The 56,113-nt window shown below is 62.6% G+C and carries 58 protein-coding genes (2 of these 58 running past the window's edge); 24 read left to right on the top strand and 34 right to left on the bottom strand.

The window, feature by feature from the left end:
- From SPBM01_RS14825 to SPBM01_RS14860, 8 genes are all read left to right on the top strand, one after another.
- Positions 1–550: the 3' portion of a TonB-dependent receptor gene (locus tag SPBM01_RS14825; RefSeq protein ID WP_188062399.1), read on the top strand. 1,871 nt of this gene lie to the left of the window's left edge; only the last 550 of its 2,421 coding nucleotides appear in the window; its start codon lies beyond the left edge, outside the window; the stop codon is at positions 548–550.
- Positions 551–557: 7 nt separating this feature from the next.
- The gene (locus tag SPBM01_RS14830; protein WP_188062400.1) at positions 558–1,577 is read left to right on the top strand and encodes an LLM class flavin-dependent oxidoreductase; all 1,020 of its coding nucleotides are present in this window, start codon (positions 558–560) and stop codon (positions 1,575–1,577) included.
- Positions 1,570–2,628: a hypothetical protein gene (locus SPBM01_RS14835; RefSeq protein WP_188062401.1), complete on the top strand. Its 1,059-nt coding sequence runs from the start codon at positions 1,570–1,572 to the stop codon at positions 2,626–2,628. The genes SPBM01_RS14830 and SPBM01_RS14835 overlap by 8 nt, the downstream gene beginning before the upstream one ends.
- Positions 2,629–2,696: 68 nt before the next feature.
- Positions 2,697–4,343, top strand: a complete 1,647-nt coding sequence (locus tag SPBM01_RS14840; protein WP_188062402.1) for an FAD-dependent oxidoreductase — start codon at positions 2,697–2,699, stop codon at positions 4,341–4,343.
- The gene (locus tag SPBM01_RS14845; protein ID WP_188062403.1) at positions 4,340–5,119 is read left to right on the top strand and encodes an SDR family NAD(P)-dependent oxidoreductase; all 780 of its coding nucleotides are present in this window, start codon (positions 4,340–4,342) and stop codon (positions 5,117–5,119) included. Before SPBM01_RS14840 ends, SPBM01_RS14845 begins: the two co-directional genes overlap by 4 nt.
- A 118-nt stretch (positions 5,120–5,237) precedes the next feature.
- Positions 5,238–5,618: a nuclear transport factor 2 family protein gene (locus tag SPBM01_RS14850; protein WP_262504187.1), complete on the top strand. Its 381-nt coding sequence runs from the start codon at positions 5,238–5,240 to the stop codon at positions 5,616–5,618.
- Complete coding sequence (locus tag SPBM01_RS14855) at positions 5,615–6,982, top strand: phosphotransferase (protein ID WP_188062404.1); 1,368 nt, start codon at positions 5,615–5,617, stop codon at positions 6,980–6,982. Before SPBM01_RS14850 ends, SPBM01_RS14855 begins: the two co-directional genes overlap by 4 nt.
- A gap of 21 nt (positions 6,983–7,003) precedes the next feature.
- Positions 7,004–7,834 carry an SDR family NAD(P)-dependent oxidoreductase gene (locus tag SPBM01_RS14860; protein WP_188062405.1) on the top strand — a complete coding sequence of 277 codons (831 nt, stop codon included), beginning with the start codon at positions 7,004–7,006 and terminating at the stop codon, positions 7,832–7,834.
- Positions 7,835–7,836: 2 nt separating this feature from the next.
- Here the strand turns inward: SPBM01_RS14860 and SPBM01_RS14865 are convergent, their stop codons facing one another.
- From SPBM01_RS14865 to SPBM01_RS14880, 4 genes are read right to left on the bottom strand one after another with little or no spacing between them, the layout of a single operon-like run.
- Positions 7,837–8,973 (bottom strand): epoxide hydrolase family protein, encoded by a 1,137-nt coding sequence (locus SPBM01_RS14865; protein ID WP_188062406.1) that lies wholly within the window; start codon positions 8,971–8,973, stop codon positions 7,837–7,839.
- Between the two features lie 17 nt (positions 8,974–8,990).
- The gene (locus tag SPBM01_RS14870) at positions 8,991–10,085 is read right to left on the bottom strand and encodes a phosphotransferase (RefSeq protein ID WP_188062407.1); all 1,095 of its coding nucleotides are present in this window, start codon (positions 10,083–10,085) and stop codon (positions 8,991–8,993) included.
- A gap of 12 nt (positions 10,086–10,097) precedes the next feature.
- Positions 10,098–11,675, bottom strand: a complete 1,578-nt coding sequence (locus SPBM01_RS14875) for a phytoene desaturase family protein (RefSeq protein ID WP_188062408.1) — start codon at positions 11,673–11,675, stop codon at positions 10,098–10,100.
- Between the two features lie 16 nt (positions 11,676–11,691).
- Entirely contained in the window at positions 11,692–12,528 is an 837-nt protein-coding gene (locus SPBM01_RS14880) for an SDR family NAD(P)-dependent oxidoreductase (protein ID WP_188062409.1), read from the bottom strand.
- Between the two features lie 203 nt (positions 12,529–12,731).
- Here SPBM01_RS14880 and SPBM01_RS14885 point away from each other — a divergent pair, with 203 nt between their 5' ends.
- From SPBM01_RS14885 to SPBM01_RS14895, 3 genes are read left to right on the top strand one after another with little or no spacing between them, the layout of a single operon-like run.
- Entirely contained in the window at positions 12,732–13,967 is a 1,236-nt protein-coding gene (locus SPBM01_RS14885) for an acyl-CoA dehydrogenase family protein (RefSeq protein ID WP_188062410.1), read from the top strand.
- 19 nt (positions 13,968–13,986) lie between these two features.
- Entirely contained in the window at positions 13,987–14,352 is a 366-nt protein-coding gene (locus SPBM01_RS14890) for a hypothetical protein (protein WP_188062411.1), read from the top strand.
- Between the two features lie 6 nt (positions 14,353–14,358).
- Complete coding sequence (locus SPBM01_RS14895; protein ID WP_262504188.1) at positions 14,359–15,072, top strand: TetR/AcrR family transcriptional regulator; 714 nt, start codon at positions 14,359–14,361, stop codon at positions 15,070–15,072.
- A 24-nt stretch (positions 15,073–15,096) separates the two neighbouring features.
- On the opposite strand, the gene SPBM01_RS14900 is transcribed toward SPBM01_RS14895, so the two are convergent.
- The gene (locus tag SPBM01_RS14900) at positions 15,097–15,549 is read right to left on the bottom strand and encodes a hypothetical protein (protein WP_262504189.1); all 453 of its coding nucleotides are present in this window, start codon (positions 15,547–15,549) and stop codon (positions 15,097–15,099) included.
- A 91-nt stretch (positions 15,550–15,640) separates the two neighbouring features.
- On the opposite strand from SPBM01_RS14900, the gene SPBM01_RS14905 reads away from it, so the two are divergent.
- The 3 genes from SPBM01_RS14905 (at position 15,641) to SPBM01_RS14915 (ending at position 18,853) form a co-directional block, all read left to right on the top strand.
- Positions 15,641–16,369 carry a GntR family transcriptional regulator gene (locus tag SPBM01_RS14905; protein WP_262504190.1) on the top strand — a complete coding sequence of 243 codons (729 nt, stop codon included), beginning with the start codon at positions 15,641–15,643 and terminating at the stop codon, positions 16,367–16,369.
- 18 nt (positions 16,370–16,387) lie between these two features.
- Complete coding sequence (locus SPBM01_RS14910; RefSeq protein ID WP_188062413.1) at positions 16,388–17,551, top strand: acyl-CoA dehydrogenase family protein; 1,164 nt, start codon at positions 16,388–16,390, stop codon at positions 17,549–17,551.
- Positions 17,552–17,629: 78 nt separating this feature from the next.
- Positions 17,630–18,853, top strand: a complete 1,224-nt coding sequence (locus tag SPBM01_RS14915) for a cytochrome P450 (protein WP_188062414.1) — start codon at positions 17,630–17,632, stop codon at positions 18,851–18,853.
- A 35-nt stretch (positions 18,854–18,888) separates the two neighbouring features.
- Here the strand turns inward: SPBM01_RS14915 and SPBM01_RS14920 are convergent, their stop codons facing one another.
- Genes SPBM01_RS14920 through SPBM01_RS14955 form a run of 8 tightly spaced genes read right to left on the bottom strand, consistent with a single transcriptional unit; the run spans position 18,889 to position 25,922 of the window.
- Positions 18,889–19,455, bottom strand: coding sequence for a malonic semialdehyde reductase (locus SPBM01_RS14920; protein ID WP_188065738.1), 567 nt, complete (start codon positions 19,453–19,455; stop codon positions 18,889–18,891).
- Between the two features lie 5 nt (positions 19,456–19,460).
- Positions 19,461–20,057 carry a gamma carbonic anhydrase family protein gene (locus SPBM01_RS14925; protein ID WP_262504191.1) on the bottom strand — a complete coding sequence of 199 codons (597 nt, stop codon included), beginning with the start codon at positions 20,055–20,057 and terminating at the stop codon, positions 19,461–19,463.
- Positions 20,058–20,079: 22 nt separating this feature from the next.
- Entirely contained in the window at positions 20,080–21,306 is a 1,227-nt protein-coding gene (locus SPBM01_RS14930; RefSeq protein ID WP_262504192.1) for an acyl-CoA dehydrogenase family protein, read from the bottom strand.
- Positions 21,307–21,310: 4 nt separating this feature from the next.
- Positions 21,311–21,943 carry a TetR/AcrR family transcriptional regulator gene (locus SPBM01_RS14935; RefSeq protein ID WP_188062415.1) on the bottom strand — a complete coding sequence of 211 codons (633 nt, stop codon included), beginning with the start codon at positions 21,941–21,943 and terminating at the stop codon, positions 21,311–21,313.
- The gene (locus SPBM01_RS14940; protein WP_188062416.1) at positions 21,940–22,752 is read right to left on the bottom strand and encodes an SDR family NAD(P)-dependent oxidoreductase; all 813 of its coding nucleotides are present in this window, start codon (positions 22,750–22,752) and stop codon (positions 21,940–21,942) included. Before SPBM01_RS14940 ends, SPBM01_RS14935 begins: the two co-directional genes overlap by 4 nt.
- Positions 22,749–23,918: an FAD-dependent oxidoreductase gene (locus SPBM01_RS14945; protein ID WP_188062417.1), complete on the bottom strand. Its 1,170-nt coding sequence runs from the start codon at positions 23,916–23,918 to the stop codon at positions 22,749–22,751. Before SPBM01_RS14945 ends, SPBM01_RS14940 begins: the two co-directional genes overlap by 4 nt.
- Before the next feature lie 13 nt (positions 23,919–23,931).
- Positions 23,932–24,510, bottom strand: coding sequence for a 3-phenylpropionate/cinnamic acid dioxygenase subunit beta (locus SPBM01_RS14950; RefSeq protein ID WP_188062418.1), 579 nt, complete (start codon positions 24,508–24,510; stop codon positions 23,932–23,934).
- Positions 24,511–24,536: 26 nt separating this feature from the next.
- On the bottom strand, positions 24,537–25,922 hold the full coding sequence (locus SPBM01_RS14955; protein WP_188062419.1) for an aromatic ring-hydroxylating dioxygenase subunit alpha: 1,386 nt from the start codon (positions 25,920–25,922) through the stop codon (positions 24,537–24,539).
- An 89-nt stretch (positions 25,923–26,011) separates the two neighbouring features.
- On the opposite strand from SPBM01_RS14955, the gene SPBM01_RS14960 reads away from it, so the two are divergent.
- Positions 26,012–26,221 carry a ferredoxin gene (locus tag SPBM01_RS14960; protein ID WP_244884464.1) on the top strand — a complete coding sequence of 70 codons (210 nt, stop codon included), beginning with the start codon at positions 26,012–26,014 and terminating at the stop codon, positions 26,219–26,221.
- A 136-nt stretch (positions 26,222–26,357) separates the two neighbouring features.
- Entirely contained in the window at positions 26,358–27,509 is a 1,152-nt protein-coding gene (locus SPBM01_RS14965; RefSeq protein WP_188062420.1) for a 12-oxophytodienoate reductase, read from the top strand.
- Here the strand turns inward: SPBM01_RS14965 and SPBM01_RS14970 are convergent.
- The 5 genes from SPBM01_RS14970 to SPBM01_RS14990 form a co-directional block, all read right to left on the bottom strand.
- The gene (locus tag SPBM01_RS14970) at positions 27,506–28,231 is read right to left on the bottom strand and encodes an SDR family oxidoreductase (protein WP_188062421.1); all 726 of its coding nucleotides are present in this window, start codon (positions 28,229–28,231) and stop codon (positions 27,506–27,508) included. The genes SPBM01_RS14965 and SPBM01_RS14970 overlap by 4 nt on opposite strands.
- Before the next feature lie 21 nt (positions 28,232–28,252).
- On the bottom strand, positions 28,253–29,254 hold the full coding sequence (locus SPBM01_RS14975; RefSeq protein ID WP_188062422.1) for an NADP-dependent oxidoreductase: 1,002 nt from the start codon (positions 29,252–29,254) through the stop codon (positions 28,253–28,255).
- Positions 29,247–29,687, bottom strand: coding sequence for a nuclear transport factor 2 family protein (locus SPBM01_RS14980; protein ID WP_188062423.1), 441 nt, complete (start codon positions 29,685–29,687; stop codon positions 29,247–29,249). Before SPBM01_RS14980 ends, SPBM01_RS14975 begins: the two co-directional genes overlap by 8 nt.
- 85 nt (positions 29,688–29,772) lie before the next feature.
- Positions 29,773–32,109, bottom strand: a complete 2,337-nt coding sequence (locus tag SPBM01_RS14985) for a membrane-bound PQQ-dependent dehydrogenase, glucose/quinate/shikimate family (RefSeq protein ID WP_188065741.1) — start codon at positions 32,107–32,109, stop codon at positions 29,773–29,775.
- 41 nt (positions 32,110–32,150) lie between these two features.
- Positions 32,151–32,606 (bottom strand): nuclear transport factor 2 family protein, encoded by a 456-nt coding sequence (locus tag SPBM01_RS14990; RefSeq protein WP_188062424.1) that lies wholly within the window; start codon positions 32,604–32,606, stop codon positions 32,151–32,153.
- 161 nt (positions 32,607–32,767) lie between these two features.
- On the opposite strand from SPBM01_RS14990, the gene SPBM01_RS14995 reads away from it, so the two are divergent.
- A complete protein-coding gene (locus tag SPBM01_RS14995) occupies positions 32,768–33,292 on the top strand; it encodes an ester cyclase (RefSeq protein ID WP_188062425.1) in 525 nt (174 codons plus the stop codon).
- Between the two features lie 47 nt (positions 33,293–33,339).
- On the opposite strand, the gene SPBM01_RS15000 is transcribed toward SPBM01_RS14995, so the two are convergent.
- The 11 genes from SPBM01_RS15000 to SPBM01_RS15050 all read right to left on the bottom strand — a co-directional run bounded on the left by SPBM01_RS15000 (position 33,340) and on the right by SPBM01_RS15050 (position 41,939).
- The gene (locus SPBM01_RS15000; RefSeq protein WP_188062426.1) at positions 33,340–34,257 is read right to left on the bottom strand and encodes an alpha/beta hydrolase; all 918 of its coding nucleotides are present in this window, start codon (positions 34,255–34,257) and stop codon (positions 33,340–33,342) included.
- Between the two features lie 16 nt (positions 34,258–34,273).
- Positions 34,274–35,029 carry an SDR family NAD(P)-dependent oxidoreductase gene (locus tag SPBM01_RS15005; RefSeq protein WP_188062427.1) on the bottom strand — a complete coding sequence of 252 codons (756 nt, stop codon included), beginning with the start codon at positions 35,027–35,029 and terminating at the stop codon, positions 34,274–34,276.
- Entirely contained in the window at positions 35,026–35,865 is an 840-nt protein-coding gene (locus SPBM01_RS15010) for an alpha/beta fold hydrolase (protein ID WP_188062428.1), read from the bottom strand. Before SPBM01_RS15010 ends, SPBM01_RS15005 begins: the two co-directional genes overlap by 4 nt.
- A gap of 16 nt (positions 35,866–35,881) precedes the next feature.
- Positions 35,882–36,436, bottom strand: a complete 555-nt coding sequence (locus SPBM01_RS15015; RefSeq protein ID WP_262504194.1) for a VOC family protein — start codon at positions 36,434–36,436, stop codon at positions 35,882–35,884.
- A gap of 21 nt (positions 36,437–36,457) precedes the next feature.
- Positions 36,458–36,847, bottom strand: a complete 390-nt coding sequence (locus tag SPBM01_RS15020) for a MaoC family dehydratase (RefSeq protein ID WP_188062429.1) — start codon at positions 36,845–36,847, stop codon at positions 36,458–36,460.
- Positions 36,844–37,302 (bottom strand): hypothetical protein, encoded by a 459-nt coding sequence (locus SPBM01_RS15025; protein ID WP_188062430.1) that lies wholly within the window; start codon positions 37,300–37,302, stop codon positions 36,844–36,846. The genes SPBM01_RS15020 and SPBM01_RS15025 overlap by 4 nt, the downstream gene beginning before the upstream one ends.
- Before the next feature lie 9 nt (positions 37,303–37,311).
- Entirely contained in the window at positions 37,312–38,475 is a 1,164-nt protein-coding gene (locus SPBM01_RS15030) for an acyl-CoA dehydrogenase family protein (RefSeq protein ID WP_188062431.1), read from the bottom strand.
- A gap of 82 nt (positions 38,476–38,557) precedes the next feature.
- Positions 38,558–39,334, bottom strand: a complete 777-nt coding sequence (locus SPBM01_RS15035; protein WP_188062432.1) for an SDR family oxidoreductase — start codon at positions 39,332–39,334, stop codon at positions 38,558–38,560.
- Positions 39,331–40,071, bottom strand: a complete 741-nt coding sequence (locus tag SPBM01_RS15040; RefSeq protein WP_188062433.1) for an alpha/beta fold hydrolase — start codon at positions 40,069–40,071, stop codon at positions 39,331–39,333. The genes SPBM01_RS15035 and SPBM01_RS15040 overlap by 4 nt, the downstream gene beginning before the upstream one ends.
- 6 nt (positions 40,072–40,077) lie before the next feature.
- A complete protein-coding gene (locus SPBM01_RS15045) occupies positions 40,078–41,034 on the bottom strand; it encodes a VOC family protein (RefSeq protein WP_188062434.1) in 957 nt (318 codons plus the stop codon).
- A 53-nt stretch (positions 41,035–41,087) separates the two neighbouring features.
- The gene (locus tag SPBM01_RS15050) at positions 41,088–41,939 is read right to left on the bottom strand and encodes a fumarylacetoacetate hydrolase family protein (RefSeq protein ID WP_188062435.1); all 852 of its coding nucleotides are present in this window, start codon (positions 41,937–41,939) and stop codon (positions 41,088–41,090) included.
- Between the two features lie 129 nt (positions 41,940–42,068).
- On the opposite strand from SPBM01_RS15050, the gene SPBM01_RS15055 reads away from it, so the two are divergent.
- On the top strand, positions 42,069–42,761 hold the full coding sequence (locus SPBM01_RS15055) for a GntR family transcriptional regulator (protein WP_188062436.1): 693 nt from the start codon (positions 42,069–42,071) through the stop codon (positions 42,759–42,761).
- Between the two features lie 7 nt (positions 42,762–42,768).
- On the opposite strand, the gene SPBM01_RS15060 is transcribed toward SPBM01_RS15055, so the two are convergent.
- A complete protein-coding gene (locus tag SPBM01_RS15060) occupies positions 42,769–43,551 on the bottom strand; it encodes an SDR family NAD(P)-dependent oxidoreductase (protein WP_188062437.1) in 783 nt (260 codons plus the stop codon).
- Between the two features lie 18 nt (positions 43,552–43,569).
- A complete protein-coding gene (locus tag SPBM01_RS15065; RefSeq protein WP_188062438.1) occupies positions 43,570–45,240 on the bottom strand; it encodes a class I adenylate-forming enzyme family protein in 1,671 nt (556 codons plus the stop codon).
- Positions 45,241–45,394: 154 nt separating this feature from the next.
- On the opposite strand from SPBM01_RS15065, the gene SPBM01_RS15070 reads away from it, so the two are divergent.
- From SPBM01_RS15070 to SPBM01_RS15090, 5 genes are read left to right on the top strand one after another with little or no spacing between them, the layout of a single operon-like run.
- Positions 45,395–46,597, top strand: coding sequence for an acetyl-CoA C-acetyltransferase (locus SPBM01_RS15070; RefSeq protein WP_188062439.1), 1,203 nt, complete (start codon positions 45,395–45,397; stop codon positions 46,595–46,597).
- Between the two features lie 33 nt (positions 46,598–46,630).
- Positions 46,631–48,799: a 3-hydroxyacyl-CoA dehydrogenase NAD-binding domain-containing protein gene (locus SPBM01_RS15075; RefSeq protein ID WP_188062440.1), complete on the top strand. Its 2,169-nt coding sequence runs from the start codon at positions 46,631–46,633 to the stop codon at positions 48,797–48,799.
- The gene (locus SPBM01_RS15080) at positions 48,796–49,953 is read left to right on the top strand and encodes an acyl-CoA dehydrogenase family protein (RefSeq protein WP_188062441.1); all 1,158 of its coding nucleotides are present in this window, start codon (positions 48,796–48,798) and stop codon (positions 49,951–49,953) included. The genes SPBM01_RS15075 and SPBM01_RS15080 overlap by 4 nt, the downstream gene beginning before the upstream one ends.
- Before the next feature lie 20 nt (positions 49,954–49,973).
- Positions 49,974–50,828 (top strand): MaoC/PaaZ C-terminal domain-containing protein, encoded by an 855-nt coding sequence (locus SPBM01_RS15085; RefSeq protein WP_188062442.1) that lies wholly within the window; start codon positions 49,974–49,976, stop codon positions 50,826–50,828.
- Positions 50,829–50,846: 18 nt separating this feature from the next.
- Positions 50,847–51,674, top strand: a complete 828-nt coding sequence (locus tag SPBM01_RS15090; protein WP_188062443.1) for an SDR family NAD(P)-dependent oxidoreductase — start codon at positions 50,847–50,849, stop codon at positions 51,672–51,674.
- Between the two features lie 31 nt (positions 51,675–51,705).
- Here the strand turns inward: SPBM01_RS15090 and SPBM01_RS15095 are convergent, their stop codons facing one another.
- From SPBM01_RS15095 to SPBM01_RS15105, 3 genes are read right to left on the bottom strand one after another with little or no spacing between them, the layout of a single operon-like run.
- Entirely contained in the window at positions 51,706–52,212 is a 507-nt protein-coding gene (locus tag SPBM01_RS15095) for a nuclear transport factor 2 family protein (protein WP_188062444.1), read from the bottom strand.
- Positions 52,213–52,216: 4 nt separating this feature from the next.
- The gene (locus SPBM01_RS15100) at positions 52,217–52,993 is read right to left on the bottom strand and encodes an SDR family oxidoreductase (RefSeq protein ID WP_188062445.1); all 777 of its coding nucleotides are present in this window, start codon (positions 52,991–52,993) and stop codon (positions 52,217–52,219) included.
- Positions 52,990–53,991 carry a zinc-binding alcohol dehydrogenase family protein gene (locus SPBM01_RS15105; RefSeq protein ID WP_188062446.1) on the bottom strand — a complete coding sequence of 334 codons (1,002 nt, stop codon included), beginning with the start codon at positions 53,989–53,991 and terminating at the stop codon, positions 52,990–52,992. The genes SPBM01_RS15100 and SPBM01_RS15105 overlap by 4 nt, the downstream gene beginning before the upstream one ends.
- 225 nt (positions 53,992–54,216) lie before the next feature.
- Between SPBM01_RS15105 and SPBM01_RS15110 the strand changes: the two genes are divergently transcribed.
- Positions 54,217–56,113: the 5' portion of a LuxR C-terminal-related transcriptional regulator gene (locus SPBM01_RS15110; protein WP_188062447.1), read on the top strand. It continues 785 nt past the right edge of the window; the window shows 1,897 of its 2,682 coding nt (coding positions 1–1,897); it begins with the start codon at positions 54,217–54,219; the stop codon falls past the right edge of the window.

The raw sequence follows: 56,113 nt of genomic DNA on the forward strand, positions 1-56,113 counted from the left end.
TGGCGATTGCAGCGCGGACAATGATCCGCAGTCCGGCACGATGCTGGCCAATGCCGGTAAGTCGAGGGTCGCGGGTCTGGACTTCGACGGACGCATTTTGTTTTCCGACCGGCTGACCTTCACCTTCGGCGGCAACCTGCTCGACACCAAGACGCGCGAACTCACCGCACCGGCACCCATTGCCGCCTATCTCACGACGAAGGAAATTCCATTCGATCTGGTGGCCAAGACGACTTTCACACTGGGCGCGCAATATCGCATCCCGCTGGGTGCGATGGGCGACCTCAACGCATCGGCCGACTATTATCATTCCAGCAAATTGTCGTTCGTCGATACGGCCCTGCCAGCATATGACATTGCCAATATCAGGTTCGACTGGCGCAATGTCGCTGGTCATCCGGTCGATCTCGGCATTTACATGACCAACGTCTTTAACAAGACCTATCAGGCGATCGGCGCAGTATCGGGTGCGGGATTGGGCTTTAACAGCGCCATTTTCGGGCCACCCCGGCAATATGGCCTGACGCTGCGCTATCGTCTGGGGGAATGACGTGACGATGCCGCGCAAAGCCGTATGGGCGCAGATCATGCCCATGCCGGGCGACGATCTGGTCAGCCTGGCACAAGGTTATGAGGCCGCCGGGGTGGAGGGGCTTTGGGCGCCGCAGATGTTCGGCGCGCCCTTCACGACTTTGGCTGCAGTCGCCCCCGCGACGCGGCGGGTCCAGTTGGGGACAGGTATCGCTCTTGCCTTCGTGCGCAGTCCGCTCGAAACCGCGTGCAGCGCAATCGACCTTGACCTGATCAGCAACGGGCGCGTGGTTCTGGGTCTGGGCTCCAGCGCGCAGAGCCAGATCGAAGGGTCTTTTGGCAGTCCATATGGCAAGCCTCTGGCGCATATGCGGGAAATCGTCGGCATGATCCGCGCCATCGTGGCGAAAGGGGATACGGGCGAACTGACCGAGCTGGCTGGCGACTATCACCGGCTGGACCTGTCCCATTTTCGCCTGCTGCATCCGCCCAAACGATCCCACATTCCCATCGTTTTGCCAGCGGTGTTCCAGAAAGCCTGCATACAGGCGGCGGAGATTGCCGACGGGTTGCTGGGGCATCCTTTATGGAATGATGCCTGGATAGAACGGGAAGTCATCCCCAGCATCAGCGCGGGGCTGGATATGTCCGGCCGTTTGCGGCGCGACTTTACGCTCAACATATCGATCTTCACGGCCATTGCGGATGACCGCCGCGAAGCTATCGAGGATTGCCGGGCGACGATCGCCTATTACAGCCAGTCGCCGCAATATCTGCGCTATTTCGAGGAGATTGGCTTTGGACGGGAAGCCGCCGCGATTCAGGCGGCGTTCGCGCAGGGCGATCATGGCGCGATGACGGCAGCCTGCACCGACGAGATGGTGGAAAGCATCGCCATCGTCGGCACGCTCGATGACGTGCGCACCCGCGTCGCGCGGCGTGCGGCACAGGCCGACGCCATCACGCCGGTCATTCCCCATTATGGCCTGTCGCCAGAAAAAAGCGCGGCCTACACCAGACGGATTGCCGAGGCCTTTTATGGCTGATCCTGCGCACGAACCTGTCGCGGCCATGGCGGGCGGTGGACTTTACAATCGCCATTCCGGTTTGCAGCACGCCAATCTGCAATCCGCGCTACCCTTGCTTGCAGCGGCGGCACGGATCATTGGCGAGCAATCCCATGGCCCGGTTGCCATCGTCGATTATGGCGCATCGCAGGGGCGCAATTCGATGGTGCCGATGGCAACGGCCATCGATCTGGTGCGATTGCGCGACGCGGAACGGGCGGTCCAGGTCGTCCATACCGATCTGCCGTCCAACGATTTTGCGTCGCTTTTCGCCCTGCTGGACCGCGATCCTGCCAGTTATGTGGCCGGTCGCGATAATATCTATCCTTCTGCGATCGGGCGGTCCTATTTCGATCAGCTTTTGCCATCGGGCAGCGTGGACCTGGGTTGGTCATCCAATGCGCTGCACTGGATGAGCCACAGCCCGGTTGATGTTGCCGATCATGGCTGGGCCGTGTTCAGCCAGTCCGCCGATGCGCGCGCGGCGGTCGATGCCGTTCTGGCCGACGACTGGCTGCGCTTTCTCACATCCCGACGCGCCGAAATGCGACCGGGCGGACAATTGATCTGCCAGTTCATGGGGCGTGGACCCGACAGTCATGGCTTTGAATGGATGGCTGGGCATTATTGGCAATCGATCGTGACGTTACGCGATGAAGGATGGCTGACCGATGCGGAAACGCAGCGGATGACAGCGCCATCGGCAGGGCGTTCACTTGTTCAGGTCGCGGCGCCTTTCGCGTCGAATATCGTGCCAGAATTGATGCTCGACCATCTTTCGCTGGTGGAATCCCCGGACCCCTATTGGGACGAATATAGGCAATCGGGCGATGCGGCGCGGTTAGGATGGCAATGGGCGCATATGATGCGCGCGGCCAACGGCCCAAACCTTGTTGCCGCGCTGGATCCCTCGCGCGACCCGGACATGCTGCTCGACCTGCTGGTGGATCGCCTGGCGGCGCGCATCGCCGCTGATCCGCAACGCAGCCTTGCCTTCAACGTGCTGCTGGCAATCCGTCGGGTCGCATGACGGCGCAAAAAGGGGCTGGCGGCGCGGCATTATCAGGCTGAATCGCACCTTCGGCCATGGGAGAGAATATGGATTGGGACGCACAATTCGATATCGTCTGTGTCGGCTCCGGCCTGGGCGGCCTATCGGCGGCACTGACCGGCGCTCAGCGGGGCGCAAGCGTTATCGTGCTGGAAAAATTCGTCCAACTCGGCGGCGTGTCCGCGCTGTCGTCAGGCCAATTGTGGCTTGGCCCAAACCATTTGGCAGAGGAAGCGGGCATTGCCGACAGCATGGCGGACGCCAACGCCTATCTGGGTCATTTGAACCAGGGCTTTGCCGTTCCTGCGCTACGCGACGTCTATTTCGAACATAGTCGGCAGGCATTGCGCTACTTCACCGATGTCATCGGACTGGAAATGCAGGTCGTGCGCGGTTTGCCCGATTATTATTATCCGCTGGTCGACGGCGCAGCGGCGCAGGGGCGCTATGTCGAGGTGAAACCCTTTGCAGCAGAAAGACTTGGCGCGCTGGCCGATGTCGTCCTGACCTCTCCCTATGGCGATGGCTATAGCTATACGATGTCCAGCGAATGGATCGATATGCAGGCAGGTGGCACCTTCATCGGTGATCGGCTGGCACAGCATCTGGCGGCTGGAGAACGATGCGCGGGGGCGGGGCTGGCCGCTGCACAGATCGTCGCGGCTGTGGCGCGCGGGGTTGACCTGCGTGCGTCGAGCGAAGTCGTGCGACTGATCGTCGAGAATGGCGCAGTGCAGGGCGTTATCATGCGCGACGCGACGGGCGATCATGCCATTCGGGCGCGGCGGGGCGTGATGCTGGCGACGGGGGGCTATGACTGGCGGCCCGATTTGGTGCGCGCGTTCGACGCATTGCCGCACGCGGGCAGCATGGCGCCGCCCAGCGTCACCGGGGATCATTTTGCGCTGGCCGCTGCGGCCGGGGTCATGCCCTTGCCCGCCCGCGCGCCGTCGCAAACGCCGATCTTCCTTGGCTATGCCGTGCCGGGGGAAAGCATCTATGGCCAGCCATCGACGCGGATGTGGTTGCCCGGCGCGCCGCACAGCATTGTCGTCAACCGCAAGGGGCAACGCTTTGCCGACGACAGTTTCTACCCCGATCTGGCGACGCGGGTTGCGCGCTTCGATGGGCAGGAGGGTGGCCTTGCCAACTGGCCTGCCTGGATCATCTTCGATCAGGATATGCTCGACAACTATGGCCTGTTGCCTGCCTGGCCGGGTCAGCCTTTGCCCGAAGGGATGGCGATGTCAGCGCCGACGCTGGAGGCGTTGGCGGAAGCGGCGGGGATCGACGTGGCGGGGCTGTACGCCACGGTGGAGAGATTCAACGGATTTTGCGTGGGCGGGAGCGATGATGATTTTGGCCGGGGCAAGATGCCCTGGCCCCGGATCATGACCGGCGACCCGCGCCTGCCCCATCCCAACATGGCCCCGGTCGGACGAGCGCCCTTTTACGCCGTGCCGTTGATACGGGTGACGATGGGCGTGCCGACGGCCGGATTGCCGATCGACGCCGAAGGACAAGTCATCGACGCCCATGGCGATCCGGTGGCGGGACTGTATGCGGCGGGCAACGCGGCGGCGTGGATGGACTGGGGCGGGGGTTATAATAGTGGCATCGCGAACATGCGCGGGATGCTCTACGGCCATCGCGCCGCGCTTCGTATGACGACGGAACAGGAAGGGCGATCATGATCCGCTACGATTATTCGGGTAAGGTCGTGCTGGTGACGGCGGCGGCGGGCGGTATCGGGCAGGCGACGGCGCAGGCCTTTGCACGAGCGGGTGCCAGCGTGCTGATGGCGGACATCAATGCCGATGGCGGCGAAGCGACTGCCGCTGCCTTGCGCGGGGAGGGGCATGATGTGCTGTTCCGCCGCGCCGACGCGACGGTGGAGGCCGATGTCGCTGGTCTGGTCCGCCATGCGGTCGATCATTTCGGCGGTATGCATGTTGCCGCCAATATTGCGGGTGGATCGACGATCAGCGCTACGGGTGCCGACCTGCATCTTCAGCCGCTCGATGGATGGGAATTTACCCAGCGCCTGTCGTTGGGCAGCGTATTTCTGGGTATGAAGCACCAGATTGCGCATATGATCGACCATGGCGGCGGTGCCATCGTCAATATCACGTCGCTCGCAGCGATGCTGCACGTCGGTGCGGCGGGCGCAGCCTATGGCGCGGCGAAGGCGGGCGTCATTCGCCTGAGCAAATTCGCGGCGGTTGCCTATGCCGATCGCGGGGTAAGGGTGAATTGCATTGCGCCGGGTGTGGTGCCGACGGAAGCCTATAAGATAGCGGGCGAAGACATAGCACAGGCGATCATCGCCGATCTGGTCGCAAACCAGCCGATCCGTCGGGCGATCAGCCCCGACGAGCAGGCTGCGACGATCCTGTGGCTCTGTTCGGACGCTGCCGCGATGGTCACGGGACAAGTGCTGCCGGTCGATGGCGGGTGGAGTGCCAAATAGCCGCAGAACAGCATCAGCCGCCTGTCGTCCGACAGGATCAACGGCGCCGATGCTGCCTGCACGGAACAAGGGAAAGCGACCGCGTACTGTTGGACGCGGCGATGTATCGCGGGAGAAGATGATGCACGACATCGAAGCGAACAAGGCAGTCGCTCGCCGCTATATGCAGGCGGTCGAGGATGGCGATATTGCAACCATAGAGGCATTGCAGCATCCCGACTGCACATGGTGGATAGCCGGTTTTGGCGACATGAGCCGCGCCGATTTCATCGCCAGCGTCGCGGGCGGATTGCTGTCGGCGCAACAGCGGACGGCGCAGGTCACCGGCATTACCGCTGAAGGTGACCGGGTCGCGGTGGAAGTGCGGGGCGAAATGGTTTTCCCCGACCGGGTCTATCGCAACGATTACCATAACCTGTTGGTTATACGGGATGGCCAGATCCTATCGGGGCGCGAATATATGGACACGCGCGCAGCGGCGGAGGCATTTGCGCCGTGACCACGCCAGCCCCCCTTAACGATTATGACGAAGCTGCCGTCGGGCGCATCACCCATTTCGTCGAGCAATTGACAGGCGGCACAGTGGTCGGCCTGGAACGGCTGGTCCGCTGGCGTCCGTCCTGGTTTGCCGATGTCGCGGTGGATGGTGTCGTGCGTCGCCTGCACCTGCGCGGTGACCGGGGTGGCGACGTGTCGATCTTTCCCGACCTCAAGCGTGAGGCGGACATGATCGAGCTGTTGCACAGGCATGGCCTGCCGGTGCCGCAGATCCATGGCTATCTGGCCGATCCGCCCTGCATCGTCATGGAAGCGATCGAAGGGACGCGCGATTTTTCCGCGCTGGACGATGCGACCAAAAGCGCAATCGGGCGCGACTATATGCACGCTGTCGCGGCGATGCACCGGCTGCCAATCGACTCCTTCATCGCCGCAGGGCTACACCAGCCCAAGGGTGCCGAGGCGATCGCGCTGGCGGGGCTGGACGCCTATATGCCCCATTATCAACGCACCAAAAGCTGCCCCGAACCGCTGCTGGCGTTCGTGATCGGCTGGCTGCGCCGCAACGTGCCGCATCATCGGGATCGGGCCAGCTTCATCCAGTTCGATTCGGGTCAATATCTGGTCGATAATGGCGCGATGACGAAACTATATGATTTTGAATTTTCGATGATCGGCGATCCGATGGTCGATATTGCCACGATGGGGATGCGCGACAGTTTCGAACCCCTCGGCGCGCCTTTGCCCGACTTGATCCGCTATTATGAGGAAGCGACGGGCGAGCCAGTCGATCATGATGTGGTGCTGTTCCATGTGCTGCAATTTTCGCTGCTGGGAACGATGCAATTTGCCGGGACGGTTGGCGCGCCCAAAGCGGGCGATCCCCATTCGGTCTATCTGATGTTCGACCTGGCGCTGCGCCGGTCGATCCTGCTGGCATTGTCCGCTTTGTCTGGCGTGGCGTTGCCCGAACTGTCGCCATTGGCCGAAAGACAGGGCGATAATGCGCCGTTGATGGCCAAGATTGCCGATACGCTGGCCGGGTTAGCGGTCGCGGATGAAGGCGCGCAGATGCAGAAGGCGCAGGTCGCTGAACTAGTCGAATGGGCGCAACGTGCCGACGCCCATGGCGCGGACATGGTCGCGCGCAATATCGCCGATGTGGCGGCGCTGCTGGGCCGACCGTTCGACGGTTGGGACGCGGCGGCCGCAGCGCTGGAGGGATATGTGAGCGCTGCGGGGGCAGAGGCGGACGCGGCCCTGATTATTTTGCTAGCCACGATCGAGGGGCGACGACTCCAGATTTTCGGTCCGACCGCGCTGGGCATCGCGGCGAGCCATGTCGTGTTGCCGGTTATGCGCTGAACAGGATCGGGATAGATATATATGAGCGACAAGATAGTGCTGGTGACGGGTGCGACGCGCGGACTGGGGCGTGGCATTGCGCGCGGTTTGGCATCGCGTGGCCATATGGTTGCGGTCACTGGACGCGATGGCGCGCAACTGTCTGATGTAGTGATGGAAATCGACCATGCCGGGGGCAGGGGCTTCGCATTGGAATGCGACCATGGCGATGACGATGCGGTGGCGGCGGCCTTCGCCATGCTGGCGGACAGGACGGGGGGCAGGCTGGACCTGCTGGTCAACAATGTTGCCGCCGTCCATGCGATGGAGCTGATCGCGCCGGGTGGTTTCTGGGAAAAATCGCTCAAGCTGGCCGATATGATAACTGTCGGCCTGCGGTCCGCCTATGTCGCGTCCTATCATGCCGCGCCGATGATGGTCGCGGCGGGACGCGGGCTGATCGCCAGCATATCCTTCTATGGCGCAGTCTCCTTTTTCCATGGTCCAGCCTATGGCGCGGCAAAGGCGGGGACGGACAAGATGACCGCCGACATGGCGGCAGACCTTGCGCCCCACGGCGTATCGGCGGTATCCTTATGGCCCGGTTTCATCCTGACCGATGCAGTGCGCGCCATGCCGCCCGAAATGCTGCCCGAAGAATTGCGCGCGATGCTGCCATCGTGGGAAACGCCGGAATTTTCGGGCCTCGTCCTCGATCGGTTGATGGAGGACGCCGATCTTGTCTCCATGTCCGGCAAAGCGCTGATCGGCGCTGAGTTGGGCGAGCGCTATGGCGTGCGGGACACGGACGGCAAGCAGCCTCTATCCTATCGTGCGACGATGGGCGCGCCGATCACATTTATGCCGGGCTGATATCAAGCGCGGGCCTGCATTGCGCCAAAGCAGGCCTGCAATTCCTCCGCAAACAGCGCAGGCTGTTCGAACGGGGCGAAATGGCCGCCGACGGGCAGTTCGTTCCAGTGGACCAGATCGGGATAGCTGCGTTCGGCCCAGCGGCGTGAGGGGCGGAAGATTTCCTGCGCGAAGATGCTGACGCCGACCGGGAGGTCGAGGCGCTGCGCTTTGAAAGCGTTGGCGCTTTCCCAGTAGAGCCGCCCCGATGATGCGGCGCTGTTGGTCAGCCAATAAAGGCTGATCATGTCCAGCATCGCGTCGCGGGACAGGGCGTCCTCGGCCATGCCGTCATTGTCGGTCCAGGCCTGGAATTTCTCGTAGATCCAGGCTGCCTGCCCGACCGGGGAATCGGCCAGCGCATAGCCGACCGTCTGCGGCCTTGTGCCTTGCAGCTTGGCATAGCCTGCATCATGGTCCTGATAATATTGCATCCGCTCGACCGTTTTGGCTTCTGCGGGGGTCAGGTCGGCAAAGTCGCCTTCTTCGGGAAAAACCAGCGGCATGTTGAGGTGGATGCCCGCCAGTTCCGGCGGCGCGGCCATGGCGATGGCGGTCGTGACCGCCGCGCCCCAGTCCCCGCCCTGCGCGAAGAAACGATCATAGCCCAGCCGCCTCATCAGCATGATCCACGCATCGGCGATCTTTTCGACGCCCCATCCGGTCGCGGTTGGCTTGTCGGAAAAACCATAGCCGGGCAGCGAGGGGATGACGAGGTGGAAGGCAGGCGCGTCCGGGGCAGGATCACTGAGCGGCCCGATGACCTTCATGAATTCCAGCACCGATCCGGGCCAGCCATGAGTCAGGATCAGCGGCACGGCATCGGGCCGTGGGCTGCGCACATGCAGGAAGTGGATGGATAGGCCGTCGATCTGCGTCGTGAACTGGGGCATGGCGTTGAGCGCCGCTTCGCACCGCCGCCAGTCATAGCCATCGGCCCAATAGGCGCAAAGATCGCGCATCGCGGCGATCGGCACGCCCTGACTCCAGTCCGCCACCGTTTCCGCCGCTGGCCAGCGGGTATTGCTGATCCGTTGGTGCAGATCGTCAAGCGCTGATTGCGGCACGGCCACGGTGAAGGGCTTGATGCTATCGGTCATAACGGCTTGCCCTTGTTTCAGAAACTGACGCCCAGGGCTTCGACCGTGCGCAGATCTTCACCAGCCACGAAGATACGCTCGACGATGTGCATCCCCTTCTGTCCCCACTCGTCCATATTCGCGATCCATGCCTGCATCGCATAGGGCGGCCAGCGGCGATAATATTCCCACAATGTCTCATCGTCCGGTACGCCCTGCGCTCCGGTTTCGACCAGGCAGCGACGATAATGGCGCAACAGGTCGCGTTCATTGGCGCGTCGCTCCTCGATCGTCAGTGCGCCCAGGATGAAATAGGTGAAGTCGCGGATCGGCCGCCCCTTGCGCACCAGTTGCCAGTCGAGCCAGACGCGCTCGCCATCGGGGCGCAGATAGCTGTTGCCCTGATGGCTGTCGCCATGGACCAGACACCATGGTCCCTGTTCCTTATGCTGCGCAAAGTCGATAAGCGCGTCGAATACGGTGTGCAGGCGCGACAGGTCGCCCTTGATCCAGCCGGGCAGAAATGCCTGATATTCCGGCTTTACGTGGTTTTTTTCGGCAAAGCTGTACATCATGTGCAGTTGCTGCGCGTCCACCGGCGTCACCATCGACACTGGCAGCCAGTCGGCCGCGTGCAGCACCGGGCTGTCCCAAAACGCGCCATGGATTTTCGCCAGGCTGGCGACGGCGCGCGCGGCTTCCTCCACGCCCATATGGTCGGTGCTGACGCCGAAATGGCCGCCCTCGATCGACAGATCTTCCATCACGACCAGTCCCTGCCCGCTATCCTCGCGCGGGTCCCACGCCTCGAAGAAGGAGCGGGGCGCGGGGAAGGCGACGAGACGGCGAAAATCTTCGTAGAAGCGGGCTTCCAGGCGGCAGATGCCCTGGCTTTCGAACTGCGCCCAATTGGCTTTCAGGCAGACATTTTCAGGGATGCCCGCCGCCTTGCCGACATCGTTGAGCGTCAGCTTGACCTGATATTTGGTCGTGTGGCTGTTGCGCAGGAAGACCTTCTCCATCCCCTCGACCACGATGCCGGGATAGCGCGACTGCATGATCTGCGTCAGCCAGTCGGCGGTCACATCCTCCAGCCGGGCGGGGATACCGACCGGATTTGCGAGACTTGTCATGGCATCCATCCCTTATTTCATTTTCTTGAGTTCGCGCAGCGCGCGGTTGGCCGCGATGCGGCCGGCAATGCCCGATACGCCGCCACCCGGATGCGCGCCTGCGCCGCCGATCAGGAATCCGGGGAAGGGCGGCTTGGGACCGCCAAAGCCCGTGGCGGGGCGATGCACGCCCGAACGCAGCGCGCCGAAATCGATATGAGTGACGCAGCCATTGGTGACGTTCAGCCGCTTTTCCCGTTCGCGCGCGGTTTCCACGAAGCGCCCGACTTCGGTGTCCAGCCCGTCATAATATTCGCCCAGATGGCTGATGACCGAGGACATGGTCTTGTCCTTGAGCGCGGGCGACCATCCGTCGCGCGCGTCCACCGCCATGGCGGGCAGATAGACATAGGCCAGCGATCCGCCCGGCGGTGCCTGCGTCGGGTCGCTGTTCGACAGTGGGCTGAGCGACATGGCGTGGCGATCGGGAATGTCGCCGCGCCGCGCGGTGGCGAAGGATTCGCGCACTTCTTCGGGCGTGCCGATCAGGCCGACCGCCTTGTTGAGGTCCGCATCGTCGTGGCGCAAATCCTGATGCTTTTTCAGGCGCAATGGTCCCGACATAGCGATATTGGCCAGGAACGGCGCAGCGTTGGATCGGTTGGACGGCGCATGTTCGATCCGCTGCATCAGCGCGCGATCGACCCCGCCCGGCGTCGTCAGGCGCATGGCGGTGCGCGGGTCGCAGGTGGCAATGACCATCTTCGCCCGGATCACCCGGCCATCCTCCAGCCGCACGCCCTTTGCCGCGCCATCGTCGACGATGATTTCCGCAACAGGGGCGTTAAGCTGGATCGTCGCGCCGGACGCTTCGATGCTGCGCGCCAGCGCGTCGGAAAAGGACTGGAGCGACCCGATCGGCTTGCCGGTGCCATATTTATGGGTGACGGCAAAAATCATATAGGCCGCCGCATTGCCATCATCGTCCACCGGCCCCGCACCCGCCGCGATGCCCAGCAGCAGGGCGATGGTCGCGGGATGTTCGAACCGTTCGCACGCGACCTGATCGGCGGTCGCTTTTGACATGGCGATCAGTTCGTCCTTCAACCGCACGTTGCGCACCGCGCTGCCGATCATTTTCGACAGATTCTTCATGTCCGGGCGGCCCGGTTCGGCCATCATCATCGGAAAGCCGATCTCCATCATGACGTTCAGCGTTTCCATGAACTTCAGATAGGCCTTGCCATCGTTGCGGTTGATCCGCGCTATGTCCTCAGCTGTGCGCTTGTAATCGTAGAATAAGGCGATCGAGCTGCCATCGGGGTGGAGATAGGCATAGGTCGGGTCGGGATCGACTGTCTTCAGCCCATATTTGGCCAGCTCGAAATCCTCGATAATGCCGGATTTGCGCGCGAACAGCAGCTCGACGGCGCAGGGCGTCACCAGATGGTCGGGCGCTTCGGGTATCATATAGCCCGAACTGGTCATCCCCCCGACCTTGGCCATGCGCTCGACGACAAGAACCTTCTTGCCCTCACGCGCCAGATAACCCGCGGCGGCCATGCCATTATGGCCAGCCCCAATGACGACGACGTCCACCTGATCGGTCATGCGACTATTCCTTTGTTCAGGCGGTGGCGGCGGCGGTGTAGGCCTTGCCCCATTCGGCGAGCGCGACCAGACGGGTCTTGCGATCGGCCTGGATCTGCGGAATCTTGTCTTCGTCGGGACCATCCGGTACGATCACCAACGGCTGCTTGCCCAGGCTGGCGAGCGCGAGCGCGCAGACTTGCGCGGGATCATAGGCGATGCTGTAATCCATCCCCAGCCCTTCGGTCGCGCGGCGCAGGGTGGGCGTGTCCATGATCGGCGCGGCGACGCCGACAATGTCGATATTCTGCCCGTCTAGTTCGGCCCAAAGCGATTCCACGAAGTTCAACTCGAACGCCTTGGTTGCCGAATACATGGTCAGCCATGGTTGCCCGCCCAGACCCGCGCCCGACGACATGATGACAAAGCCACCCTTGCCGCGTGCCAGGAACCGGTTGCCAAAGCCATGGACGGCCTCCAGCACATTGGCCGCGTTCATGGTCAACAGGCGCAGCGACCGTTCGACCGGCACGCCAAAGAAGCTGTTGCCCGCGCCATCTGCGCCCGCGTTGGAAATATAAAGGCCGATATCGAGATCGGCGGTCGCTTCGACCAGGCGCGATCCTGCGCCCGTTTCGGTCAGGTCGGCGGTCAGTGCGCGGAACGCGATGCCATGGTCTTTGGCGAGCTGCTGACCCAGCGCTTCGAGTGCGGGCAGGCGACGCGACACCAGGACCAGATTGATGCCCATGGCGGCAAGTTGCTGCGCGTAGCAGGCGCCCGTTCCTTCCGATGCACCGGCAATGATGGCCCATGGGCCATAGGCTGCGGCAAAGGCGGGAGCATCGAAAGCGGGCAGGTCGATTGTACGCATCGGATGAAAGTCCTCTCTTGGTGCCAGCCGTTCGCCGGCATTCTGATGGCTATGCGCGAACCGTATAAGGCAATTGTCTTCATGCTGCCTATCGAGAGGAAGGGGAGCGGCCATCCCTGCTGCACAACGCATCGACAATTGGTAATTGCATATAACGACATTATTGTCATTATATAGTCAGCAATGTCGTAAGGGTGCGAGTCATGGCAATGGAAATGCTGAAATCACGAACGCGGGTAGATCATGTCGCGGACCCGGTGGCCGTCGCAGCGTCGCTACGGCCGCTGCTGGAAAGCCATGCCGACGATTGCGAGCAGGAACGACGGATCGTCGCGCCGGTGATGGCGGCCCTGCACGAGTCCGGCCTGTTTCACATAACCGCGCCGTGTCGTGCAGGTGGGCCGGGCCATCGGCTGATCACGCATATCGAAACGGTGGCGGAACTGGCCAAGGGCTGCGTCGGCACTGCCTGGGCCTATGGCCTTTTGTCGGGAATTACCGGCACGGCATTGGCGCTGCCACCGTCGGTCGCTGACCTGCTTTTCCGTAGCGGGGAGGAACTGTTTTGCAGCGCATCCGCGTTGACGGGCAAGGCAGTGGTCGTGCCGGGTGGCTATCGGGTGTCGGGCCGCTGGGGCTACGGATCGGGATGCCTGCACGCCGACTGGGCGTTGAACGGCGTCATGGTCGACACGGCGCAGGGCAGCGAACCAGCGATGGCTTTTCTCGACCTGCGCGATGCGGCGTGCCGGATCGAGGATAACTGGCACATGGCAGGCATGGCGGGATCGGGCAGCAACATGATCGTGGCGGACGATCTGTTCGTGCCTGACGCGCTGATCCTGTGGACGGGCCGTGCGCCCTCAGCCGATATATTGCTGACGATGGTGGGGCTGGAACCGCGCGACCGCTGGCCGATGGAGCCGCTTTTCCCGCTGGGCGTATTGGCGCCGATGCTGGGCGCGGCGACCGCGCTGCTGGAGGGAGTGAGCAAAGCCATGGCCAAAAGGCCGGTGGTGGGATGGACCTATGCCAGCCAAGGCGAATCGGATGCGCTGGTCGGCCTGCTGGGGCGCGCCGCGATGGAGATTGATTCGGCCTGGCTGCATATCCGCCGTGCCGCTGCGATGCTGGACGACGTGGCGCAGCAACGGGCGCTGACCGGCTATGACAAGGCGCAGATTCAGGCCGATTGCGGCTATGCGATGGAATTGCTGCGCGCTGCGGGCAACCGTCTGATGGATGTGGCCGGACCCGGTGCCTTCGCACTGGCCAGTCCGCTGCAACGCATCTGGCGCGACCTGAATGTCGGCACGCGCCACAATGCGCTGAGCGCGCCCCTTTCGATCGAACTTTACGGCCGGGCGATTGCGGGCCTGCCGTCCAACATCCGCCTGTTGCCGGACATTGCGCCAGCGCCTCGCTGGGCAACATCATAACAAATGAGAGGAACGACAAATGCCGACACCCACGACGCAGGAGATAGCGACATTCCTGACGAATCAGGCGGTCATGTTCAGCGAAGGCCGGATCGACGATTTCATGGCTGCCTTCCGCGCCATCGCGCCCGGCGGGTTCAAGGTGCAGGATCCTGCGACTGCCCCGGTGGAGGAGGGGTGGGATAAGCTGGAGGCGTTGTGCCACCAATATCTCGGCTGGAAGCTGGTGGTCGAGGATGTGAAGGTCAGCGGCAACGAAGCGGTCATCTATGTCCGCAACGAAGGCGTGCATGAAGGGCATCCGGTCAAAGTCTATAGCATCGAACATTATGTGTTCGGGGAGGATGGCAGCCTGCTTGCGCGCTATTTCCATCCGATGCAGTAGCAGGACATGTCCGACACCGTTTCCGCCCCGCCCATGATCGACCCGCGCAGCCGGGCGGCGGCGCTGCGGCGGGAACGGATGCGCGACCGCCTGCTCGACACTGTGCTGGACCTTTACCAGCCGGGGCAGGCGAACGGGCATCTGGTCATCGACGATGTGATCCGCGCCGCTGATGTGTCGCGGGGCAGTTTCTACAAATATTTCGATTCGCTGGAAGCGGCCGTCGATGCGCTGGGCGAGCGGCTGACGGCGGGCATGATCGGCGATTATCGTCGGCTGTTCGATGACGATGACGCCCCGTTGCTGCGCGCGGTGGGCGGCGCGGCCATGACGATGTTGCGCGCCTGGCATGATCCGCGCTGGGGCGGCTTTACCTGTCGCGTCGATTATGTCGATTATTTCGAGCGCGCGAGCAGCTTCGACCTGATGGTCCGCGATGCGCTGGACGATGCCCGGCGTAAGGGGCAGATGGATTTTGTTTCCAGCGACATGGCCGTCGACCTGATCGTCGGCGTCACGATCGAAGCGCGGCGGCGGTTGATGCGCGGGGGCATAGCCCCGCGTTCCTATATGGACGAAATGCTCCTGCGGATTTTCAAGGCGCTGGATGCTCCCGCTGTCACGCTGGCTGCGGTGCTCGACACGGTGTGGCTACGTCTGGCGCGTGACGGGCCGGGCCTTGCCTGGTGGTCCGTGGAGCAGGGGGTTCCGGTCGGTTAAGAGGCTGTCCGTTGCGCTAAACGATCAGGAATCAAGCGGCGTCCAGCAAGGGGTGCCTGCTTTTTCCAGCGGCCCGCATTGTGCCACGCGGGTCGCGCCATTGTCCGCGATCAGGATCATCCAGTCGCCGGTGTCGCCGCATCCAATGGCCCAGACCGCGTTGGTGCCGATGTCGCCCCGAAACAGCGAACGCTTCGTACTTGTACAGACCTCACCCGCATCATGCATCAGCTTGGCGAAGGATTGCGTGCGTCCGGCCGCGTCCCTTTCCTCGATCGCATTGCTGTAGCGGTTTCGGCTGCTGCCAGTGCGATGCGCTTCGGCGATGGCGATGGATGCGCCCAACGTAGCGGCAATCACGCCGGTCGGGACCAGCGTCCATAACAATGCCCGGCGCAGGTCGCCGCCGCTATGGCCGCACGCGATGCAGCCAGTTCCAAAGCCGTCGATGGGCGCGCGACATTTCGGGCAGTTCATGACTGCGCACTAGCGCGCATCTCTCTCACCCTACCCTATCGCTCGACAGGAGCGGGTGCGGCGGGGCGCGATCATTCTATAGACTATGGAATTGCCCAGCCTCCCCCCGGCCATAGCGCCGACTTTCCCGCCATCGGGCGGGATGATGGGGGAACCGTTGCGTTCGCCCTCCACCCTACGCCAGGCGGTGGTCGATCGGCTGCGCGACGCGATCGTGTCCGGCACGATCGCGCCCGGCACCCTGCTGCGCGAAACCGCACTCGCCGCCAGCCTGAACGTCAGCGCCACGCCGATCCGTGAGGCGCTTGGCACGTTGGCGTCCGAAGGATTGGTGGAGATCGAGGCGCATAGGTTGAAGCGCGTCACCCCGATTGATTTTCCCGCGACCCGCGACCTGTTGCGCGTGCAATGGGAATTGTGGCGGCTGGGCTATGCTTGGGGGATGGGCCATATCGGCGCAGGGGAAACTGCGCTGCTCGATCAGGCGATCGCCCGCTATCGCATGGCGCTGGACGGGGAAGATTATGCCGGTGCGATCGCGGCGGGTCTGGATTTCCACACTATCTTCATCACCGCGTCGGCGAACCGCGAACTGCTGCGCTCGACTCTCGACCGGCGGGGTCTGATCGCGCGCTTCATTTTGCTGCATGGCCTTGCGACGCTGACGACGATCGGCCTGGAACAGCATCAGGCGATCCTGACCGCGTTCAAGGCCGGCGACCATCCCGGCGTGCTGGCCTGCCTCGATCGCATGGCCACGCGCCTGATCGCCATCGCGGACGCAGGCTGCCCGGCCGCATCCGACCATCCTTCCCAATAAGCAAAAGAGACACAGGACATGGATTTCGAACTGCCAGAGGAATATCGTTCCTTTCAGGACATGGTGCGGCGCTGGGTCGACAAGGAAGTGCCCAAGGAATGGGCGCGCGCGCTGGAAAAGGACGAACATAACTACCCCTTCGCCCTGTGGGATAAATTCACCGAGGCAGGCTTCCACGGCATCGGCATATCGGAGGAATATGACGGGCAGGGCGGCGATGTCGTCATGCAGATGCTGCTGGCGCGCGAACTCGCTCGGTCGCTGGGCGGCCTTGCCTGGATATGGGGCATCACCAGCTTTGCCGGGTCGAAATCGATCGGCCTTTATGGCTCGCCCGAACAAAAGGCGAAATATCTGCCGCTGATCGCCACCGGCCAGTTGAAGGCGGCGATCGCCTTTACCGAACCGGGCGGCGGCACCGACCTTTTGGGCGCAATGACCACAACCGCCGAACGGGTCGAGGGCGGCTGGAAACTGAATGGCGAGAAGATCTGGTCCTCCTCCGCCCATGTCGCCGACTATCTGCTGGTGATCGCGCGCAGCGACAAGGTTGCGGAGAAGAAGCATCAGGGGCTGACCCTGTTCTGGGTGCCGACCAAAACGGCGGGCGTGAAGATCACGCCGCTCGCCAAACTCGGTATGCGCTCGATGGGCAGTTGCTCGGTCCATTTCGAGGATGCCTTCGTCGCCGGCGAACAGGTGCTGGGGGAGCCGCACAAGGCCTGGTATATGTTGCTGCCCACGCTGAACAATGAGCGGATCATGGTCGGCGCTTTCTGCCTGGGTGTGATCGACGGGGTGCTGGAGGACGCGGTCGACTATATGAAGCAGCGCAAGGCGTTCGGCGGCATCATCGGCCGCTTCCAGAGCCTGCAACATTATGTCGCCGACATCGCGACCATGCAGAAAACCACCGAACTGATGCTGCATTTCTGCGCCGACAAGCAGGCGCGCGGCGAAAATGTCGGGGTGGAGGCCAATATGCTCAAACTCATGGCATCGGAAAATGCCAATGCGGCCGCCGACATGGGCATCCAGATATTGGGCGGCATGGGCTATTCGGCCGAAACCGACATGCAGCGTTACTGGCGCGACAGCCGCCTGTGGCGGATCGGCCCGATCACCAATGAAATGGTGCGCAACGGTATCGCCGAAAGCCTGGGGCTGCCGCGCTCATTCTGAAACCCGGCCCTTCTCAAAGACAGGTGAAATGGCGGGGCCGGCGTGCTGCCTCCCCGTCGATCAAGGAGACAGACGATCATGATGTTCCCGCCGCAACCCATTCCCGATCATGTACCGGCCGATCTGGTCAAGCCCGACTTCCCCTTCATCTTTGGCATGACGACGGATCGCGATCCGTTCGACGACATGGCGATGGCCGTACATGAAGGGCCGGATATCATTTATGCGCCCCACGCCTATCCGGGCGGAACAGCCGCCTGGGTGCCACGGAGGATGGCGCATATGCGCGCCATCTACCTGGATACGGAACATTTCTCCTCGACCGACTTTTCGCCCTTCTCCAAACTGGTCGGTGGCAGCTGGATCAATTCGCCTGCCGAGCTGGATCCGCCTGCGCATGGCCCGTTCCGCCAGATGGTCAACCCCGCCTTCACGCCCAAGGCGATGGCTGCGTTGGAGGGGAAGATCCGCCAATATGCGGTCGAATATATCGACGCCTTCGCCGCGCGCGGTTCGTGCGATTTCATGAGCGAGTTCGCGTTCGAATTTCCGATCAAGGTGTTTATGGACCTGATGGGCCTGCCGCATGATCGGGTGGCGGAATTTATGGAGTGGGAAATGAACCTGCTCCACAATCACGACCTGTCCAAAATCGCTGAAGCGACCCGCAACGTGCTGGATTATCTGGGTGGAGAGATTGACGATCGGCGCGCCAATCCGCGCGACGACCTCATCAGCTTTGGCGTTCATGGCAAAATCGGCGGTCGGCCACTGACGCAGGATGAATTGCTGGGCTTCATGTTCAACCTGTTCATTGGCGGGCTGGATACCGTCTCGACCAATATGGGGCTGCATTTCCGCCATCTGGGCAGCGCGATGGAAGATCAGGCGCATCTGCGCGCCAATCCGTCCGAAATCCCGCACGCAATCGACGAGTTGATGCGAGCCTATGGTGCGGTGACGACCTTCCGCACCTGCATCAAGGAAACCGAGGTGGGCGGCGTGCGCTTCATGCCGGGCGAAAAGGTCGCGATGTCGACCACGCTCGCCGGGCGCGATCCCGCCGAGTTCGACGAACCCACACAGGTGCGGCTGGACCGCAAGCCGCGCCATGTCGGCTTTGGCTTTGGCATCCATACCTGCGTCGGGATGCATCTGGCGCGGCGGGAATTGCGGATCGCGATGGAGGAATTTCTCGCCCGTATCCCGCAATTCCGCATTGCGCCGGGTCACACGGTCGAATGTCATTTGGGCATGATTCAGCCGGTGGCGCTGCCGCTGGTATGGACGCCCGCCGCTTGACCTTAGAGGGGGCGTTCGTCTCGCGACGGACGCCGCTACAGGTCCAGGCAGGCCGTATCAAAATCCAGGCGCGGGTTGCGCGGATGCAGCGCTTCGGGTCGGCCATAGCCGATATTGCACAGGAAATTGACCTTCCACCGGCCATCAGGGAAAAATTCGCTATCCATGCCGACGGCGTCGAAGCCCGACATCGGCCCGCAATCCAGCCCCAGCGCTCGCGCCGCCATGATGAGATAGGCACCCTGCAAAGTCGATGACCGCGCCACCGTTTCGGCGACCAGCGCATCCTTTCCCTCGAATACGCTCCGCATGTCCCGCGACGGGAACAGCGTGTCATATTCCTCGTAGAATCGCGTGTCCCCGGCGATGATGACGGTGCAGGGCGCCTGCGTCACCTTATCGACATTGCCCGCATTGATATGCGGCATCAGCCGCGCCTTCGCCTGCGCCGAACGGATGAAGACGAAGCGCGCCGGATTGCTGTTGGCGGTCGTCGGACCCCATTTGGCCAAATCATAGAGCGTGCGGACCATCGCGCCGGTGACGGGCTGGTCGGTCCATCCATTATGGGTGCGTGCCTGCCGGAACAGTCGATCCAACATGTCGGTCATGGCGTCCCCCAGCCCGGCGCTTCGCGGGCGAGAATATCGTCCGCCTCTCTACCAAGCGCCGCCCGGTCTGCTTGCTCCCACACTCGATGGTCACCGCGCGCATAGCCACGCCCATTGTCGCGATAAAGCAGTGCGTCGATTACATGGTCGCGCAACTTGTCGATCCGGCGCACGACCCGGCCGGGCGTCCCCATCACCAGCGAATGGGGCGGCACGATGCTGTCGGGGGGCAGGAAACTATGCCCGGCGATGATCGACCCCTGGCCGATAACGCACCGTTCCATGATCGTTGCGCCAACCCCGATCAGGCAGCCCGGCTCGATGATGCAGCCATGCACCACCGCGCGATGGCCGATGGTGCAATAATCGCCGATGACGGTCGGATCGTCCCAACCGATATGGACCATCGCATGATCCTGCACGCTGGCGCACCGACCCACCGAAACGAACGCCCGCTCGCACCGGATGACCGCATAGGGCCACAGGCTGCAATCTTCACCCAGCCGCACGTCGCCGAACAGGCGAACGGTCGGATCGACATAGGCCGGGGACATTGCGATCATCGCGTCGGTCGAACAGGGCCGCCCGCGCATCCGGGCAGGCGGCCTCTGGCGATCAATAGGCGCCGGGCGGCGAAATCGGGTCCGCCCCGGTCGTGGCACGGCCATAGATTTCATAGCCGATGGTCGGGATATTCTGAATATGCCGCGTCGCCATCGACACGTCGCGCCAATAGCGGTTGATCGGCTTGTCCAGCGCAAAGGCCGAAGACCCCGCCTGGAACATCAGCGATTCGCTCGCGCCATGGACCAGTTCGATCATCTGCGCGCCCGCGGCCCGATGCTTTGCCTTTTCCGCGATCGAAAATTCCTCGCCCAGGCCGATCCGGTCCAGCTTGGCAGTCAGGTCGAACAGGATCAGCTTGGCCGTGTCGATCATCGCGGCGGCTTCGCCCAGGTCGCGCATATAGGCGCCTGAACTGGTGCGCGTGCCGATGATGGTGGTCAGCACCGGTTTTTTGGGCGCTTCGGCGGTCACGATTTCCAGCATCGCCTCCACCGCACCGATCAATTGCGCAATGCCGGTAGTGCGGACTACCGGAACGGCGGGCAACAGGTCGGACGGAGCGCCGAAATGGCGCTTTGTGGTGTCGATCTGGCCCGATCGTTCGTTCATCAACGCCATTTGCGCGTCGGGAATGAACACATCCTTGGCAATCGCGGTGTCGGACCCGGTGCCTTGCATCCCCGACACGAACCATGTGTCCTCGATCGTCATGGCATCCATCGGCAGGTAGCACATGTTGATACCCGGAACGACGGGACCGTCATAATCCTCCAGCACAACGCCCTGCTGCGCCCAGTTCGACTGGCGCGACCCGGACATGTAGGGCCATTTGCCATTGATGATCCACCCGCCATCGACCTTACGCGCCTTGCCGGGCGGGTTGTAGGCACCGCACACCGTTTGCGGGCCGTCGGCGAACACCGCGTCCTGCACCCCGTCGGGGGCCAGGCTGGTAATCCAGCTGGTTCCGTTGATGATCTGCATGACCCAGCTGATCGCCGGATCGCCCTTCGCGATTTCGATCTGCACGCGGCAGAAATCGGTCGGCGACAGGCCAAAGCCGCCCAGGCGCTGCGGCACCAGCAGGCGCAGGAAACCCTCGTCCTTCAACATCTTGTCGACCGCCGGGGTCGGGCTGCGGCGTTTCTCGCCAGCAGGCGCTTCGCTCTGGAGGAAGCCACGCAGGCTGCGCGCCTTTTCGACCAGCGCATCGGCCACGCTCTTGTCGGCGAAGCCGACCTTCGTGCTGGATTCAAACTTTGCCAGGGTAGCCATCAGTTCATCCTCTCTTATGTTCGGCATGGTGACCGGCGATCTGCAACGCCCATTCGCACAATCGGTCGGGCGCACCGTTCCAGACGTCCAGCCATTGCGGCGTGGCCGGAATGATGAGTGTACTCAGTTGCAACCGCACCAGCGTGTCGCAGAAAATGTCGCGATCCAGGCGGCTGGCCGTCAGCGTTTCGAAATGGTCCAGCACGGGGTCGAGCGCTTGCTGCACGGCGGCCTTGTGGCGGCTGAAATGGCTGCGCAGGAAATTGAGGTGAAAGGCTGGTTCGACTTCGAATATGCCGTCGGGCGACCGTTCGATGGTGAAGCGACCATAGAAGCGCATCACTGCGCGGAACCGTTCGATCGGGTCGGTAATGCCTTGTCCCGCTTCCACGATCCCCTTTTCGAAACTGCTGCAAATATATTCGCTGACCGCCGCCAGCACATCCTCCTTGGAGGCGAAATAGCGGTAGAGCGTGCCGCGCGACACGCCGCTGCTTTCGCTGATGTCGCTCATCGACAGGCGGCGCGCACCGATGCTGCCAATCGCGCGCAAGGTGCCGTCCATGATTTTCTGGACGCTGCCTGATTGATCGGTGGCGACGATTTCGCTCCAGTCGGTGTGCGGCATCAGCTTCATGTCTGGGCTTCCATCTCGGCAAGATTATGCGGAACGCTCACATAGCCGGGCAAATGCTGTCCGCCATCCACATTGATCAGTTCGCCATTGACGAAACGCGACATGTCCGACGCCAGAAACAGCACGACCGGGCCGATATCCAGTTCCGGGTCGCCTGCACGCTTCAACGGATTGCTGGCGGTCGCCATGTCCAGAAAGCCCGGCACATCCTCCACCAGTTGCGCGAACACCTGGCCCATGCCGGTCGGCGCAATCGCGTTGGTGCGGATGTTGAAGCGACCCCATTCGACTGCCGCGCTGCGGGTCAGGCCCATGATCGCGCCCTTGTTCATATTATAATCGGCATGGAGCCACGCGCCGGTTTGCGCGTCGATCGAATAGAAATTGACGATCGACCCGCCGCCGCGCGCCTTCATATGGGGGAAGGCCGCGCGCATCGCCCACCAACTGCCCCAGGTGCCGATGTCCAGCGTGCGCTTGAGCATTTCATCGGTTTTCTGCTCCAGCAGGACGTTGGGCGACAGCAGCGATGCGTTGTTGACCAATATGTCGATGCCGCCAAATTCGGCGACCGCGCGGTCGATCATCGCTTCGACGTCCGCTTTCACCCCGACATCGGCGGCCATGCCCACGGCGCGCACGCCAAACTCCGCCGAAATCTCCGCCGCCACCTTCTCCGCCGCTGCGCCGTCGCGCCCGGTGATCAGGACATGCGCGCCCTCCCGCGCCAGACAGCGCGATATGCCATGGCCCAGCCCCTTGGCCCCGCCGGTGATGATCGCAACCTTATCCTGCACCAAAGCCGTCACGCTGCCACTCCTGCCAATTGTTCGCTCAGGGCGCGGTCCATATCCATACGCTCCTGGCAATATTCCTGTGTAAAGACATAGCCCCGGATGGCGCCATCGCCGTCGCGGAACAGATATTTCAGGCCCAGCGCGTCGCTTGCGGCTTCCTCCCACATACCCGCCACGCCCAGCGGCGCGGGTAGCAGGACGACCGGGCAGGCGGTGGTCTTGACCTGCACCGACAATGGCGGAAAGCGAATGTCCGTCGGGGTGCCAAGCGCACTGGGTGCAATCGCGCGCGCGGCGGCCATGATCGGCGTGACATAGGCAGCCACCCCACTGGGATATTCGGCGCAATCGCCGATCGCGAAAATGTCCGGGTCGCTGGTGCAGCCAGTCTGATCGACGGTGATCCCGCGTCCCACGTCCAGCCCGGCGTCCTGCGCGAGTTGCACATTGGGGCGCAGGCCAACGGCAGATAGCACCGCTGCCGCCTCGATCACCATGCCATCGTCCAGTTCGGCGCGGATGCCGCCATCTGCCTTGTGGATCGCCATCACCTTGCGGCCCAGATGCCACTCCACGCCCTTGGCCGACAGCGCATCGCGGATACTGGCACCCACAGCCGCCGGCACCAATTGCGCCAGCGGATGCCCCAGCATGTCGATCACCACCGGGCGATAGCCCGTCGCCGCGAGATCATTGGCAAATTCGGTGCCGACCAGCCCGCTGCCCATGATCAGCACGCGCGCGCCGTCGGACAATTTTTCGCGAAAATCGCGATAATGGTCGAGGCTGTTGACGGCCATCGCCCGGTGCGCCGCGTCGCCGTCGATCGGCGGCCGTATCGGGTCCGCGCCCAATGCCAGCACCAGCCGGTCATAGAAGATCGGCCCGCCGGTGGTCAGCACCGCCTTGTCCTGCCGGTCGATCGCCTCGACCACCCGCCCGGCGCGCAGGTCCAGCTTCAACTGCGTTGCCATTTTCTCCGCAGCCGTGGTGACCAGCGTATCGGCCACCTTGCCCTTGGCCAATGCGGTGGACAAAGCGGGCTTGGAATAGAAATGCCCGTCATCCTGCGTCACTAGCGTCAGCCGGGCGTCCGGCGCAAGTTTGCGCAATTCGCGCAGGACGCCATAGCCGGCCAGACCGCTGCCGATCACTACGATATGCGGGGGGCGCGTCATTGCCATCACCCCGTCAGAGGAAGATCGCGAAGTTGGACATGCCCAGCGTCGACTGGTCGACGATGATTTCGCGCACGGCCAGCTTGTAGGCGCCATCGACCAGCCGCCACACGTCCCGCCGCTCGGCCGTGATCGACTCGTTTTCCGGGTTATCGAACCGGCTGCGCTCGACGTACAGATAGCTGACCACTTCATATTCGCCCGCCGTCTCGCACTGTGCAATACGGACATTGGTGACGAAGCGGCGCGTGCGCGACGGTGGATCTTCCGCCCAGGCGCTTTTCGACAGGCGACCCGTGCGCATCAGGATAGACGCATGGTTTTCGTCGAAATGCTTCATCGTGCGCACGACGTCGCGGTCCTTGTTGGGACCGTTGCGGGTCAGGCGCAGCGGCGCGGTGTAGACCAGATCCTGCTCCAGATAGGCGACCCAGTCGTCGAACCGGCGTTCGTCCAATGCCGCCGCTTCGTCATACAGGGTTTCGAGCAGGCGGTTATAGACCTCCGACCCCAACGGCACGCGCTGGGTGGATACCAGCCCGCGCATGACGCTGGTCTTGTCGATCGCGGCGGTCGCGTAGTTCACGGTCATGTTGTGATCCTCTCTCTTCGCGTCGCTCAGGCTTCGGCCATCAGGTCATAATAGGCCGACCACCACGCCCATTGCGTGTCGTCCTTGGTAAAGCCGGGATAGAGATCACCCCCGCCGACCCAGCCTTCGGGCCGTTCATGACCATGCAGCGCCTGATATTTCAGCGTCATGGTCTTGCTCATATGCCCGCGCGAATTGCGCATGATCTGGGGCCAGGTGTCGGCGTCATCCTGCTCGATCGTGCCGGACGTGCCGGTGGACCAGATCGCGTTCTGGAGCATGTCGCGCTTCACATCTTCGGGCGCATCCTTTTCGGCGAAGATGAAGTTGATGAACTCCACCTTGTCCGGTCCCTTGGGGACATAAGTGTGCAGCGAGAGCGCGCCCGATGCGCCGCCATCCATGCGTGGCGCAAAGATGAAGGCGATCAGGATGTTGGGGAACATGCCGCCGACCTGCGGGGGGATGGTCGCCAATTGGTTGACCTGCGCTTCCGACAGATTCTTGAACAGCTGCGGGATCATGTCCTTGGTCACGCCCGGCGGGGTCAGCAGGTTCAGCCGTTCCTCGGTCGTCTTGCCTTCGAAGCTGATGTCGGCAAACATTTTGAACGTCTGCGCCGCTTCCAGGCAACGCAGCGTATGCCCCTGCGGGACCGAGATATCGACGCCATACATGCCCGGCGCGGTGTCGTAGATCGACTCGGCCGTGCCGCCCATGATGCCGCCTTCCATCAGCGAACGGTGCAGCGTCAGCGTGTGGAAACCGTCCGAACCGGACTGTTCGCCAGGGATCTTCCAGTTGCATGGCACGATGAAGCGCTGTGGGGGGCCGAGCATTTCCAGGCCATTGTCGGTGCGGCAGAATAGCTGGTCGAGATAGAATTTGGCGTCGCCCAGATAATCCTCGAACGACAGATCCTTGCTCCATGTCGCAAAGATCAGCCCGCCATAGAGATGCACCCGCGCCTTTTTCAGGCCCAGTTCGTCCTTGCTATGCTTGTTGCCGTGCATCTGCTCCTTTTCGATCGGCGCGCCGATGAAGCTGCCGTCGGAACGGAACGCCCAGCCATGATAGATGCACCGATGCGCGGCGGCGTTGCCCGCTTCGGCCGTGCAGACCTTCATCCCTCGATGCGGACAGACGTTGAGCATGACATGCACGTCGCCGTCGCGCGCCCGCGACACGATCACATTATCCTCGGCCATGTCGCGCATGACATAGTCGCCCGCCTTGGGAATTTCCGACTCATGGCCCAGCAACAGCCAGGTCCGCGCGAAGACGCGCTCCATTTCCAGTTCGTACAGTTCCTTGTCGTTCATCACGCGCAGCGACACTTCGTTCATGTCGCGGTTGATGAGGTCGTCGAGCGTGGTTCCGTCGCTCAGAGTCAACCCGGCCTTGTGCAGCATCTTCCTCTCCTTGGAAAATCCATCGTGAGTCGCGTTATACATATTGAACTAAATCTGTTCAAGCTGTAATGTTGGTTCATAAGGAGAGGATGATGAGCCAGAAGTTGAAGATCGTAATCGATAAGGCAGCCTGCTGCGGCTATGGCGTCTGTGCCGAAATATGCCCCGACGTGTACAAGCTGGATGCGAATGGCATTGTCTATGTCGATGACGCCATTGTGCCTGAAGGCATGGAAGACCTGGCCCGCGAAGGCGCGGAAGCCTGTCCTCAAGCGGCATTGGCAGTGGTCGACGCCTGATCGGCTGCTCCTTCTTTCCGGTGCGGAAAGACTCTGCCCCTTCCGCACCCAATGAACCTGTCCATGGGTAGGTCCGTTGACGCTCGCCCCTGTTGCACCAGCGCGGAACAAGCGATCGGTAAGGGAGAGTGAAATAATGGCTGGCGACAGGGATATGCTTTTCACGCCGTTCGAAGCGGCTGGCCTGCGCCTACGCAATCGCTTCGTCATGGCCCCCATGACCCGTAATTTCGCGCCCGATGGCATACCGTCCGATGGCGTCGCATCCTATTATGCGCGCCGCGCCGCCGCCGATGTCGGGTTGATCGTGACCGAAGGCATCGGTGTCGATCATCCCGCTGCGTTGGGGCGTGAATCGATGGGCGGGGGCGCTTCGCCAGTGCTGCATGGTGACGCCGCACTGGCGCGCTGGCGCGACATCGTCGCGGGCGTTCATGCCGCAGGCGGGATGATCGTGCCGCAACTCTGGCATCAGGGCGTCATCCGCGTGCCGGGTACCGGCTATCATCCGGACGCCCCCTCGGCCCGGCCATCGGGCATTTGGGGTCCGACCGACAAGGCGATGGTGCCGCCCGATTATCTCGACGCGGTGCGTGATCCTTCCACGCCGCTGACCGACAGCGAAATCGGCGACATCATCGCCGCCTTCGCCCGCAGCGCGGCCAACGCTCGCGCCGTCGGCTTCGATGGCATCGCGCTGCATGGCGCGCATGGCTATCTGATCGACAGCTTCCTGTGGCAGCACACGAACATGCGGGACGACCGCTGGGGCGGCGGCGCAGCGGCCCGCGCGCTTTTTGCTGCCGAAGTCGTCCGCGCCGTCCGGGCCGCGACGGCTCCCGATTTCCCGATCATCTTCCGCTTCTCGCAATGGAAATTGCAGGATTACGACGCCCGCAGCGCCCAGACGCCAGACGAGCTGGCCACCATGCTTGCGCCCATCGCGGACTCTGGTGTCGATGTCTTCGATGCCAGTACCCGCCTGTTTGCGACTCCCGCATTCGAAGGGTCCGGCATGGGCCTTGCCGGATGGATCAAGCGGCTGACCGGCAAGCCGGTGATCGCGGTCGGCGGCGTCGGCCTCAGCAAGGATCTGCAATCCTCCTTCGCCCAGCCCACGGTGATGACCGACAATCTGGCGCTGGTGGCGGACCGTATGGCGCAGGGCGAGTTCGACCTGATCGCCGTCGGTCGCGCGCTGTTGATGGATGCACAATGGGTCCGAAAAATGCGCGATGGGGGCGCTCTCGATCCGTTCCGGCTGGAGGCCTACGCCACGCTGGACTAATGCGAATCGGCGGCGGCATAGACCTGAATCCGCGCCATGTTGGTGCGGTCTGACTGCTCCGCCATATAGCGCACGGCATCGGCCACATCGCCCGGCTGCATCGCAGGAATGAAGCTGTCCCAGGCGGGCTGGCCGCGCGATTTCATATCGTCGAAAATCTCGGTGCTGGTCGTACCCGGCGCGACGATGCCCACCTTGACCCCGCTGCCCGCCAGTTCGACCCGCAGGCAATCGGTGAACGCCTCCAACGCGCGCTTCAGCCCCCCATAGACGCCCACGCCCGGCGCGATGATGTTCGCGCCGATGCTCGATATGTTGATGATCTGGCCGGTCCCCGCCGCCTTCATCGACCGCGCGAACAGCGTGCTGGTCCGCACCACCGCTTCATAATTCAGCGCGATCATCGGGCGTAACTGGTCCAGGTCGAACTGGTCGATCGGCGCGGCATGGAGGATGCCGGCATTATTGACCATGATGTCCGCCCGACCGAACCGGGCCATGACGGCATCATGCAGCCGTTGCGGGGCAAGCGGGTCGGCCATGTCGTCGGAGAAGGGCAGGGTGTCCCCGCCAAGTTCCGCCGCCAGCGTAGCCAGCCGATCGGCCCGACGCGCCACGATTACCAGCGTCGCCCCGGCCCCCGCTAGCGCACGGGCCGTCGCCGCGCCGATCCCCGACGACGCGCCGGTCACGATTGCGATTTTCCCTGCCAGCCTGCTCATAATGTTACTCCGCTTTGAGGATCAGACGAGACGTATCAGCCGCTTGCCATCATTTTCGCCGCGATAAAGCCCCGCCAGCGCGTCCGGGCAGGCCTCGATTCCGTCCAATATTTCCTCCCGCCAAGTCAGGCGGCCTTCGGCGATCCATGCGCGCAATTGCGCCACGGCATCGGCATAGCGGTCCATATGGTCGAAGATCACGAACCCCTCCATCCGGGCGCGCTTGACCAGCAGATGGCGCTCGACACGCGGTCCCTGCGGCCAGGGCATCCAACAGTCGATCGATGCCGTGCCGCACACGACGACGCGCCCCCGCATGGCCAGATGGGGCAGCACCGCATCGCTGATACGCCCCGCCACATTGTCGAAATAAATGTCGATCCCGTGAGGCGCGATCCGCGCCACCGCCGCGCCGACATCTTCCCCGCGATAGTCGATCGCACTGTCATAGCCGAATGTTTCGACGCACCGGCGCACCTTGTCCGGGCCACCGGCAATGCCGATCGTGTGGCATCCCAGAATGCGCGCAATCTGTCCGACTGCCGATCCCACGGATCCGGCGGCGGTGGATACCAACACCGTCTCGCCCGCGCGCGGCTGGCCGATCGACGTCAGCGCCAGATAGGCGGTAACCCCGTTGATCCCCAATATGCCCAGCGATGCGCGCATCTCCGCCGCGCTGGTTCGCTGCACCACCTGGTCGGTCGAGACGCAGGCATAGTCCTGCCACCCGAACCATCCCGTCACATCGTCGCCAATCTGATAGGCATCGTCGCCTGACGACACCACCTGTCCAGCGGCCAGCGCCCGCATGACCGATCCGATCGCGACGGGCGCGGCATAATTGTCGCTGTCCGCGATCCAGCCGCGCATCGCCGGTTCGACCGACAGATAATGATTGCGAACGAGTATTTCGCCGGGACCGGGCTGCGCAATGGCTGCTTGCCGGACAGCAAAATGCTCCGCCTGCGCGATGCCGCTCGGTCGTGCGGTCAGTATGACCTGCCGGTTCGTTTCATCCATCCAGCCCAGCCTTCACCATCGTGAATTTTCGCCGCGATATGCGCCACCCGTCCGCCGTGCGGATCAGGCAATCGTCATAATAGCCAGTGGCGCGGTGTGTGACACCCTGAACCTGATCGGTCAGCATGGCGTCGACATAGCTGCGCGCGACGATTTCATCATTGCGATTTTCCACGACGATATTGGTGATCCGGTGGAGCGTTTCGCCCATATGGCGGTGCGCGCGTTCCATATATTCGGTGATATCGCGCTGCCCGCGCCAATGGCCAAAACTGCCATAGTCGGCCTCGCAATCCTGCGCGAAGCAGGTGCGGAACAATGGCCAGTCGCGCGTGTCGATCCCCGTCGCATAGCGCAGCAGCAGATGATGGATCGCGCGCTCATCCTCTGCGCCAAGCGGCGCTCTGCGCGTCAGGCTGCCATGTGCCGCCATATTCGTCCTCCCTCATGTCCTGATGGAGCATAAGCAAGGAAGCGCCGATCTTGCCCGTCGAAGGATAGGATCGGCGCATATCCGGTCATTTCTTCGGCAGGGCATAAGCGATCAGCTGGTCGCTCGACCCGGACAGCATCGCGCCATGTCCGCCCGCTGCAATCACCACGAACTGGCGACCGCTGGCATTGGACCAGTAACTGCTGGGCGACGCATTGCCGCCGGCGGGCAGGCGCGCTTTCCACAACAGGCGGCCGGTCGCCGTGTCATAGGCGCGAAACGCATGTTCCTGGGTCGCGCCGATGAACGTCAGGCCGCTGGCAGTTGCCACCGATCCGCCGATATTGGGGACACCCATCGGGATCGGCACGAAGGTCGGGAGGGCCAGCGGCCCACTGTCGCGCGACGTGCCGAAAATGCGGCTCCACACCATCTTCCCGGTTTTCAGGTCGACGGCGTTGATCCGGCCATAGGGTGGCTGCTGGCAGGGAATGGCGAGCGGCGACAGAAATGGCGCGATTTGCGCGGCATAAGGCACGCCCTGTTGCGCCGCCGGGCCACCGACATCACCCATATGGACAGCGTTCATCGGCTTGATGCCGCGCCGGTCGGCTTCGGCGCGCGGGATCAGGCGGTTATAATTGCCGACCTGGTTGTTGTTAACGATCATCAACCCGCGCTTTGGATCGACCGATACCCCGCCCCAGTCGATCCCGCCCAGATAGCCGGGCCAGGTGATCGTGGGATGCTCCGTCGACAGCGGCGTCATGTCACCGTCGAACCGCGCCTGCCTGAAGCGAACACGACACACTGCCTGATCGATCGGAGTCAGCCCCCACATCCCTTTTTCCGTGGGGCGCGGCCCGCCAAAGCTGGGCATGGCCGCCGAATAGGGCTGGGTTCTGGCGAGCCGCTCGCCCGCTACTGCGCCCTGCGGCACGGGGCGTTCCTCGACCGGAAAAATCGGCTTGCCGGTCGCGCGGTCGAGAAAGAAGATTTCGCCGCGCTTGGTCGGCTGGAGCAGGCCGCGCACGCCACCGGGCAGATCGACCAGCGTGGGTTGGGCCGGAACGTCATAATCCCACAGGTCATGATGGGTGGTCTGGAACGACCATCGCACCGCCCCGGTCGCTGCGTCTAGCGCAATGACCGAACTGGCATAACGGTCGTCATTGGCGGTGCGATGACCGCCGAAATAATCGGGGGTCGCGTTGCCGGTAGGCGCGTAGACCAGACCCAGTGCCTCGTCCGAACTCATCGGCGCCCAACTATTGGGGGTGCCGGGAGTGAAGGTTGCGCCCGGTGAAGGCAGTTCATGATCGTCCGGGCGGCCAATATCGAATGCCCAGGCAAAATCGCCGGTCACGGCATCGAACGCGCGAATGACGCCGGACGGCTCGCGAGTTTTCTGCCCGTCCGTCACCCAACCGCCCAGGACCAGCCGCCCGCGCATCAGCGCAGGGGGCGACGTCACGAAATAATAGCCCTTGTCGACATTGCCCAGACCAGCCTTCAGGTCGACCTGACCCTTGCGTCCGAAACCGGGGCATGGCCGCCCCGTCGCTGCGTCGAGCGCGATCAGCCGCGCGTCGAGCGTGGCAGTGTAAATGCGTTCCGCGCAGGCTCCGGCGGCTTGCGGCACGCGATAATATGTCACGCCGCGACAGACCAGACCATAGACGCCTTTCAGGTCGGTCCTGGGATTATGCCGCCACAGTTGGCGTCCTGTCTCCGGGTCCAGCGCGATGACATCATTATTGCCCGCGCACAGGAACAGCCGATTGCCGACCTTGAGAGGGTTGACCTGAAAAGCGGTGCCTTGTTTGCCGTCGCCCAGCTTGCCGGTCCGATAGGTCCATGCAGGCGCAAGATTGCCGACATTGGCCGGGCTGATCTGCGCCAGTGGCGAAAAGCGCGACCCGCCCCGGTCATTGCCATAGGCGATCCAGTCGCCATCTGTCGCCCGCGCCGGGGCCGGACCCCATATGTCGCTGGTGGCCGCAGGGGTGCGATCGGTCCAGAACGCCAGTCCTACGCTGCCCGCCAGCGCGAGCGCAAGGCCAGGCCACAACAGGCGCGCGCCCGGCAATGCGGCCATCTTCCCGACATGCTGGCGATAATAGGGGGTCAGCATGTACAGGCCCATGCACATCGGCATGGCCAGACGCGGTGCCAGCGCCCATCCGTCCAGCCCGACTTCCCATATGGCCCAGCCCAGATTGGCGGCAAGGAAGGTCCAGTAAAGCGTGACAGAAGCGGCAATCCTTCGCCAGCCCAGGATCGCAACCACCACCATGACCAGACCCGACACCAGATACCAGGGCGACCCGCCCAGCAGCAGCAGTCGTCCGCCGAGCCAGACCAGCGCAGCGCCCGTCATGGCCAGAATGAACAAGAAGGCGATAGTGAGGAAGCGTTGCATCATGGCACCCCGGTGCAGCAGAATATGGTCGAACGACGTCATCAGGCGGGCAATTGCGCCTCCAGCCATTCCGGCACGTTCATTCGGTAGCATTTCTGCTCGTAAAGGCGGCTGATCCGCCATCCATCGGCCGTGCGGACATAATCATGGATGTACCACAGGCCAAAGACCAGCGTATCGGCGGCCGTGCCATCGCTGACCGTCATCGGATTGGTGCAGACGGTCTTGGTCTGCGCCCGGTCGCCATCGATATCGTAGCGAGTCGTCGACACCGCGTGCTGAAATGCCAGAATCGGCGTCAGGCTCGCCGAAAGAAAGGCTTTTATTTCGGTCAGGCTGCCGACCACGCCGACCATTTCGGAATAGTCGATCACTGCGTCTGCAGTAAAAAACTGGTCCATTGCGTCCCAGTCACGGCTGTCGACGGCATAGCAATATCCCACGATCAGATCCTGTATTTCGAACCGATCCGACATTTCCTGCACGGTCAGGGTCATAGCCTCTCCTCCATTCTATAGAATCATGGATCGCACAGGATGGTTGGCCCACCGCCTTTCGTTGGGTAGGTGTCGAAGCTGTCCTGGCAGGGGATGAGGCGTTACCGCAGGCAATTGTCAGCGGGCCAATTTGCATCAAGCGTTTATCTAGGAGAGTATAGATGGGTCTCGCCCCGTTCACCGAAGCCGATTTCGTCCTGTCCGCAGAGACGCGGGCTGAAATCACCGCCGGGCTGACCGATAGTCAGACATATATGGTCAATCACTGGATGGACCTGCACGAAGTCATCAATCGCGGTGACTGGGATGGCATGGATGCCTTCTTCAACACCGAAACCATGACCTACGACAATCCCAACCGGCCGGATCTGGGTACCTATCATGTCTGGAAAACCTCGCCGCAGGGTCTGTACACCACTTTCCCGCCCAGCATCTATCGCACGCTCAAGGCATGGGGCCGGGGCGACGATGAAATCTGCGTGCTGTGCCATCACCATGGCAAGCATACCGGCGGTCCTTATATGGGCGTTCAGCCGACCGGCAACGAACTCAACGTGCTGTGGTTCTCTTGGCTGCGTTTCCGCGACGGCAAGATCGACCATATCTATTCGATCTCGGACGTGCTGACCATGCTCAAGGATCTGGAAGTCATCAAGGTGCCGCAGCCGGTCGACCCCTACAAATAAGACTGACGCGCCCCGGCTGCTTTATAGTGGCCGGGGCGATGCCTTAATCAGTCCGTCGCGCCGCTATGGTCGATCCATCGGTGCAGCATCGTCCAGCTTTGCAGCCGGGTCGATGCGAAGTTATGGCAATGGGCCGCATCGGGCAAAGTCGTCAGCGTCACATGGCGCGATCTGCGATACAGCGATGGTTCCGCATGGGGATCGGGACTGACGTCGATATCGGCAAAATGCAGATAGACAGGCGTCGTGATCGCACCGGCTTGCGCCGCCACGCCACCCGGCACGATGGCCAGCCGCCCATAGCTGTTGGGGGTGAGTGACGCGCGTGCATCGTCTGCCGCTATGACGGCTTCCGGCACGTCGGCAGCATGGAAATAGCCGCGCATCGCGCCGCGATTTGCCGCGCCATAGCCCGGCCCTGCAACCTGCGCGCCGATGGCGGATCGCACCTCGTCCGACATGGCCAGGCCGATATTGGTAAAGCCCAGCACCGCCACCTGATCGAAACTGGCCCATTGCGCCTGCTGCACGATGGTCAGCATCCCGCCCATCGAATGACCGATGCCGGTGATCCGACGCGCGCGCGCCGCCAGATCCGCGCCCCATTCCCCGGCGTCCATCCGTTCCAGAATGTCCGCCAGCGCCAGATGATGCACCTGCGCGCTGACATGGGGCGTCAACAAATCTTCCCGGCCCGGCTGGCTGCTGTCCCCCATGCCCAGCGCGTCCAGCGCCAGCACCGCCTTGCCCTGCGCTAGGCAATGGTCGACAAAGCTATATTCCGCCCGGCCGTCAATCTGCGCGTCCCAATACCACCGGCTATAGGTGCCGCCATGCAGGCAGACGAGCAGGTCGATCGGGCCATCTGGCAGCCTGTCGGGTATCGCCAGAGTCGCCGCGATCTGGATGGGTTCGCCGAAATCGACTATGGTCTGGACCGGCAGGGACAGTGTGAACTTCGGCATGAATCACTCTTTCGGGTCAGAGGCTAAAGCCACCATCGACGATCAATGTCTGGCCAGTGATGTAACGCGCGCGCTCGGACGCCAGGAAAGCGACGGCCTCTGCAATATCATCGCCATCGCCGAAGCGCTGGAGCGCGATCCGCTTGCGCTGCGCTTCCCAAATGGCGGGGGTGTAGAGAGTGGCCAGGAAATCGGCCCCCAGTCCCGCATCGATGATGCCGGGCGCGACCATGTTGGCGCGGATGCCATATCGGCCTTCTTCCTTGGCGATAGCGCGGCCCAGCGCCTCGATCCCCGCCTTGGGGACGGAGGACAGGGCGTCGCCCGGCGGAAAACAATAATTGGCAACCGACACCACCGACACGAAATTGCCAAAACCCTGCGCGCGGAAATGGGGGAGGGCAGCGGCGACGATGCGAGTGAAGCCGATCAGTTCGACCTCGATAACCTGCCGCCACTGGTCCTCGCCGATCTGGCTGACGAAGGGTTGCGCAATGTCCACGCCACTGGCGAAAATCACTGTGCCGATCGCACCGAACCGCGCCTTGGCCTCGGCAAAGCCGCTCTGGATGCTGGCCATTTCGGACAGGTCGCAATGGACGGGGATCGCCCGGTCATGGCCTTCGCCCAGCGTGTCTATCACCCCGCGCGCCTTTTCCGCGCTGGATCGATAGCCGATGGCGATGCCATCCCATTCGTCCACAAGGCGACGACAAATCGCGCTGCCCAGCCCACCTGTCCCGCCCAAGACAAAGGCCGCACCCCGGTTCATAGCGGCAGATGCGTGGTCAAATGGCGGAGCAGCCGTTCGGCAAAGGCGTCATTATGGTCGCCAGTGAACATATGGCCCACGCCATGCGCGACCTCGACCTCCAGTTGCGGAGTCAGTGCCTGAAATCGGCGGACGCTCTCGTCAGACACGATCTCGCTCAGTTCCGCTTTCACCAGCACGACCGGCACGGTGACGCGCATCGCGGCGGCCACCAGCGCTTCGCCTTCCGACAGCGGATGCAGAAATTCGTGCGACGTGGTGCGTGGATCCCAGTGCCAGAACAGCCGACCGGCCTCCGTCCGCATTGCCTTGGCCAGGCCCGACACATCGGGCAGGCGGGGCTGGCCGAGATGATGATGCAGCGCATCGGCGGCTTCGTCCAGCGAAGCGAAGCCGGCTTCGCTGGCACGGAAGAATCCGCGTATCTCCTCTACTCCGTCATCGTCGATATGCGGCGCAACATCGGCCAGCATGATCAGGCGCACGAGGCCCGGATGGCGCGATCCACCTACCAGCGCCGATTGGCCGCCGCGCGACGCACCCACTAGCGCCACCGGACGGTCAAGCGCGGCCATGATCGACTCGACATCGCGGCCATAGGCCTCGAGCAGATAGTCGCCGTCGCTGGCCCAGCCGCTGTCGCCATGGCCGCGCAGGTCGAAGGTCAGGCCATAATAGCCCGCCTGTGCCACGCGCCGCGCCGACCCGGCCCAGGATCGGCGGCTCTGGCCGCCGCCGTGGAAGAAGCAGACGGGCTGCGCGGCGGGATCGCCATAGGCGTCCGCAACCATCGTCACACCATCGCCCGGCAGGGTTATCCGGGTGGGGGACATCATGCCGGGCGTTCCGTGCTTATTCGGCGGCGATCGGCGGCGCGATCTCGGCGAAACATTCATGTTCGCCGGGACCGGCATAGGCGAATTTGCCCGGCGCATGATGCCATTTGCCGTCATTATGGCTCTCATAGGGTGAGGCCACTTCGATCATTGCGCCATGCGTGCTCTTATGGCCGACCCAGCTCCATTTCTGCCAAGTCATGTCGGGGTCGTTATAGGTCTGGCCACCACCCGGCAAATGCAGCCCCTCGGCCTTCAGCTTTTCCATCGCACCCGGCACGTCGTCGGTCGAATAGCACAGGTGATGGACATGCTCGCCTACCTTGTCCAGCCGGTCGCCCATCGGCGTACCGGGGGCGGGCTGAATGAACTGGATTTCCGTGCCGCCGTCGTTGACGAAGGTGGCCCATTTCATCCCGGCATCGGCACCGCTGGAAAATTCGTCATATTTGACGATGCGCTTCTCCAGGCTAGCAGGGTCCAGCACCCGCAGGATCTTGGTCCAGTCGACGATTGCGGTGTCCAGATCGCGCACGACCATGCACACATGGGCAAAAGGTCCGCTAGGCATAATCTTATCTCCTTGGATTTTTTAGATTTCTATCGTTGCTGTGCCGGAATTGACGGTGCCGCGCCCTTCAATATCCAGCGTGAATGCGCAGGTAATGCTGTTGCCGTCGATCGCCGTCACCGTGCCGGTCACGGTCGCACGGTCGCCGCCATAGACATTGTCCAGAAAGCGCGAATCCATCGTCGTGATCCGCCCGCCGGGGAAGGCGCGCATCAACATGTTCATCATATAGGCGACGTTGGCCGGTCCCTGGTTGATGACCCGGTCGCCCAGCCCCTTGGCCTTCACCACTTCCACATCCAGATGGATGGGATTGGGATCTGCCAGGAAAACCGCCCATTGCTGCATCGCTTGGGGGCTGACGCTCTCGATGGCGAAGGGCGGCAACGTGTCTCCGACGGCATAGCTCATGCGGCAAACTCCTTGCGCGGCAGCACCCAGACATTGTCGGTTTCCAGAACCTGCGTCCCGTCCAGCAGATGCAGGCGCAGGCGATAGGTCAGCACGTCCATCACGCCCAGCTTGCGGCTGCGCTTGCGAATGAGGCTGAGGATTTCGCCCGTGACCTTGTAGCTTGTCCCGACCATCAGCGGCGCGTCGAACCTGACCCCGCTACTGCCCATCATCGGCCCGTCATCGACATCGAACGCGCACGCTGCGCACACGCCCGCGACGGTCTTGCCCATCGCGACCTGGGTGGCGACATAATAATAGATCGGGTGCGCCGTGCCGTCGCTGGCCGGTTCGATCCCGGTGGATCGGCATAGCGCGGCATTCTCCTCCGCGCTGATCGTGAAGACAGTCGTGCCGTCCAGCGATATGCCGGCGGCGTCGGGAGCGGGGGGCAGGGTGTCGAGATCGCTCATGGCTGGTCCCTAGTAAGAGCGCGGCAGGCCGAGGCTTTCGGCGATCGAGTTGCGGACCATTTCGTTGCTGATCGGCGTCATCCGCAAAATCCGGTGATCGCGCCAGTAACGCTGCATGTCGGTTTCCGCCGAATAGCCCATGCCACCCAATATCTGGATGCCAAGGTCGGCGGCCTTCACCGCATTTTCGGTCGCCACCATCTTGAGCATGTTGGCCTCGACGCCGCAATTCATGCCGTTCGACTGCATCCATGCGACATTGTTGAGCAGTAATTCGGTCGTTTTCTGCCAGGTTGCGATGTCCGCGACATAATGCTGCAACACCTGGAACCGCCCGATGATGCCGCCAAACGCCTTGCGCTGGAGCATATAGGCCAGTGCATCTTCCAGCACGCCGTCGATCGCGCCCAGGCACTGCGCGCCGACCATGATCCGCTCGTTATTGAGCGTCGGCAGCATCGCGTACCAGGCCTGGCCCGGTTCCCCCAGAACATCTTCGTCGGGGACGAACACATCCTCATAATGAACCTCGCACGATCCCATCGCGCGCATCCCCAGCTTTGGCAGCAGCGACGCGGTGATGCCCGGCGTCTTGGCATCGACGAAGAACATAGTCAGGCCATGATGCTTCTTTTCGACATTCTTGTCGGTGCGGGCCAGAACGAGCAGGCGGTCGGCCGCCTTTGCGCCGGTCGTCCACATCTTCGCGCCATTCAGCTTCCAGCCGCCATCGACCTTTTCGGCATGGGTCTTCATTGCGCCCAGCACGTCGGTCCCGCCATCGGGTTCGGTCATGGAGAGCGACACGCGCAGCTTGCCCTGTGCCATCGGCCGCAGCCAGCGGTTCTTCTGTTCTTCGCTGCCTACCGAACTGATCGTCTTGGCCCCACCGAAGGAGGTCAGACCCCAGACCCACAACAGTCCGCCCGCCGTCCGCGCGAATTCGCGCGCGAAGATCATCTGCATCATGACGTCGCCACCCAGGCCGTCATATTCCTCCGGTATGCCGATGCCGAAGAAGCCCTGCTCGGCGATCTTGTCCCACAATGCGTAGGGGTAATTTTCCTCGTCGGCCTCCAGCGCGCGCATCCAGTCCTTGGGCGCTTCTGCATCGACCCAGCGGCGCACGATGTCGCGAAACGCCTGCTGCTCCTCGGTGAGCGAAAAATCCATTGTCTTTCCTGTTCTCTTTGCCCGCCCGTTAGGCACCTGTCGGGCGCGTTGAGAACCTATCGTCCTATAGGGTAGGCGGGCGTCAGATGGACAACCCGCCTTCGACCGGGATGACTGATCCGGTGACGTAGGCACCCGCGCGAGACGCCAGATAGATCGCCGTCCCGGCCAAGTCTTCCGGCGTTCCCACGCGCCCCCGTGGCACCATGCCCACCACCATCTTGCGCATTTCGTCCGATGCGATCACGGTCATTTCGGACTCGAAAAAGCCCGGCGCAATGACATTGGCAGTGATGTTGTCGCGGCCCAGTCGCTTGGCCAGTCCCTTGGCCATCCAGTGGATCGCGCTCTTGGACGCCTGATAGGCGTAATTTTCCTTCGGCCCGACCTTGAGCGCGCCCACCGACCCGATGTTGATAAGTGAAGCCGGGCGATCCGCCGTGCCGCCTGCGCGCAGCAGCGGCAGGAATTTCTGGAGGATGAAGAAGGGCGCTTTCAGGTTCAGGTCGATCACTTGGTCCCAGTCGTCCTCGCTATAATCGTCGATCGGCGCATCGGCCATCGTCCCGGCATTGTTGACCAGCATGTGCAGCGCGCCTTCGCGCGCCGCGACCTGCGCCACCAGCGCGTCGATCCCCGCCAGCGTCGACAGGTCGGCCGTCAGCCCGACGCACTTGCCGCCGGTCGCCTCACTGATCGCCTGCGCCGCGGCCAGCACCTTGGCCTCGGTCCGGGCGCAGATATAGACCTTGGCCCCCGCTGCCGCGTATCCGGTGGCGATGTGGCGGCCAATCCCGCTCGACCCGCCGGTGACGAGCGCAACGCGGCCCTGGACGGAAAACAGCGCGTCGATGTTCATGCCCCGCCCCTCGATGCTGCGATCTTCAGGATCAGGTCCACTGTCCCTTCGGGATCGCCCACCAGCAGCGCATGATCGCCCGGATGGTCGTGGATAGTCCAGCCCAGCGCGCGCGCGCGATCATGCATTGCGGTCATGACGGTGATAGCCGCCGCGATATAATCGACTGGCTTGGTGATCGTTTCCGCGCCGACCGGAATGACACAGGATGTCGCCCGCATCGGCTGGTCGGTCAGATTATCGAGCAGCCATTGCTGACGGTCCGCGTCCATCAGGTGGGGATGGGCTTTTGCCGCTTCACGCTGCATCACATCGACGCCAGAGCCGATCGGTCCCTCGCCCGCGTCCAGCATGGCGTCCAGACCAGCAAGCTGATCTTCGGGAACATAGCCCATAAGCGATGCTATACGTTCGCCCGAATGCGGCACGATGGCGTCGAGATAGATGACGCTGGCGATGCGGTCGCCCACCTGCGCGACTACGCCCGGCGCGACCGTTCCGGCATAGCTGTGCGCGACCAGAACGACATCGTGCAGATCCTCAAAATGAAAGACGTTGACGATGTCCTGCACATGCGTTGCATTACCAACATTGCGACCGATCAGATGCGCGCGCTCACCAAAGCCAGTGAAGGTCGGCGTATGGACCTTGTGCCCCTGCGCTTCGAGCAGGTCGCGGACATATTTCCAGGTCCAGCCGCCCATGCCGCCGCCGTGGAGTAAAACAAATGTGGTCATGGCAGTTCAGGCCTCCGCAGCTTCTGTATTCTGAATAAATTCGGGGAAAGGATCCGGTCCCCACAGGAACATGCTGTCCTCTGGCGCATGATTGGCTGATGGCCAGTCCACGTCATGGGGTATGAAGTCGATGTCGGCGGAATATTCGCTGAAACTGCCCCATGGGTCGCGGACATAATAGAAATAATTGGCACCCAGCACATGCTGGCCCAGCCCCCAGTTGGGACCATAGCCCGCCCGCGCCATGGTCGCGCCGCCCAGGCCCACTTCCATAACGGAGCCTACGTCCCAGCTATTATGATGCATCCCGCGCCGGTCGGACAGGACGAGCGCAAGGAGATGATGGTCGCTGCCATGGACGCCGTGCAGGAAGGCGACGCCCGGCTCGCTCTTGTCCGACAGGCGCAGGCCCAGCGTCTTTTCATAATAGGCGATCGCCGCGTTCACATCGGTCGTGAAGATCGCGAAATGCGACAGGCGGCGGGGGTGAACCTTGGGCGCCTGGCTGTTGGGGATCGCGCCGGACTGGCCGGGCGGGGCGCTGACGAAGGAGAAGTGGCTTTTTTCCGCCGGTGTCGCCTTGTCGGCGGCGCAGACATTGATCGGCAGGCCGTCAAAGCCGCTGAACCAGATGCCCTGCGCCTCCGTACCCGCAGGCGCGTCGATATAGGTGACGCCACAGGCATCGAGATGCGCGGCAAAGGCGTCCATCTCGTCGGCATAGACGCCAAAGCTGAGATAACGCAGTTGCTTGGCTGTGCCGCCTTTGGCGATGACGCCCCAACGATGGGGATTGCCCTGTGTGTAAAGATGCAGCGCGCCGTCGCCGTCGCGCACATCCAGACCAAAGAGGCTGTAGAAGCGGCGTGCATCCTCCAGATCGGGGACGGCCAGCGCGAAATGGTCGATCGAATGGACGCCCAGCACATTGGCGCGCCGCCCGGCGATGCTCTTGTCGTTCATACTGTCCTCCTTCGTCGGCCGGGCGGCGGATCGCGCCGCCGCCCTTGCGTTATTCAGGCCGCCTTGATCGGGTTGACCAGCAGGCCAATCTTCTCGATCTCCACTTCGCACACATCGCCATCCTTCATGAACAGCGGGGGCTTGCGCGCCAGGCCGATGCCCGACGGCGTCCCCATCACCAGCACGTCGCCTGCCTCCAGAGTGAAGCAGGTCGAAAGCAGGGCGACGGTATCCACCACGTCGAACACCATGTCGGACGTGTTGGCGCTCTGTACGGTCTGGCCATTCAGCCGCGTCTCGATCTTCAGGCCCGCGCCGCCCGCGGGCAGCTCGTCCGCCGTCACCAGCCATGGTCCGAACGCGCCGGTATCGTCGAAATTCTTGCCCACGGTCCATTGCGGGGTCTTGAGCTGATAATCGCGGATCGACCCGTCGTTGAATACCGAATAGGCGACGATGTGCGACAGCGCGTCTTCCTTGGCGATGTCCTTGCCGCCCTTGCCGACGACTGCGACCATTTCGGCTTCATAGTCGAGCTGGTCGGAACAGGGCGGCTTGATGATGGGCGCGCCATGGCCGATCAGGCTGCTATTGAAACGGCCGAATATGGTCGGGAAATCCGGCACCTGAAAGCCACCTTCGGCGGCATGGTCCTTATAGTTCAGGCCCAGACACAGGATCTTGGGTGCCTTGATCAGCGGCGGCAGGAAGGTCAGGTCGTCGATCGCGACATTTGCGCCACCGGACACGACCGCATCGCCCGCCTGCGTCAGCGCGTCACCGCCCTGCGCGATCAGCGCGTCGAGATCATAGAGCGCGGCGTCGCCGAACAGCGCCTTGACGCCCGCGCCGGTATCGACCGCCAAACCTGTCTGTCCATCTTTTACAACCTTAGCCAAACGCATGATTCTGTCCTCCTGATACCCTGCCACCGTGGGGCGGCGCGTTGTCCGGGTCAATATGAAATATATTCTAGGATATGAAATATACTATATGGATTTGCCTATGGTTTCAAAACTGCTATGGCTTTTGCGATGATGAAGAAACTGAGCCTGACCGAGCGGGCCTATCGCCAGTTGCGGGACGATCTCCTGACGTGTCGGCTGGTGCCGGGCGACCGGATCAATATCAAAGACGTATCCGACAATCGCGGCTTCAGCCTGGGCGCGGTGCGGGAGGCTTTGTCCCGCCTGACGTCCGAAGGCTTCGTGACGCAGGATGATGCGCGCGGTTTTCGCGCGACGCCGATTTCGATCGGCGACCTGATGGATCTGGTGACGGTGCGCAGCGATATTGAGGGGCAATGTTTGCGCCGCGCGATCGCGCGCGGTGGGCTGGATTGGGAGTCGGCGATCGTCAGCGCCGCCCATCGCCTGAGCAAGACGCCGACCCGCGATCCGGCCGATCCGGCCCGCCTGAACGAGGAGTATGCCGACGCCCATGGCGCGTTCCACCATGCGCTGGTGGCCGCCTGCGACAGCCCGTGGCTGCTGCGGATGCGCGACTGGCTCTATGCCCAATCGGAACGCTATCGCTACCTGACCGTTCCGTTGGCGACTGGCGATCGCGATCTTGTCCACGAACATAGCGATATCGTCACCGCCACATTGGGCCGCGACGCCGATCGCGCGGTGGCGCTGTTGGGCGATCATCTGATGGCGACCGCGCGTCTGCTGGTCGATGCGCAGCACGGAGCGATGCGCCTGCCAGGCGAAAGAGCGGCCTGAACCCATATCAATTCTGCCGCTTCTGCCCGGTGCCGCCGCCACTGGCGGGCATCAGCATATTGCTCATCCCGCCATCGACCAATATGTCGATGCCGCTGATATGCCCGGCATGGGGACCGATCAGGAACAGAATGGCATTGGCGACATCGTCTGCCATGCCCAGCTTGCGCAGCGGGATGGTCGCTTCGCGCTGATCGCGTCGCGCCTTGTCCTCATAGCCCGCCGCCGTCATCGGCGTATAGGTCGGGCCGGGGGACACGGTGTTGCACCGGATGCCGTCCGGTCCCCATTCGATGCTCAGTTGCCGGATCATCATCAGCAACGCCGCCTTGCTGCATGAATAGAAACCCAGCGCGGGCGTCGGCGCGGTGGCTGACATCGACGCGGTCGCGACGAACGCCCCCCCGCTGGCCTTCAGATGCGGATGCGCCGCTTTGCCCAGCAGCCAGGCGGACCTTGTGTTGATCGCGAATATGCGGTCGAAATCGCCTGCGGGCAGATCGACCAGCGCGCCGCCCATGATGATCCCGGCGTTACTGATGACCGCGTCGATCCCGCCCATATGCGCCATCGCCGCTGCCACGATCCGATCGCCGCAATCCAGCTCCGCCAGGTCGACCACGCAGGTCGCCGCCGCCGGGCCGATCGCATCGGCCACGCTTTGAAGATTGGCGGCATCCCGATCGGCCAGCAGCAGTTGATGCTCGCCCGCGATCACGCTGCCAGCCGCCAGCAATTGCGCGCAGGCGCGACCGATGCCGCTCGCCGCGCCTGTGATGATGACCCGCATTCAACCTCTCCTGTTTTTTCAGTCTTTCAGGCCCAGTTCGTCCATCAGCGCCGCGCGCAGCTTGAACTTCTGGATCTTCGATGCCGACATCGGCCATTCGTCGATAAATCTTATGTGGCGCGGCACCTTGAACGACGCCAGGCGCGCCTTGGTGTAGGCGATCAGTTCGTCCGGCTCCACCGCAACGTCGCCATCGCGTTCGATATAGGCCGCCGGAATTTCCGCCAGCCGATCGTCGGGCAGGCCGACGACCTGCGCCAGCCGCACGGCGGGGTGGCTGGCCAGCACCGCCTCGACTTCGGCCGCCGCGACATTTTCGCCGCCGACTTTCAGCATATCCTTGAACCGGCCATGGAACATCATGTGGCCCTGCGCATCGACCGATCCGATGTCGGCGCTGTGATACCATCCGTCAGCGTCGATCGCTTCGGCGGTCTTTTCCGGGTCGCGATAATAGCCGTCGAACAGATTATAGCCCCGGATCAAAATCTCGCCACGCTCGTCCACGCCACGTTCCACGCCGGTATCGGGATCGACGATCTTCATTTCGATCCCGGCCAGCGGATAGCCCAATTTCCTGAACCCCATTTCCGGGTCCATCGCCGGGCCGCCGGTGGTGACGATGCCGGTCGCTTCGGTCATGCCCATCGTGCCGACTTGCAGCATATCGGGTGCCTTGTCGCGATACGCCTGCCCGACCCGGTCCGGCATGAAGGCAAAGCAGCTATTTTGCAGGCGGACGGACGACATATCCGTCTTGTCCCATTCGGGATGGGCGATCATCGCCTGATGGAAAGTGACGAAGGGCAGGAACATCATCGTGACCTGCTCCGCCTCGATCTGGCGCAGGCTTTCCCCGGCGTCGAAATGCGGCTGGCCAATGAAGGTGCCGCCGACATCCATCGCCCCCAACATGCACAGCATCGCCGCGATATGGAATAGCGGCAGCGGCGACCATGCGCGCTCGTCAGGCTGGAAGCCCCAGCGATAGCGCGCCAGGTTGTTCGCCTCGCGCGTCACAGCCTCATGACTGAGCAGGCAGCCCTTGGGATTGGCGGAAGTGCCGGAGGTGTAGAGGATCATCGCCGTGTCGCGCACGCGCACGGTCAGACGGGCGTCATGTATGTCTCTCTCGCTGACGCTATCGGCAGCGGCATCGAACCGGGCCTGATCGACAAAGCCGGGGGCAGAACGCCCGCCCAGCATGATGATCTGCGTCAGCAGCGGCGTGCCGGACAGCGTCAGGGCGGCAGGATCGACCGCTGTCGGCAGATCGGGAAAGGCCTTAACCAGTTGCGCGCCGAAATCGACATGTTCGGTCACCAGATCATTGGTCACGATCGCGCGCAAATCGGCATTTTGCGCGACATAGGCCATTTCGGGTGCCTTGTAGCGGGCATTCATCAGCACCGACACCGCGCCGCACATGGCATTGGCGAACAGCGTTTCGACAAATTCGATGCTGGACGGCAGCAATATGCCGACATGATCGCCACGCCCGATGCCCAGCGCTTTCAGCCCGCGCGCGCGGCGCAGCACGCCTGCGACCAGATCGTCATAGTTCTTGCGCTCGCCGGGGAAGATCAGTGCGTCCTTGTCGCGCCCCTTGTCCCACCCTTTCAGCAGAAGATCGCCCAGTGTCGTCGCCGTTATGCGAATTGCGGCGCTGTCTTCGCCCTTGATGCCCACGAAAGCCCGCTCCTAAATATCCGCCGATCCTTGATTGTCGTCAGATTGCAGCGTGCGTCTCATCATGCGCCTTTCGTTGGATAGGTGCAGACCTGCCCTGCCGCATCAAGAGCAGAGACAGCAAAGTATCGGATCACGGGTCGGGAATTTTACGATGGAAGCCTATATCTACGATCATGTTCGCACACCGCGCGGCAAGGGCCGCCCGGACGGCGCGCTGCACGAGATAACGTCGGTCGAAATGGCGACGCAATTGCTCAAGGCGCTTCAGGCGCGCAACAATCTCGACACGGCGCTGCTGGACGACGTAATCATCGGCATGGCCCAGCCGGTCGGCGAACAGGGCGGCGTTCTTGCCCGCGCGGCGGTGTTGCAGGCAGGCTATGCGCAGACCGTTGCGGGCCAGCAGATCCATCGTTTCTGCGCGACCGGGCTTGATGCCGTCAGCCTGATCGCGGCGCAGGTCCATGCCGGGATGATAGACGCGGGCATCGGTGGCGGCGTTGAATCGATGAGCCGCACGGTGATGGGTTACGACTCCGGGGCATGGACGTCAGACCCGGCGGTTGCATTCGGCAATTATTACGCGCCGCAAGGGATTGGCGCGGACATCATCGCCACGCTCGACGGCTATACCCGCGAGGATGTCGATCGCTTTGCCGTTGAGAGCCAGCGCAAGGCCGCCCATGCGTGGGAACAGGGTTATTTCAAGCATTCGATCGTGCCGGTGACCGACGTGCTGGGCGACGTCATTCTGGACCGTGACGAACATATGCGTCCCGGCACCACGGTCGAAAGTCTCGCCAAGCTCAAGCCCGCCTTCGAAGGCTATGGCAAGGCCGGGTTCGAGGCTGTGGGCAAGGCGAAATATCCTGAACTGGAAGAGATCAACTATGTCCATCACGGCGGCAACAGCTCCGGCATTGTCGACGGTTCGGGACTGGTGCTGGTCGGGTCTAAGGCATTCGGCGAGAAGGCTGGATTGAAGCCGCGCGGCCGCATCCGTTCCTATGCCAATATCGGGTCGGAACCCACGATCATGTTGACTGCGCCGACCGCCGTGTCGCGCAAGGCGTTGAAGGCAGGCGGCATGACCGAAAAGGACATCGACCTGTGGGAATTGAACGAAGCCTTCGCCAGCGTCGTGATGCGCTTCCAGCGCGACCTCGACATCCCCGATGATCGGATCAACGTGAATGGCGGCGCGATCGCCATGGGTCATCCTTTGGGCGCGACGGGGGCGATGATCCTGGGCACCGTGCTGGACGAACTGGAGCGCCGCGACGCCGCAACTGGCCTCATCACGCTGTGCGCCGCCAATGGCCTGGGCACGGCCGCCATCATCGAGCGCGTCTGAACGCGCCCACCCAACCATAGAGCGGGACATTCCATGAAGACCATGCAACTGCAAAAGGCCGATGACGGCTTTGCGATCCTGACCCTCAATGCCGAAGGGTCGATGAACGTCGTCAATGATGCTTTCATCGCCGACATGGAAGCGGCGACGAAGCAGATCGCGGAAGATGACGGCATCAAGGGCGTCATTCTGACATCGGCCAAGGCCAGCTTCATGGCGGGCGCGGACCTCAAGCAACTGGTCAACGGCTTCGGCACGCTGACTGCAGGCCAAGCCTACGCCTTTTCCAAGCGCGCGACTGACATGCACCGGGCGATCGAACAGTCGGGCAAGCCATGGGTCGCGGCGATCAACGGGCTGGCGCTGGGCGGCGGGTTCGAACTCGCGCTCGCCTGCCATCGACGGATATTGGTGGACGATGCAAAGGTGCAGGTCGGCCTGCCCGAAGTCAATGTGGGCCTGCTCCCCGGATCGGGCGGCACGGTGCGTCTGGGCCTGATCGCGGGCATGAAGACCGCGCTCGACCTGCTGCTGTCGGGTCGTTCGGTCGGCCCGGCTGAAGCGCTGAAGCTGAGAATCGTGGACGAAGTCGCGCCCGCCGATGCGCTGATCGGTGCGGCCAAAGCCTGGCTTGCGACCGCGCCCGATCCGGTCAAGCCATGGGACGTCAAGGGCTGGACCCCGCCGCAGAAAAAGGGGCTGACCGTCCCTGAAGACTCGACCGCTTACATGATGGCGGCAGGGGGCATCGCCAAGGTCGGCTATAATCAACCCGCCCCGCTGGCGATCCTCAACTGCGTGTTTCAGGGGCTGCAATTGCCGTTCGACAAGGCACTGACCGTCGAGGGCAAATATTTCGCCAAGCTGCTGACTGATCCGGTCGCGCGCAACATCATCCGCACCACTTTCATCTCGAAACTGGCCGCCGAAAAGGGTGCGCGCCGTCCCGAAGGCTTCCCCAAATTCGCGGCGAAGAAGGTCGGCGTGCTGGGCGCAGGCATGATGGGCGCTGGCATCGCCTATGTCTCCGCCAATGCAGGGATAGAGGTCATCCTGATCGACCGCGACACCGCGACCGCGCAAAAGGGCAAGGATTATGCGGCCAAAGTGTTGGGCAAGCTGATCGAAAAGGGCAAGACGACGCAGGACAAGGCCGACGCCATCCTGGCCCGCATCACCCCGACCGACGATTTCGCACTGCTCAATGGCTGCGACCTGGTGGTAGAGGCCGTGTTCGAGGATACCGGGATCAAGGCCGAAACGACACGCAAGGCCGAAGCGGTCCTGCCCGACCATGCCGTGTTTGCCTCCAACACGTCGACCCTGCCGATTTCGCAACTGGCGCAGGCATCGCAGCACCCCGACCAGTTTATCGGTCTGCACTTCTTCTCGCCGGTCGAACGCATGGGGCTGGTCGAAGTCATCATGGGCAAGCAGACGAGCAAGGCAACGCTGGCCAAGGGGCTGGATTATATCGCCCAGTTGCGCAAGACACCGATCGTCGTCAACGACAGCCGGGGCTTCTACACCAGCCGCGTGTTCCAGATGCTGATCCACGAAGGCGCGGCGATGCTGGCCGAAGGGGTGCCGCCTGCGGTGATCGAGAACGCTGCCAAGGCGGTGGGGATGCCCGTCGGCCCACTGGCGCTTCTGGACGAACTGACGCTCGACCTGCCGCTCAAGATTGTGGATCAGGCTATTGCCGAGGAAGGCGACGCCTATACGCCGCCTGCTGGCGTTGCCGTCATGCGCCGGATGAAGGACGAGATTGGCCGCTCCAGCCGCAAAGCAGGCGGGGCGTTTTACGACTATCCTGAAGGCGGCAAGAAGCATCTGTGGAAGGGGCTGGCCGATCATTTTCCCACCAAAGCTGGCTGGGATATCGAGGAAATCAAGCAACGATATCTCTATGCGCAGGCGATGGAAACCGCCCGCTGCCTGGAAGAAAATGTGCTGGAAACGCCGCAGGATGCCGACCTTGGCGCCATTTACGGCTGGGGCTTCCCGGCGTGGACCGGCGGCACAATCAGCTATATCGACACCATCGGTATCGAAACATTCGTGCAGGAATCTGATCGTCTGGCGCAGCTTTACGGCCCGCGCTTCCTGCCGTCCGCCTGGCTGCGTGACAAGGCGGCGCGGGGCGAAGATTTCTACACCCCCGCCAGCGAAACCACGGTCAAGGAGCCGGTCCCGGCATGAAACGCCTGATCTTCGAAGCGGAGCATGAACAGTTTCGCGACAGCGTCGTCAAATTCATGAGCGCCGAAGTCGGCGCCCATGCCGAGCGGTTCCGTGAACAGGGCATCGTTGATCGCGAACTCTATCTCAAGGCCGGGGCGCAGGGTTTGCTCTGCACCTGGGCAGACGAGAAATATGGCGGCGCGGGGATCGACGATTTCCGCTTCGAACAGATCATCATCGAAGAAAATATGCGCCATGGCGATGTGGGTTTCTACATCAACCTGCATAATGATCTCGTCGCGCCCTATATCGCCAAGCTGGGCAATGATGAACAGAAGGACCGCTGGATGCCCGGCATCGTCAGCGGGGAAAAGATCCTTGCCGTCGCGATGACCGAGCCTTCGACCGGCAGCGACCTGGCCGGGATGCGCACCAGCGCCACCGATCAGGGCGACCATTGGCTGCTCAATGGCGCGAAAACCTATATTTCCAACGGCATATTGGGCGACCTGATCGTCGTCGCCGCGCGCACCGATCCCAACAGCCGCCACGGCCTGGGCCTGTTCGTGGTCGAACGCGGCATGGACGGGTTCGAACGCGGGCGCAAACTCGCCAAGATGGGCCTGAAGGCGCAGGATACCGCCGAACTCTTCTTCAACGATGTGAAGGTGCCAAAGGCCAATGTGCTGGGTGATCCGACCCAGGGCTTCAAATATCTCGCCCGCTTCCTGGCGCAGGAGCGGCTGGTGGCCGCAATCGGCTTCATGGCGACGGCGCAGACCGCCTTCGACATCACGCTGGATTATGTGAAGGAGCGTAAGGCGTTCGGCAAACCGATCGGCGCGTTCCAGAATACCCGGTTCAAGATGGCGTCGATGCGCGCCGAACTGGATGCACTCCAGACCTATGTCGACCAGTGTGTCCTGCTGCTCAACGCGGGCGAATTGACGGCGGAAGATGCGTCGGCAGCCAAGTTGTTGAGCAGCGAACTGGAGGGTCGGGTGATGGACGAATGCGTCCAGTTGCACGGCGGCGCGGGCTATATGGAAGAATATCGCATCAGCCGGATGTATACCGACGCGCGGATCAGTCGTATCTTTGCTGGCACCAGCGAAATCATGCGCGAAATTATCGGGCGCGGGCTGGGGCTGGACGAGCGCAAGCTGTCCTGAATCGCTGCCGGAGAATGTAGATGTTGAACCTGGATCGCCTGCGGGGCTTCACCATTCCGGCTGCCGAGGATATGTGCGATCCGCGCAGCGCCATCCTCTATGCGCTGGGCGTGGGTGCCGGGTTGGGTGCGATCGACGAGCAGCATCTGGTCTTCGAACGCGATCTGGCGGTGCTGCCGACTATGGCGCTGGTGCTGGGTACGCCGGGTTTCTGGCCGATGGCCGGCGAACTGGGCTGGGACTGGCCGCGCATCCTGCACGGGGAACAGAGTTTGCGGCTGCTGCGTCCGCTGGAACTGGGCCAGTTGGTGCATGGCCGGATCGAGATTGGCGATGTCGCCGACAAGGGGCCGGGCAAGCCTGCGCTGGTGCGGGCAAAGCGAACGCTGATGACCCCGACCGATCTGGTGATTGCGGAGATGGAAGAGACTTGGGTGCTGCGCGGCGCGGGCGGTTTTGGCGGGCCGCGCGATCTGCCGGGTCAGATGGCGACCGCGATGCCCGACGAACCGGCCCATGTCCTGCTCGACCTGCCGACAGCGATCAATCAGGCGCTGCTCTATCGCCTGACCGGAGATCGCAATCCACTGCATAGCGACGCAGGGACGGCAGCTTTGGCAGGGTTCGATCGACCCGTTTTGCATGGGCTGGCGACTATGGGGCTGGTAAGCCGGGCGCTGGTTCACCTGTGTTGCGGCGGCCAAGCGGCGCTGTTGACCGGGATGAGTGGGCGTTTCACGGCACCTGTTTGGCCGGGGGAAACGGTGCGGACCGAAATCTGGCGCGATGGCGATGACATATTGTTTCGGGCAAGCGTCCCCGACCGCAGCGTCGTGGTAATGGATGGCGGACGTGCTTGCGTCGCCGGATTTTGAAGAAGAACGGGAAGCAACGTGAAGATATTGGACGGTAAGGTCGCTCTGGTTTCCGGGTCAGGTCGCGGGATCGGCAAAGCGATCGCACTTAAGCTGGCGCGCAATGGCGCGCATATTGTCGTCAACGACCTAGACGATGATGTCGCCAACGCGACGGCCGCAGAGATAGAGGCGCTGGGCGTGCGTGCGGTGGTGTGCGTGGGGGACGTGACTGCGCTGGATTTTGGCGAAAAATTCGTTGCCGCTGCCGTCGAAGCCTTTGGTACGATCGACATCATCATTAACAATGCCGGCTATGCCTGGGATTCGGTGCTACAGAAAACCAGCGACGAACAATGGATGGCGATGCTGGACGTGCATCTGAGCGCACCGTTCCGTATTTTGCGTGCTGCGCAGCCGGTCATTGCGGCAGCCGCCAAGGCGGAAATCGCGCAGCATGGTCGCGCGACGCGGCGCACCGTCGTCAATATTTCTTCGGTCGCCGGGCTGGGCGGCAATCCGGGGCAGGCGGGCTATGCTGCGGGCAAAGCGGGGATCGTGGGCCTGACCAAAACGGTGATGAAGGAATGGGGCCGCTATAATGTGACGGTTAACGCCGTCGCATTTGGTGCGATCATGACGCGGATGACGGCCGGCGAAGCGGGCAGTTCGACCATCAAGGTCAAGGGCAAAGATATCAAGGCCGGGGTCAGCGACGAAATATTGGAAGCGATGGAAAAGGGTATCCCATTGGGTCGCGCCGGAACGCCGGAGGAAGCGGCGGGCGCGGTCTATCTGCTGTGCCTGCCCGAAGCGGACTATATCACAGGGCAGGTCATCGTCGCGGGTGGCGGGTGGCAGCTATAGGATGTGGGGCGGGGTATTGCACCCCGCCTTTTCAGGCTGGCCAGGTCGGCGATCGCCCCTGCATCCCTGCAAAGATAGGCCGCATGGCTTCGGGCACCTGCCCCGCGCCCACGCCTGTGCCGAAATTCAGACCACGCCGTTCATGGATGCGCCAGCCGTCAGGCGTGCGCCGTAGCCGGTCTTCATATCCGCCCACGGCCAGCAGATCGGTAGGGCGGAGCGGGTCGGCGTCGGGAATGGCGAACCAGTGCCAGGCCAGGATGCGACTGGCCGCGCGGGCCTCGTCACCATCCACCTCGATCACGACATTGGTGACATTATGGGAGCAGCCCAGCAAAGCGCCCTGATAGGTCATGCATTGCGCATGGATGGCATCCCGCCCCACGGCCAGCGCTCCGCCGAAATCGATGATCCCGTCGGGCGTGAATATTTCGTCGGCAATCCGGTGATATTGCATTGCATCGATCAGATGCGCGTAGCGATACAGACATTCCTCTATCGCGATACGATCTGCCAGAATTTGGGGGCTGTGCGTCATGACGTCAGCCGCATCCTACCACGCCGCCATCCACGGGAATCTGCGCGCCGGTGACATAGGCGCCCGCCCGCGAACATAGAAACACGACGATCCCGGCGATGTCGTCCGGCTTGCCCAGGCGACCCAGCGGAATATGGGCCAGCAATCCCGCGTCAACGCTGTCCTCATCGCGCATATGCGCCGTCATCTTGGTCGGGAAGAAGCCGGGAATGACCGCATTCACCGTGATGTTGCGCGCGGCCAGATCGCCCGCCAGATCGCGGGTCATCATATGGACAGCCGCCTTGCTGGCGGCATAGCTGTAGGCGCTCAGCCGCTCGGTCTTCATGCCCGCGACTGACCCGATATTGATGATCCGCGCCGGATCGTCAGCCGTCCCCGCGGCGCCCAGTTCGGGCAGCAATTCGCGCACCATGGTAAAGGGCGTCTGGACATTGACGGCCATCACGCCGGGCCATGCCTTGTCGGGGAAGCTGTCTATCTCGCCGCCCCAGGTCTTGCCTGCATTGTTGACGAGAATGTGGCACGCGCCCACCGCAATGCGATAGCGGGCGACCAGATCGACCGCCGCTTCGGGTGTCGAAAGATCGGCGGGCAAAGGGATGCAGTTTCCCAGTACGGACATTTCGCTGGCGGCCGCTTCGCAAATATCCGCCTTGCGCGACGTGATCGCTACAGTCGCGCCCGCACGCAGCAGCCCTTCGGCAATCATCCGGCCAAGCCCCTGCGCCCCGCCGGTAACGAGCGCAGATTTACCCGCCAGACTGAACAGGTCGCTCACATCGTCACCACGACTTTGCCGAATTTATGGGCGTCGCGCAGGTGGAGCAGCGCTTCCTTGGCCTGAGCCAATGGATAAGTGGCTTCGATGACCGGCTTGATCTGATGTTCGTCCGCAAACGCCAGCATTTCCTGAAAATCCTGCGGGTCGCCGACCTGACTGCCGACGATGCTGGCGCTTTTGAGGAAGATGTCAGTCGCGTTGACCTTGATCTCATTGCCTGCGGTCGAACCGTAGATGACGATGCGCGCGCCCGGATTGATGGCGCGGACATAGTTGGAAAAGCTGGGCGAAGGTGCGCCGTCCAGCACGACGTCGATGCCGCCGGTCAGCTTGCCGACCTGTTTGCGCCAGTCGGGATCGGTGTAGAGCAGGCCGCCCTTGGCCCCCATGGCGATGGCGCGGTTGATCACGTCCTGATTTTCGCCGGTTACATAGACATTAGCCCCCTTGGCGACCGCAAAGGCCAAGCCAAAGGTTGCGACACCGCCGCCTACGCCGCTGATCAGCAGCGTCTCGCCTGCCTGCAACCGGCCCTTGAACATCAGCGCGCGCCATGACGTGAGCGCGGTCAGCGGCATCGCACCAGCTTCCTCGAAGCTCATGAAGGCCGGTTTGGGCGCCAGATTTTCGACCGGCACGCAGATATATTCGGCGATCGTCCCGGCAAAGGGCATCCCCAACAGGCCGAAATCGGCGGCAGGGGCATGGCGGCTTGGACCCCAGTTGCGCGCGGGATAGAGGACGACCTCGTCGCCTTCGTTCACGCCGGAAACGCCTGCGCCGATCATGTCCACGACACCCGCGCCGTCGCAACCCAGCGTCGCTGGAACGGTCATGCCCGGATATTGGCCGTGGGTGATGAACAGTTCGCGATGATTGATCGACGCAGCCTTGATCGCGACGCGAACCTCGCCCGGACCCGGCACGGGGGTTTCGACATCCGTCACTACTACGGAATCGGGTCCGTCGATCTTTTCGAGATACAGCGCCTTCATGGTCAACCTTTCCTGATGCGTCGGCCCGGCGGTTCGGGTCGCCTGCCTTTTTTCATGGGCGGCGCGTATGGGACGCAGCCTGTTGTGGCATCTGGACAATGTTCTGCCGATTTGATGACCTATCTGTGGATAGGAAAAGGGGATTGCATTTCAGATTTCACAGATCAGAATATATTTAGAAGAATAAAACGAATCGTGCCAAGCAGCACGAACAGGAGAGACTGAATGGCCGTTGTCCCGACAATCGTCCTGCCGCCCCGTATAACGCCGACGCTGATAAAGCGTCCGGCGCTGGCCGCATTGACCGACAAGGTCGCCCAATCACGCATGACGATGGTGGCTGCGCCCGCAGGCAGTGGTAAAACTACCGCAATGCTGTTTTGGGCGGAATTGCTGCGCGCGCAGGGGCGGCCCATATTGTGGCTCGCGGCAAGGGCGGGGATTGGCAACAAGATTTCGTTCCTGCTCGCGCTCAAAGCTGCCGGGGTTGCAGCCCGATTGGACTGGACAAATCTGGACGGTGATACCGATGATGCGGTCTGGCTGAAAACCCTGTCGACCGTGACAGAGCCAAAGCCGGTTATCATCATAGACGATGCCCAGTTGCTGGACGAGCCTACGTTGGCGTTCATCGCGCAATTATCCTCCAGCGCCCGTGACGGGTTGACCATGATCGTCGCGGCGCGGGGTGTCGTTGGCCTGCCCCTGGCGCGGATGCGGGCGCTCGGCTTTCTGGTCGAAGTCGGCAATGCCGATCTGTCGCTCACTCTGGCCGAAGCTACCCAGTTAGTGACGATGAGCGTCGGCGCGCCGATCGATTCGCAGAATTTGCAGGATATTGTCCGCGATACCCAGGGTTGGGTGTCGGGCGTCGTGATTGCCTGTGATCTCTACCGGCGCGGCGGACAGGGCGGTGGCAATATGCGGCTGACCGGGTTGCGCCCGGAATTTGCCGAATATTTCCATGAAGAAGTGGTTGGCCAGCAGCCCGACGATGTACGCCGCTTTCTGGTCGATACATCGATATTGGACGATCTGACCCCTTCGGCTTGCGCGGCGGTGACCGGCGACGAAGACGCGCGGGTTATGCTGGATCGCGTCTTTCGCCAGGGTTTGTTCCTCAACGCCATCGATCAGGAACATAGCCGCTACGCCTATCACCGCCTGTTCCGCGAGATGGTGCTTGGCCGCCTGATGGATCGCGCGCCGGCCCGCGCGGCCATGATGCATTGCCGCGCGAGCGATCATTTCGCTGCGACTGGCGAAATCGTCAAAGCCATCGAACATGCGCGACTGAGCGGTGATCAGGCCTTTCTGGCGGGGCAACTGGACCGGCTGGCGGAACAGTTGACCTATTCGGGCTATCTTTACAGGATCGACGAACTGGGGGCGGAACTGCCCTGGTCGGTGCTTGCCCAGCATCCCTATCTGCTGCTGGCATTGGCGTGGCGACGGATACGGCAATTATCCTTCGCTGCTGCCGACCGGCTGATTGCGACGGCACGGTCGATCCATGACGCACGCATCAAGAATGACGATATATCCGCGCATGATGCCGAACAGCTCGACCTGATGATCCGGCATCGTCTGGTCATGCTGGCGGCGGCGCGCGACGATATGGTGAAAGTGGAGGCGGAGGCCGAGCCTTTGCTGACGGAAATGGCCGAAAGCCATGCCTATCTGAGCTGCACTTTGCTGGCGCAATTAATGTCGGCGCGGCGCGAACTATATCATTTTCAGGACATGCTGAAACTGGAGGCGGAAACGCGGCGCGCGCTTTCGCGCCCCGGATCGGACTTTGCTTCGATTGCGCTCAAGGCATCGGTCGCACCGACCCTGATGGCGCAGGGCAAGACGCAATTGGCGCAGCGTTTCCTGGATGAAGCGCTGACTTTGGCCAGGGAAATCCATGGTGAAGGTTCCGGTCTGGCTGCGCTGCCTGCGCTGCCGATGGCAGAATTATTATATGATGCGGGGGATATGGACCGTGCGGCAGAACTGGTCGAACGTCATTTGCCCGTCGTGCGGCAATGGGGTTTTGCAGACCAGATGGCGTCGGGCTATATCGTCAATGCCCGGCTGCGCGCCGCGCGCGGCGACATGCCCGGCGCGCTGTCCACGC

The organism is Sphingobium sp. KCTC 72723, from assembly GCF_014280435.1.
GTDB lineage: Bacteria > Pseudomonadota > Alphaproteobacteria > Sphingomonadales > Sphingomonadaceae > Sphingobium.

Excerpts from the sequence above, each read along its gene's own strand:
- SPBM01_RS14830 (WP_188062400.1), top strand. The coding sequence starts at position 558 with ATGCCGCGCAAAGCCGTATGGGCGCAGATCATGCCCATGCCGGGCGAC.
- SPBM01_RS14835 (WP_188062401.1), top strand. The coding sequence starts at position 1,570 with ATGGCTGATCCTGCGCACGAACCTGTCGCGGCCATGGCGGGCGGTGGA.
- SPBM01_RS14840 (WP_188062402.1), top strand. The coding sequence starts at position 2,697 with ATGGATTGGGACGCACAATTCGATATCGTCTGTGTCGGCTCCGGCCTG.
- SPBM01_RS14845 (WP_188062403.1), top strand. The coding sequence starts at position 4,340 with ATGATCCGCTACGATTATTCGGGTAAGGTCGTGCTGGTGACGGCGGCG.
- SPBM01_RS14850 (WP_262504187.1), top strand. The coding sequence starts at position 5,238 with ATGATGCACGACATCGAAGCGAACAAGGCAGTCGCTCGCCGCTATATG.
- SPBM01_RS14860 (WP_188062405.1), top strand. The coding sequence starts at position 7,004 with ATGAGCGACAAGATAGTGCTGGTGACGGGTGCGACGCGCGGACTGGGG.
- SPBM01_RS14865 (WP_188062406.1), bottom strand. The coding sequence starts at position 8,973 with ATGACCGATAGCATCAAGCCCTTCACCGTGGCCGTGCCGCAATCAGCG.
- SPBM01_RS14870 (WP_188062407.1), bottom strand. The coding sequence starts at position 10,085 with ATGACAAGTCTCGCAAATCCGGTCGGTATCCCCGCCCGGCTGGAGGAT.
- SPBM01_RS14875 (WP_188062408.1), bottom strand. The coding sequence starts at position 11,675 with ATGACCGATCAGGTGGACGTCGTCGTCATTGGGGCTGGCCATAATGGC.
- SPBM01_RS14880 (WP_188062409.1), bottom strand. The coding sequence starts at position 12,528 with ATGCGTACAATCGACCTGCCCGCTTTCGATGCTCCCGCCTTTGCCGCA.
- SPBM01_RS14885 (WP_188062410.1), top strand. The coding sequence starts at position 12,732 with ATGGCAATGGAAATGCTGAAATCACGAACGCGGGTAGATCATGTCGCG.
- SPBM01_RS14890 (WP_188062411.1), top strand. The coding sequence starts at position 13,987 with ATGCCGACACCCACGACGCAGGAGATAGCGACATTCCTGACGAATCAG.
- SPBM01_RS14895 (WP_262504188.1), top strand. The coding sequence starts at position 14,359 with ATGTCCGACACCGTTTCCGCCCCGCCCATGATCGACCCGCGCAGCCGG.
- SPBM01_RS14900 (WP_262504189.1), bottom strand. The coding sequence starts at position 15,549 with ATGAACTGCCCGAAATGTCGCGCGCCCATCGACGGCTTTGGAACTGGC.
- SPBM01_RS14910 (WP_188062413.1), top strand. The coding sequence starts at position 16,388 with ATGGATTTCGAACTGCCAGAGGAATATCGTTCCTTTCAGGACATGGTG.
- SPBM01_RS14915 (WP_188062414.1), top strand. The coding sequence starts at position 17,630 with ATGATGTTCCCGCCGCAACCCATTCCCGATCATGTACCGGCCGATCTG.
- SPBM01_RS14920 (WP_188065738.1), bottom strand. The coding sequence starts at position 19,455 with ATGTTGGATCGACTGTTCCGGCAGGCACGCACCCATAATGGATGGACC.
- SPBM01_RS14925 (WP_262504191.1), bottom strand. The coding sequence starts at position 20,057 with ATGCGCGGGCGGCCCTGTTCGACCGACGCGATGATCGCAATGTCCCCG.
- SPBM01_RS14930 (WP_262504192.1), bottom strand. The coding sequence starts at position 21,306 with ATGGCTACCCTGGCAAAGTTTGAATCCAGCACGAAGGTCGGCTTCGCC.
- SPBM01_RS14935 (WP_188062415.1), bottom strand. The coding sequence starts at position 21,943 with ATGAAGCTGATGCCGCACACCGACTGGAGCGAAATCGTCGCCACCGAT.
- SPBM01_RS14945 (WP_188062417.1), bottom strand. The coding sequence starts at position 23,918 with ATGACGCGCCCCCCGCATATCGTAGTGATCGGCAGCGGTCTGGCCGGC.
- SPBM01_RS14950 (WP_188062418.1), bottom strand. The coding sequence starts at position 24,510 with ATGACCGTGAACTACGCGACCGCCGCGATCGACAAGACCAGCGTCATG.
- SPBM01_RS14955 (WP_188062419.1), bottom strand. The coding sequence starts at position 25,922 with ATGCTGCACAAGGCCGGGTTGACTCTGAGCGACGGAACCACGCTCGAC.
- SPBM01_RS14960 (WP_244884464.1), top strand. The coding sequence starts at position 26,012 with ATGATGAGCCAGAAGTTGAAGATCGTAATCGATAAGGCAGCCTGCTGC.
- SPBM01_RS14965 (WP_188062420.1), top strand. The coding sequence starts at position 26,358 with ATGGCTGGCGACAGGGATATGCTTTTCACGCCGTTCGAAGCGGCTGGC.
- SPBM01_RS14970 (WP_188062421.1), bottom strand. The coding sequence starts at position 28,231 with ATGAGCAGGCTGGCAGGGAAAATCGCAATCGTGACCGGCGCGTCGTCG.
- SPBM01_RS14975 (WP_188062422.1), bottom strand. The coding sequence starts at position 29,254 with ATGGATGAAACGAACCGGCAGGTCATACTGACCGCACGACCGAGCGGC.
- SPBM01_RS14980 (WP_188062423.1), bottom strand. The coding sequence starts at position 29,687 with ATGGCGGCACATGGCAGCCTGACGCGCAGAGCGCCGCTTGGCGCAGAG.
- SPBM01_RS14985 (WP_188065741.1), bottom strand. The coding sequence starts at position 32,109 with ATGCAACGCTTCCTCACTATCGCCTTCTTGTTCATTCTGGCCATGACG.
- SPBM01_RS14990 (WP_188062424.1), bottom strand. The coding sequence starts at position 32,606 with ATGACCCTGACCGTGCAGGAAATGTCGGATCGGTTCGAAATACAGGAT.
- SPBM01_RS14995 (WP_188062425.1), top strand. The coding sequence starts at position 32,768 with ATGGGTCTCGCCCCGTTCACCGAAGCCGATTTCGTCCTGTCCGCAGAG.
- SPBM01_RS15000 (WP_188062426.1), bottom strand. The coding sequence starts at position 34,257 with ATGCCGAAGTTCACACTGTCCCTGCCGGTCCAGACCATAGTCGATTTC.
- SPBM01_RS15005 (WP_188062427.1), bottom strand. The coding sequence starts at position 35,029 with ATGAACCGGGGTGCGGCCTTTGTCTTGGGCGGGACAGGTGGGCTGGGC.
- SPBM01_RS15010 (WP_188062428.1), bottom strand. The coding sequence starts at position 35,865 with ATGATGTCCCCCACCCGGATAACCCTGCCGGGCGATGGTGTGACGATG.
- SPBM01_RS15015 (WP_262504194.1), bottom strand. The coding sequence starts at position 36,436 with ATGCCTAGCGGACCTTTTGCCCATGTGTGCATGGTCGTGCGCGATCTG.
- SPBM01_RS15020 (WP_188062429.1), bottom strand. The coding sequence starts at position 36,847 with ATGAGCTATGCCGTCGGAGACACGTTGCCGCCCTTCGCCATCGAGAGC.
- SPBM01_RS15025 (WP_188062430.1), bottom strand. The coding sequence starts at position 37,302 with ATGAGCGATCTCGACACCCTGCCCCCCGCTCCCGACGCCGCCGGCATA.
- SPBM01_RS15030 (WP_188062431.1), bottom strand. The coding sequence starts at position 38,475 with ATGGATTTTTCGCTCACCGAGGAGCAGCAGGCGTTTCGCGACATCGTG.
- SPBM01_RS15035 (WP_188062432.1), bottom strand. The coding sequence starts at position 39,334 with ATGAACATCGACGCGCTGTTTTCCGTCCAGGGCCGCGTTGCGCTCGTC.
- SPBM01_RS15040 (WP_188062433.1), bottom strand. The coding sequence starts at position 40,071 with ATGACCACATTTGTTTTACTCCACGGCGGCGGCATGGGCGGCTGGACC.
- SPBM01_RS15045 (WP_188062434.1), bottom strand. The coding sequence starts at position 41,034 with ATGAACGACAAGAGCATCGCCGGGCGGCGCGCCAATGTGCTGGGCGTC.
- SPBM01_RS15050 (WP_188062435.1), bottom strand. The coding sequence starts at position 41,939 with ATGCGTTTGGCTAAGGTTGTAAAAGATGGACAGACAGGTTTGGCGGTC.
- SPBM01_RS15055 (WP_188062436.1), top strand. The coding sequence starts at position 42,069 with ATGATGAAGAAACTGAGCCTGACCGAGCGGGCCTATCGCCAGTTGCGG.
- SPBM01_RS15060 (WP_188062437.1), bottom strand. The coding sequence starts at position 43,551 with ATGCGGGTCATCATCACAGGCGCGGCGAGCGGCATCGGTCGCGCCTGC.
- SPBM01_RS15070 (WP_188062439.1), top strand. The coding sequence starts at position 45,395 with ATGGAAGCCTATATCTACGATCATGTTCGCACACCGCGCGGCAAGGGC.
- SPBM01_RS15075 (WP_188062440.1), top strand. The coding sequence starts at position 46,631 with ATGAAGACCATGCAACTGCAAAAGGCCGATGACGGCTTTGCGATCCTG.
- SPBM01_RS15080 (WP_188062441.1), top strand. The coding sequence starts at position 48,796 with ATGAAACGCCTGATCTTCGAAGCGGAGCATGAACAGTTTCGCGACAGC.
- SPBM01_RS15085 (WP_188062442.1), top strand. The coding sequence starts at position 49,974 with ATGTTGAACCTGGATCGCCTGCGGGGCTTCACCATTCCGGCTGCCGAG.
- SPBM01_RS15095 (WP_188062444.1), bottom strand. The coding sequence starts at position 52,212 with ATGACGCACAGCCCCCAAATTCTGGCAGATCGTATCGCGATAGAGGAA.
- SPBM01_RS15105 (WP_188062446.1), bottom strand. The coding sequence starts at position 53,991 with ATGAAGGCGCTGTATCTCGAAAAGATCGACGGACCCGATTCCGTAGTA.